General features: G+C 66.1%; 54 protein-coding genes and 2 pseudogenes (2 of these 56 cut by a window edge). 35 read left to right on the top strand and 21 right to left on the bottom strand.

The features are described 5' to 3' along the window. On the bottom strand, positions 1-601 hold the 5' portion of the coding sequence (locus CAL28_RS03845) for a DJ-1/PfpI family protein (RefSeq protein WP_094840063.1). It extends 65 nt beyond the left edge of the window; only the first 601 of its 666 coding nucleotides appear in the window; its start codon is at positions 599-601; the stop codon falls past the left edge of the window. A gap of 291 nt (positions 602-892) precedes the next feature. Here CAL28_RS03845 and CAL28_RS03840 point away from each other — a divergent pair, with 291 nt between their 5' ends. From CAL28_RS03840 to CAL28_RS03815, 6 genes are all read left to right on the top strand, one after another. Next, positions 893-2212 carry an MFS transporter gene (locus tag CAL28_RS03840; protein ID WP_094840062.1) on the top strand — a complete coding sequence of 440 codons (1320 nt, stop codon included), beginning with the start codon at positions 893-895 and terminating at the stop codon, positions 2210-2212. 121 nt (positions 2213-2333) lie between these two features. Continuing rightward, positions 2334-2732, top strand: coding sequence for a RidA family protein (locus tag CAL28_RS03835; RefSeq protein WP_094840061.1), 399 nt, complete (start codon positions 2334-2336; stop codon positions 2730-2732). A gap of 2 nt (positions 2733-2734) precedes the next feature. Next, positions 2735-3226, top strand: coding sequence for an MOSC domain-containing protein (locus CAL28_RS03830; RefSeq protein ID WP_094840060.1), 492 nt, complete (start codon positions 2735-2737; stop codon positions 3224-3226). Positions 3227-3240: 14 nt separating this feature from the next. Then, positions 3241-4191 (top strand): PDR/VanB family oxidoreductase, encoded by a 951-nt coding sequence (locus tag CAL28_RS03825; protein WP_094840610.1) that lies wholly within the window; start codon positions 3241-3243, stop codon positions 4189-4191. Positions 4192-4246: 55 nt separating this feature from the next. Further along, positions 4247-4921: a helix-turn-helix domain-containing protein gene (locus CAL28_RS03820; RefSeq protein ID WP_094840059.1), complete on the top strand. Its 675-nt coding sequence runs from the start codon at positions 4247-4249 to the stop codon at positions 4919-4921. Positions 4922-5018: 97 nt separating this feature from the next. Next, on the top strand, positions 5019-7076 hold the full coding sequence (locus CAL28_RS03815; RefSeq protein ID WP_094840058.1) for a protein-L-isoaspartate(D-aspartate) O-methyltransferase: 2058 nt from the start codon (positions 5019-5021) through the stop codon (positions 7074-7076). Between the two features lie 14 nt (positions 7077-7090). On the opposite strand, the gene CAL28_RS03810 is transcribed toward CAL28_RS03815, so the two are convergent. Then, positions 7091-8026, bottom strand: coding sequence for a LysR substrate-binding domain-containing protein (locus CAL28_RS03810; RefSeq protein ID WP_094840057.1), 936 nt, complete (start codon positions 8024-8026; stop codon positions 7091-7093). Positions 8027-8156: 130 nt separating this feature from the next. Here CAL28_RS03810 and CAL28_RS03805 point away from each other — a divergent pair, with 130 nt between their 5' ends. After that, positions 8157-8774: an FMN-dependent NADH-azoreductase gene (locus CAL28_RS03805; RefSeq protein ID WP_094840056.1), complete on the top strand. Its 618-nt coding sequence runs from the start codon at positions 8157-8159 to the stop codon at positions 8772-8774. A 19-nt stretch (positions 8775-8793) separates the two neighbouring features. Here CAL28_RS03805 and CAL28_RS03800 read toward each other — a convergent pair whose 3' ends face one another. Further along, complete coding sequence (locus CAL28_RS03800) at positions 8794-9702, bottom strand: LysR family transcriptional regulator (protein WP_094840055.1); 909 nt, start codon at positions 9700-9702, stop codon at positions 8794-8796. Positions 9703-9806: 104 nt separating this feature from the next. On the opposite strand from CAL28_RS03800, the gene CAL28_RS03795 reads away from it, so the two are divergent. The 10 genes from CAL28_RS03795 to CAL28_RS03750 all read left to right on the top strand — a co-directional run bounded on the left by CAL28_RS03795 (position 9807) and on the right by CAL28_RS03750 (position 18932). After that, a complete protein-coding gene (locus tag CAL28_RS03795; RefSeq protein WP_176463863.1) occupies positions 9807-11054 on the top strand; it encodes an MFS transporter in 1248 nt (415 codons plus the stop codon). A 42-nt stretch (positions 11055-11096) separates the two neighbouring features. Continuing rightward, positions 11097-11429 (top strand): DUF2322 family protein, encoded by a 333-nt coding sequence (locus CAL28_RS03790; RefSeq protein WP_094840609.1) that lies wholly within the window; start codon positions 11097-11099, stop codon positions 11427-11429. A 305-nt stretch (positions 11430-11734) separates the two neighbouring features. Beyond that, positions 11735-13456: an allophanate hydrolase gene (gene atzF / locus CAL28_RS03785; RefSeq protein ID WP_094840053.1), complete on the top strand. Its 1722-nt coding sequence runs from the start codon at positions 11735-11737 to the stop codon at positions 13454-13456. A 55-nt stretch (positions 13457-13511) separates the two neighbouring features. Continuing rightward, entirely contained in the window at positions 13512-14528 is a 1017-nt protein-coding gene (locus CAL28_RS03780; RefSeq protein ID WP_094840052.1) for an ABC transporter substrate-binding protein, read from the top strand. A 4-nt stretch (positions 14529-14532) separates the two neighbouring features. Then, a complete protein-coding gene (locus tag CAL28_RS03775; RefSeq protein WP_094840051.1) occupies positions 14533-15369 on the top strand; it encodes an ABC transporter permease in 837 nt (278 codons plus the stop codon). A 5-nt stretch (positions 15370-15374) separates the two neighbouring features. Next, a complete protein-coding gene (locus CAL28_RS03770) occupies positions 15375-16196 on the top strand; it encodes an ABC transporter ATP-binding protein (RefSeq protein WP_094840050.1) in 822 nt (273 codons plus the stop codon). Then, positions 16193-16399 carry an AtzG-like protein gene (locus CAL28_RS03765; protein ID WP_094840049.1) on the top strand — a complete coding sequence of 69 codons (207 nt, stop codon included), beginning with the start codon at positions 16193-16195 and terminating at the stop codon, positions 16397-16399. The genes CAL28_RS03770 and CAL28_RS03765 overlap by 4 nt, the downstream gene beginning before the upstream one ends. Continuing rightward, positions 16396-17820, top strand: coding sequence for an AtzE family amidohydrolase (locus CAL28_RS03760; RefSeq protein ID WP_440588347.1), 1425 nt, complete (start codon positions 16396-16398; stop codon positions 17818-17820). Before CAL28_RS03765 ends, CAL28_RS03760 begins: the two co-directional genes overlap by 4 nt. Next, complete coding sequence (gene hpxZ / locus CAL28_RS03755; RefSeq protein ID WP_094840048.1) at positions 17820-18194, top strand: oxalurate catabolism protein HpxZ; 375 nt, start codon at positions 17820-17822, stop codon at positions 18192-18194. The genes CAL28_RS03760 and hpxZ overlap by 1 nt, the downstream gene beginning before the upstream one ends. A gap of 6 nt (positions 18195-18200) precedes the next feature. Beyond that, complete coding sequence (locus CAL28_RS03750; protein WP_094840047.1) at positions 18201-18932, top strand: GntR family transcriptional regulator; 732 nt, start codon at positions 18201-18203, stop codon at positions 18930-18932. A 40-nt stretch (positions 18933-18972) separates the two neighbouring features. Here the strand turns inward: CAL28_RS03750 and CAL28_RS03745 are convergent, their stop codons facing one another. Then, a complete protein-coding gene (locus CAL28_RS03745; RefSeq protein ID WP_094840046.1) occupies positions 18973-19935 on the bottom strand; it encodes a Bug family tripartite tricarboxylate transporter substrate binding protein in 963 nt (320 codons plus the stop codon). A 31-nt stretch (positions 19936-19966) separates the two neighbouring features. Next, positions 19967-21499: an argininosuccinate lyase gene (gene argH / locus CAL28_RS03740; protein WP_094840045.1), complete on the bottom strand. Its 1533-nt coding sequence runs from the start codon at positions 21497-21499 to the stop codon at positions 19967-19969. A gap of 130 nt (positions 21500-21629) precedes the next feature. On the opposite strand from argH, the gene CAL28_RS03735 reads away from it, so the two are divergent. The 3 genes from CAL28_RS03735 (at position 21630) to CAL28_RS03725 (ending at position 23265) form a co-directional block, all read left to right on the top strand. Continuing rightward, positions 21630-22568, top strand: a complete 939-nt coding sequence (locus CAL28_RS03735) for a LysR substrate-binding domain-containing protein (RefSeq protein ID WP_094840044.1) — start codon at positions 21630-21632, stop codon at positions 22566-22568. Between the two features lie 134 nt (positions 22569-22702). Next, positions 22703-22963 carry a hypothetical protein gene (locus CAL28_RS03730; RefSeq protein WP_141218136.1) on the top strand — a complete coding sequence of 87 codons (261 nt, stop codon included), beginning with the start codon at positions 22703-22705 and terminating at the stop codon, positions 22961-22963. Between the two features lie 113 nt (positions 22964-23076). Beyond that, a complete protein-coding gene (locus CAL28_RS03725) occupies positions 23077-23265 on the top strand; it encodes a hypothetical protein (protein WP_094840042.1) in 189 nt (62 codons plus the stop codon). Positions 23266-23289: 24 nt separating this feature from the next. On the opposite strand, the gene CAL28_RS03720 is transcribed toward CAL28_RS03725, so the two are convergent. After that, positions 23290-23979 carry a hypothetical protein gene (locus CAL28_RS03720; RefSeq protein WP_141218135.1) on the bottom strand — a complete coding sequence of 230 codons (690 nt, stop codon included), beginning with the start codon at positions 23977-23979 and terminating at the stop codon, positions 23290-23292. A gap of 197 nt (positions 23980-24176) precedes the next feature. Beyond that, positions 24177-24482: a hypothetical protein gene (locus CAL28_RS03715; RefSeq protein WP_094840040.1), complete on the bottom strand. Its 306-nt coding sequence runs from the start codon at positions 24480-24482 to the stop codon at positions 24177-24179. Between the two features lie 222 nt (positions 24483-24704). On the opposite strand from CAL28_RS03715, the gene CAL28_RS03710 reads away from it, so the two are divergent. The 8 genes from CAL28_RS03710 (at position 24705) to pcaDC (ending at position 33041) form a co-directional block, all read left to right on the top strand. Beyond that, positions 24705-25544 (top strand): MurR/RpiR family transcriptional regulator, encoded by an 840-nt coding sequence (locus CAL28_RS03710; RefSeq protein ID WP_094840039.1) that lies wholly within the window; start codon positions 24705-24707, stop codon positions 25542-25544. Between the two features lie 44 nt (positions 25545-25588). Continuing rightward, positions 25589-27214, top strand: coding sequence for an ABC transporter substrate-binding protein (locus CAL28_RS03705; RefSeq protein ID WP_176463862.1), 1626 nt, complete (start codon positions 25589-25591; stop codon positions 27212-27214). Then, positions 27215-28042: an ATP-binding cassette domain-containing protein gene (locus tag CAL28_RS03700; RefSeq protein WP_094840037.1), complete on the top strand. Its 828-nt coding sequence runs from the start codon at positions 27215-27217 to the stop codon at positions 28040-28042. Further along, positions 28039-29040: an ABC transporter ATP-binding protein gene (locus CAL28_RS03695; protein ID WP_094840036.1), complete on the top strand. Its 1002-nt coding sequence runs from the start codon at positions 28039-28041 to the stop codon at positions 29038-29040. Before CAL28_RS03700 ends, CAL28_RS03695 begins: the two co-directional genes overlap by 4 nt. Before the next feature lie 30 nt (positions 29041-29070). After that, positions 29071-29802, top strand: coding sequence for a glycerophosphodiester phosphodiesterase (locus tag CAL28_RS03690; RefSeq protein ID WP_094840035.1), 732 nt, complete (start codon positions 29071-29073; stop codon positions 29800-29802). Continuing rightward, positions 29799-30731, top strand: a complete 933-nt coding sequence (locus tag CAL28_RS03685; protein WP_094840034.1) for an ABC transporter permease — start codon at positions 29799-29801, stop codon at positions 30729-30731. The genes CAL28_RS03690 and CAL28_RS03685 overlap by 4 nt, the downstream gene beginning before the upstream one ends. A 4-nt stretch (positions 30732-30735) precedes the next feature. Further along, entirely contained in the window at positions 30736-31620 is an 885-nt protein-coding gene (locus tag CAL28_RS03680) for an ABC transporter permease (protein ID WP_094840033.1), read from the top strand. Between the two features lie 251 nt (positions 31621-31871). Next, positions 31872-33041 (top strand): bifunctional 3-oxoadipate enol-lactonase/4-carboxymuconolactone decarboxylase PcaDC, encoded by a 1170-nt coding sequence (gene pcaDC / locus CAL28_RS03675; protein WP_141218134.1) that lies wholly within the window; start codon positions 31872-31874, stop codon positions 33039-33041. A gap of 66 nt (positions 33042-33107) precedes the next feature. On the opposite strand, the gene CAL28_RS03670 is transcribed toward pcaDC, so the two are convergent. Beyond that, the gene (locus CAL28_RS03670; RefSeq protein WP_094840031.1) at positions 33108-34055 is read right to left on the bottom strand and encodes a LysR substrate-binding domain-containing protein; all 948 of its coding nucleotides are present in this window, start codon (positions 34053-34055) and stop codon (positions 33108-33110) included. Positions 34056-34187: 132 nt separating this feature from the next. Between CAL28_RS03670 and CAL28_RS03665 the strand changes: the two genes are divergently transcribed. Genes CAL28_RS03665 through CAL28_RS03645 form a run of 5 tightly spaced genes read left to right on the top strand, consistent with a single transcriptional unit; the run spans position 34188 to position 40158 of the window. Next, complete coding sequence (locus CAL28_RS03665; RefSeq protein WP_094840030.1) at positions 34188-35189, top strand: Bug family tripartite tricarboxylate transporter substrate binding protein; 1002 nt, start codon at positions 34188-34190, stop codon at positions 35187-35189. A gap of 3 nt (positions 35190-35192) precedes the next feature. Beyond that, positions 35193-36716 (top strand): UxaA family hydrolase, encoded by a 1524-nt coding sequence (locus CAL28_RS03660; RefSeq protein ID WP_094840029.1) that lies wholly within the window; start codon positions 35193-35195, stop codon positions 36714-36716. Positions 36717-36766: 50 nt separating this feature from the next. Beyond that, on the top strand, positions 36767-37531 hold the full coding sequence (gene hpaI, locus CAL28_RS03655; RefSeq protein WP_094840028.1) for a 4-hydroxy-2-oxoheptanedioate aldolase: 765 nt from the start codon (positions 36767-36769) through the stop codon (positions 37529-37531). A gap of 36 nt (positions 37532-37567) precedes the next feature. Continuing rightward, a complete protein-coding gene (locus tag CAL28_RS03650; protein WP_094840027.1) occupies positions 37568-38662 on the top strand; it encodes a tartrate dehydrogenase in 1095 nt (364 codons plus the stop codon). A 14-nt stretch (positions 38663-38676) separates the two neighbouring features. Next, positions 38677-40158, top strand: coding sequence for an NAD-dependent succinate-semialdehyde dehydrogenase (locus CAL28_RS03645; RefSeq protein WP_094840026.1), 1482 nt, complete (start codon positions 38677-38679; stop codon positions 40156-40158). Between the two features lie 14 nt (positions 40159-40172). Here the strand turns inward: CAL28_RS03645 and CAL28_RS03640 are convergent, their stop codons facing one another. The 12 genes and pseudogenes from CAL28_RS03640 to urtA all read right to left on the bottom strand — a co-directional run bounded on the left by CAL28_RS03640 (position 40173) and on the right by urtA (position 52262). After that, positions 40173-41840 carry a TRAP transporter large permease gene (locus CAL28_RS03640; RefSeq protein ID WP_094840025.1) on the bottom strand — a complete coding sequence of 556 codons (1668 nt, stop codon included), beginning with the start codon at positions 41838-41840 and terminating at the stop codon, positions 40173-40175. Position 41841: 1 nt separating this feature from the next. After that, positions 41842-42261: pseudogene (locus CAL28_RS03635) on the bottom strand (TRAP transporter small permease subunit); the annotation flags it as partial. Between the two features lie 16 nt (positions 42262-42277). After that, positions 42278-42598, bottom strand: a pseudogene (locus CAL28_RS30260) (TRAP transporter small permease subunit); the annotation flags it as partial. A gap of 10 nt (positions 42599-42608) precedes the next feature. After that, positions 42609-43709: a TRAP transporter substrate-binding protein gene (locus tag CAL28_RS03625; protein ID WP_094840023.1), complete on the bottom strand. Its 1101-nt coding sequence runs from the start codon at positions 43707-43709 to the stop codon at positions 42609-42611. Positions 43710-43805: 96 nt separating this feature from the next. Next, complete coding sequence (locus CAL28_RS03620; protein WP_094840022.1) at positions 43806-45491, bottom strand: methyl-accepting chemotaxis protein; 1686 nt, start codon at positions 45489-45491, stop codon at positions 43806-43808. Positions 45492-45735: 244 nt separating this feature from the next. Beyond that, a complete protein-coding gene (locus CAL28_RS03615; RefSeq protein WP_094840021.1) occupies positions 45736-46068 on the bottom strand; it encodes an FmdB family zinc ribbon protein in 333 nt (110 codons plus the stop codon). Positions 46069-46098: 30 nt separating this feature from the next. Beyond that, positions 46099-47328, bottom strand: coding sequence for a formamidase (gene fmdA, locus CAL28_RS03610; RefSeq protein WP_094840020.1), 1230 nt, complete (start codon positions 47326-47328; stop codon positions 46099-46101). Positions 47329-47352: 24 nt separating this feature from the next. Beyond that, on the bottom strand, positions 47353-48045 hold the full coding sequence (gene urtE, locus CAL28_RS03605) for an urea ABC transporter ATP-binding subunit UrtE (RefSeq protein WP_094840019.1): 693 nt from the start codon (positions 48043-48045) through the stop codon (positions 47353-47355). Between the two features lie 22 nt (positions 48046-48067). Continuing rightward, positions 48068-48838 (bottom strand): urea ABC transporter ATP-binding protein UrtD, encoded by a 771-nt coding sequence (gene urtD, locus CAL28_RS03600; protein WP_254925970.1) that lies wholly within the window; start codon positions 48836-48838, stop codon positions 48068-48070. Continuing rightward, complete coding sequence (urtC, locus tag CAL28_RS03595) at positions 48835-49926, bottom strand: urea ABC transporter permease subunit UrtC (RefSeq protein WP_217906540.1); 1092 nt, start codon at positions 49924-49926, stop codon at positions 48835-48837. The genes urtD and urtC overlap by 4 nt, the downstream gene beginning before the upstream one ends. A 62-nt stretch (positions 49927-49988) precedes the next feature. Continuing rightward, a complete protein-coding gene (gene urtB, locus CAL28_RS03590; RefSeq protein WP_094840017.1) occupies positions 49989-50906 on the bottom strand; it encodes an urea ABC transporter permease subunit UrtB in 918 nt (305 codons plus the stop codon). Between the two features lie 93 nt (positions 50907-50999). Continuing rightward, positions 51000-52262, bottom strand: coding sequence for an urea ABC transporter substrate-binding protein (gene urtA / locus CAL28_RS03585; protein ID WP_094840016.1), 1263 nt, complete (start codon positions 52260-52262; stop codon positions 51000-51002). A gap of 202 nt (positions 52263-52464) precedes the next feature. Between urtA and CAL28_RS03580 the strand changes: the two genes are divergently transcribed. Together CAL28_RS03580 and CAL28_RS03575 are read left to right on the top strand one after the other, a co-directional pair. Next, a complete protein-coding gene (locus CAL28_RS03580) occupies positions 52465-55860 on the top strand; it encodes an ATP-binding protein (RefSeq protein ID WP_094840015.1) in 3396 nt (1131 codons plus the stop codon). Further along, entirely contained in the window at positions 55841-56833 is a 993-nt protein-coding gene (locus tag CAL28_RS03575) for a response regulator transcription factor (protein ID WP_094840014.1), read from the top strand. The genes CAL28_RS03580 and CAL28_RS03575 overlap by 20 nt, the downstream gene beginning before the upstream one ends. Positions 56834-56843: 10 nt before the next feature. On the opposite strand, the gene CAL28_RS03570 is transcribed toward CAL28_RS03575, so the two are convergent. Then, positions 56844-56861, bottom strand: partial view of a nitroreductase family protein gene (locus CAL28_RS03570; protein ID WP_094840013.1) — the end only. Its footprint extends 633 nt past the window's final position; only the last 18 of its 651 coding nucleotides appear in the window; the start codon falls outside the window, past its right edge — the gene reads right to left on this strand; the stop codon is at positions 56844-56846.

The raw sequence follows: 56861 nt of genomic DNA, 5'->3' as shown, positions 1-56861 counted from the left end.
ACCGCGACCGGTTGGCGGCGTGGGCGGCGGTGTATTCCATGATGCGGGCGACTTCCGCGGCGGCGGGTTCCCCGTAGCGTCGGGCCAGAAGATAAAGAACCAGGTCTATGCAGAGGGTGACGCCGCCGCCGGTGATCAGGTCGCCGTCGTCCACCAGGAGCGCATGCTCGGCGACGACGGTCGGGTAAACCGCGGACAGCTCATGCAGCGGGGCCTGTTCCGGCGGCACGACCTGGACCTTGGTCGTCGCGCGGCGCCCGTCCAGCACGCCGGCCGCGGCCAGGATCATGGCGCCCGTGCAGGCCGAGGCCAGCGTGCAGGCTCCGTGCATGCGACGGATAAAGGACAGGATTTCGGGATCGGCAGCGGCCGTTCGCCAGCCCGGGCCGCCGGGGACAAGCAACACATCCAGTTGCCCGACATCGGCGACCGGTCGATCCGGACAGACGTTCAAGCCGTTCGCCAGGGTGACCGGCCCCTCCCGTACCGACAGCGTCTGATAGGAGACCTCCGGGATGATGCGCCTGGCCATGGAAATCACGCCGATCGCCGCCAGGTCGATGGGTTCGACGCCGGAATAAAGCAGGAAACTGACTTCCATGATGGACGCTCTCCGGAGGTCAATGGCAGATTAGTTTTCTATCGGGAAACAGTATATAGAGGCCAAACGCCGGCCGCCAGGGATGCCGTCCATAGCGCCGGAGGCACCGTTGTAGCCCCTGGAGCGCGCACCATATCCGTGCGAAACCGCATTATTTCGATGCAGCGCAAACGCTCCGCTGCCTCGCCAGCGGGGAACGGCAGTGTGCGCACGCGTAGAAAAACTGGCACACGTATTGCTTAATGGGAAACTCGTAGGAAACTTTTGGGAAACCAACCTGGGAGCACCATCGTGAGCCAAACCGCAGCGGTCCCACCCTTATCCAAGAACGCATCCCGTTCATCCGAGCTTACCCGTGTCGTCTTCGCAAGCTCCATAGGCACGATCATCGAGTGGTACGACTTCCTGATCTATGGCACGGCGGCGGCGCTCGTGTTCAACAAGCTTTTCTTCCCCGCCGCCGATCCCTTCGTGGGCACCCTGGCCGCGCTGGGCAGCGCCGCGGTGGGCTTCTTCGCCCGCCCCTTCGGCGGCGCCCTGTTCGGTTACATGGGCGATCGACTGGGCCGCAAGTCCATGCTGCTGCTTACCCTGGCGATCATGGGCCTGGCCACCTTCGCCATCGGCCTGCTGCCGACCTACGACAGCATAGGCATCTGGGCGCCCATCCTGCTGGTGACGCTGCGCGTCGTCCAGGGCATAGGCCTGGGCGGCGAATGGGGCGGCGCGGCACTGATGGTGGTGGAACATGCGCCGGCGCATCGGCGCGGCCTGTGCGGCAGCCTGGTGCAGACCGGCTTCCCGATCGGCTTGATCCTGTCCACCGCCGCCTACAGCGCTATTTCCGCCCTGCCCGAACAGGCGCTGCTGTCCTGGGGATGGCGCATACCCTTCCTGGCCAGCATCGTGCTGGTGGCCATCGGCGCCTTCATCCGGCACCGCGTCAGCGAATCGCCGGTATTCCTGGAAATGAAAGCGCGCAATGAAATCTCGCGCAATCCGCTGGCCGAAGCGATAGGCCGCAACCGCAGGGAGTTCGTGGTCGCCATCGGGCTCAAGCTGTGCGAGGTTTCCTGGGTTTACCTGCTGACTGTTTTCCTGGTGGTCTACGCGACCACCCGCCTGGGCTTGTCCCGCACGTCCATGCTGAATGCCATCCTGCTTGCTTCCATCATCGAAGTGGCGGCCATTCCCTTCTTCGGACATCTATCCGATCGCATCGGCCGGCGCCCCATGTTTTTCATAGGCACCGCATTCACCATCGTGTTCGCCTTCCCGCTTTTCTGGATGATGGACACAAAGGATCCGACACTGGTCTTCTGCGCGGTGGCCCTGGGGTTGATACTGGGCCAGGGCCTGATGTTCGGCGTCGAAGCCACCTATTTTCCCGAATTGTTCGGCGCGCGCTCGCGCTACACCGGCGCCTCGTTCGGCTTTCAGGTGTCCGCGGCCATCGGCGGCGGGCTCACGCCGGTATTCGCGACGCTGCTGGTCGAGAAATTCGGCGGCACCACCGGGGTTTCCGTGCTGCTGATCGGCGTGGCCCTGATCACGCTGGTCGCCGCGCTGTTTGCGCGGGAAACGAAAGACACGCCCATCGGCCACGGCTAGCATGCGCGACCGCTGCCAGCCCGCAACGTGCAACCTTTTTCCCGCTAAACTAGAGTTTCCCCACAGGAAACTTTCGCCGGTATAATTCGCCGGCCCTCCAGACCTCAAGGAATAAGCCGCCATGACCCAGCCGCTTCCCCTGCAGACCGCCGAGGCGCCCGCCGCGGTGGGCCCCTACGCCCAGGGCGTACGCCTGAACGACCTGGTGTTCTGCTCGGGCCAGTTACCCATCGATCCCGCGACCGGCGCCATCCCCGACGGGGTGCAGGCCCAGACGCGGCAATCGCTTGCCAACGTCCGGGCCGTCCTGCACGCCGGCGGCGCTTCGCTGGCCAGCGTCGTCAAGACGACCGTGTTCCTGAAGGACATGAACCAGTTCGCCGCGATGAACGAGGTCTACGCATCGTTCTTCCCCGGCGCCGTACCCGCGCGCTCCACGATCGAAGTCGCCCGCCTGCCGCGCGACGTACTGGTAGAGATCGAGGCCATCGCCGCGGTGTCGAACCAAGAGAGGACCTGACAATGACGACATGGACGGGCGGCCGCCTGTTGCACATTCATATCGCCCCCGCGGCTTCCTACGAAATGGAGGAGCTGCAGCGCGCCGAGCTCATCGCGGGCAAAGGCATCGTCGGCGACCGGTATTTCCTGGGAACCGGCACCTACTCGCCCAAGCCGGACATCCGCGAGGTGACGCTGTTCGCCGCGGAGGTGCTGGATGCGCTGGCTCGCAACGATCCGCCCCTGCAGGCGGGCCCCATCATCCTCAGGCCGGAAGAACACCGCCGCAACCTGACGGTCAGCGGGGTGCCGCTGGACCACTTGGTCGGCAAGCGCTTCCGCGTGGGCAACACCATCCTGCGCGGCGGCCGCATGAACTTTCCGTGCAAATATCTGGAAGAGCTGTTGGGCATGCCGCTATACCTGCCGCTTTACAACCGTTCCGGACTGAACTGCGCCATCGAACAAGGCGGCTGGATCGCCCCCGGCGATGCGATCGAACCGCTGGATTGACCATGGAGCCGTCCATGTCCGCCCGCATCATTATGAAGCTGCAGGTGTCCGAGGTGTCGCAAGACGCCGCGGGCATCAAGATCATCCGCTTCGTCCATCCGCACCGTCCCGCCCTGCCGCGGGCGCCGGCCGGCGCGCACGTGGACGTGCATATCCCGGGCGGCAAGATCCGCCAGTATTCGCTTTGCGGCGATCCACGGCAGACCGCGCACTACACGATCGCGGTCAAGCGCAGCGACGCCGGGCGCGGCGGATCGCGCTGGCTGCACGAGCACGCCAGGCCGGGGCTGGTACTGCCCGTCAGCGCGCCGCGCAGTAATTTCCCGCTGGCGGCGGAGGCCAGCCGCCATATTTTCGTGGCTGGCGGCATCGGCATTACGCCTTTCATCTCGCTGGCCTGGCAGGCACGTGCCCAAGGCCAGGATTTCCTGCTGCATTACTGCGCACGGCAGCGCACGGCGGCACCGCTGCTCGACACGCTGCAAAGCCTGTGCGGCGACGGCGGCCTGGCCACCTGGTTCAGCGGCGACCCCGGCGGGAGCCGCTTCGATGCCGCCACCCTGGGCGACCCCGCCGATGGCACCCACGTCTATTGCTGCGGACCCGCCAGCCTGATCGCGGCGGTGCGCGCGGCCACCGCGCATTGGCCTGAATCCCAGGTGCATTTCGAAGTGTTCGAAGCCGCCCTGGACGAAAACTTCAAGCCCGAGCCTTTCGACATCCGCATTGCCTCGACGGGCGCGACGCTGCGGGTGCCGGCGAACGAGTCAGCCCTGGATGTGCTTCGGCGGCAGGGCCACGGCTTGCCTTCTTCCTGTGAAATGGGCGTGTGCGGGGCCTGCGTCTGCGCCTACACCGACGGCACGGTGCTGCATCGCGACGCATTCCTGAGCGCATCCCAGCGGCAGGAAAAAATGGCCCTGTGCGTGTCGCGCGCGCGCGTCGGCGTCACACTCGATCTTTGACGGGAAACATAGGCGGTAAACTCCGGTACCAGGCAGTAAACGTGACTTCAGGCCAATGAAACCGGTTCGTCGACCATCGTCCCGCCGCAAAGCTATCCCGAATAGCGACCTTCCGCTCGAGCAGGACACCGCTGACGCCGAAACCCCGGCGCACATCGCGCTGGGCGAGCGCATCCGTAGCCTGCGCCAGCAAGCCAAGCTGACATTGGCGGAAGTGGCCGAACGAGCGGGCTTCGGCAAGGCCTATCTGTCGCGCATCGAAAACGGCCAGAAGGTGCCGCCGCTGGCCACCCTGACCCGCATCGCGGAAGTACTGGGCGTGGAGGCCGCCGGCCTGCTGACCGACAATGCGCCGGTGCACGACTGGCGCGGGGTCAGCCTGGTGCGCAGGAACGAAAGGCGCCCCACGGTGCTGGGCGGCACGGCCTTCGGCTACGACTACCTGTCGGTGTCCAACGCCACGCACGGCAGGGCGCTGCAGCCATTCCTGTTCACGTTTCCCGACCAGATCGACAAGTACGTTTTCTTCGAGCACGACGGCGAAGAACTCATCCATATTCTGTCCGGCCGCGTCGAATGGCAGATCGGCATGGACAAGTTCATGCTGGAAGCCGGCGACACGCTGCATTTCGATTCGCGCATGCCGCATCGGGGACGCAGCCTGGGCGGTCCCGCCACCGCACTGGTGGTGATGTACGCGCCGCCCCACGGTACGGGCGAACTCGCCTAGCCGCCACCGATGAGCAGGCCCCGCGGCGCGCCTGCTTGGCACGCCCGTTGCAGCCCTATACGCCTGAGGAACCCGAACGGTCAGGCAAGGAGGCATCATGAGCGACAGCACGGCATCGCAACGTGAAATGGTCGAACGCCAGCTCCGGTCACGCGGCATCGAGGACGAGCGCGTGCTCGCCGCGATGATGCGCGTCCCGCGCCAGGCCTTCGTACCGCGGGCGCTGGCCGAATTCGCGTATACCGACGCGCCTCTGCCCCTGTCATCCGGCCAGACGATCTCCCAACCGTATATCGTCGCCCTGATGGCGCAGGCTGCCCGCCTGCATCGGTCGGACCGCGTACTCGAAATCGGTACCGGCTCCGGCTACGCGGCGGCCATACTGGCGGAACTGGCCGACCGCGTCGATACGATCGAACGCCTGCCGGAACTCGCGGACAAGGCGCGCGCCACCCTGGCGTCACTGGATTACGGGCGCGTGCGGGTCCATACGGGCGACGGCACGCTTGGACTGCCCGAGGCCGCGCCCTTCGACGCCATCGTGGCCGCCGCCGCGGGGCCGGAAGTACCGTCCGCCTGGCGCGAGCAGCTGGCGATCGGTGGGCGCATCGTCATGCCGCTCGGGGCGCGCCGCGGCAGCCAGCGGCTGGTCCGGATCACCCGCGTGGGCCGCGACGAATACGACGAAGAAGACCTGGGCGGCGTCGCCTTCGTTCCCCTCGTCGGCGCGCAGGGATGGACCGACGACGCGGATGCCGGAGACGGAAGCCCGGGCACGCCGGCACCGCCACGGACCTCCGCGGCGGCACCGTCACGCAGGAAGCGCGCGGCCGCCGCCGGCACGGACATGCCTTCGGACCCGGCCTCCGAAGCCATCTGGGAAGCCGCCGAAGCCTTGCCCGATATCGACGACGCCCTGTTCGCGCCTTTGTTCGACCGGTTCGCGGACAAGCGTGTGGTCCTGCTCGGCGAAGCCAGCCATGGCACCAGCGATTTCTACCGCGCGCGCGCCGCGATCACGCGCCGGCTGGTCGAGGCGCACGGTTTCGACATCGTGGCGGTGGAGGCCGATTGGCCGGACGCCGCCGCCATCGACCGCTACGTCAGGCATCGCGGGCCGGGCAAGGGCGAGGCCTCGGCCTTTCGCCGTTTTCCCACCTGGATGTGGCGCAACACCGATGTCGAGGCGTTCATCGATTGGCTGCATGCCTACAACGGGGTGCTGCAGCCGGCCGAACGCGCCGGCTTCTACGGCCTGGACCTGTACAGCATGTCGGCGTCGATCGCGGCGGTGCTGGCCTATCTGGACCACCGGGACCCGGAGGCGGCCAGCGTCGCGCGCGAACGCTACGGCTGCCTGATGCCATGGCAGAAAGACCCCCGCGTTTATGCGCGCGCCGCCGCCAGCAAGGGATTCCGCCAATGCGAGGAGGCAGTGCTGCGCCAGTTGCGCGATCTGCTGGACAAGCGGCTCGACTACGCCCAGGAGGACGGCGATAACTTCCTGGACGCGACGCAGAATGCCCGGCTGGTGGCGTCGGCCGAACGCTACTATCGAATGCTGTACCAGGGCCCCGCGCAAAGCTGGAACCTGCGCGATACCCATATGTTCGAAACCCTAGCGCAATTGCTCGAAGCGCGCGGTCCGCAGTCGCGCGCGGTGGTATGGGCCCACAACTCGCATATCGGCGATGCATCGGCGACCGAAATGGGGCGCGTGCGCGACGAAATCAATATCGGCCAGCTTTGCCGGCAGCGCTATGGCAACGAAGTCGCGCTGGTCGGCTTCGGCACCTATGCCGGCACGGTCGCCGCGGCCGACGACTGGGACGGCCCCATGCGCCTGATGCGGGTGCGCCCGGCGCGCCCGGACAGCTACGAATACATCATGCACCGCACGGGGCAGACACGCTTTCTGCTGGACTTGCGGCCCGGCGTGCACGACGACCTTCGGCTCCTGCTAAAAGAGTCGCGGCTGGAACGCTATATCGGCGTGATCTACCGTCCGGACACGGAGCTGCACAGTCATTACGCGGACGCCGCGCTGTCCGACCAATACGATGCCTATGTCTGGTTCGATGAAACCACGGCGGTCACGCCGCTGCCCGTGGAGCCTCGCGCCGGCATGCCCGAGACTTACCCTTTCGCCGTTTGACGCCTCCGGCGGCCTTAACGCGCGGCCCTGCCGGGTAGCGGGGCCTGCTGTCGATAGGCCCCCTTCAACCGTTCGGTCAGGAAATCCAGCAGCACGCGCACGGCGGGCGTCATGCCGTGGCGGGACGGGTAGATGCAGTGCAGGATGCCGATGGGCGAGTGCCAGTGCGGCAGCACCTGCGCCAGCCTGCCCTGGCGGCGCTCCTCATGCGTGGCCATGACCGGCAGCAGTGCGATGCCGCGGCCGCGCAGCGCGGCTTCCACCAGGACAGTGAAGTCGTTGCACACCAGCGCCGGTTTGATGGCCACCTCCACTTTCGCGCCCTGGTCGTCCAGCAGCGTCCAGGCGGCCGCCGTGCCGGGCTCGCCGAAATGCACAGCAGGATGCTCCGACAAATCCGCGGGTGCGGCCGGGTGGCCCCAGCGTTGCAGATAGGCGGGACTGGCCACCAGGCAGCCTGAACTCTCGCCCAGGTGCCGCACCACGAATTCCGCCTCGGTATTCAGTTGTTCCCGCACCCGGATGGCCAGGTCCACGCCTTCGGCGATCAGATCCACCCGCCGGTTCGTCACCACCAATTCCACCGTGATATCGGGCCAGGCATCCAGGAATTCGGGCAAGGCCGGCGCCAGCATCCATTGGGCCACCGCCACCGGGCAGCTGACGCGCACCGGCCCGGATGGCGCTGCCTTCAAATGCTGCATGGCCTCGTGCGCCGCGCGCGCCGATGCCGATATCTCGCGGCAGTACTGCAGGAAGCGTTCGCCGGCCATGCTGGGCCGCACGCGCCGCGTCGTGCGCTGCAGCAGCCGCACGCCCAGAGCGGATTCCAGCTCCGAGATGCGCCGCGACAGGCGGGACTTGGGGATATTCAGGGCGCGCGCGGCGGCGCTGAAGCCGCCGTATTCGATCACCTGGGAGAAGTAGTAGAGGTCGTTCAGGTCCTGCATGGCGGCACCCGATTGTTCTATGGATGGAACGAAGCGTTCATCTTAACCCCCTTTTTAGGGTGAATGAGGCTGCGTAAAGTGCAGTGCATCGCAACGCAAACCCGACATCGACATATCCCGGAGATCCGCCATGAACATGCTCGTTATCCAATCCTCCATCCTGGGCAGCAACTCGAAGTCGCGCCTGGTGGCCGAACAACTGGTCAATCGCCTCGCGCAGGCCGAACCGGGCATGACCATCCGCACTCGCGATCTTGGCGCCGCCCCCTTGCCCTATGTGGATGCGGGACACATCGGCGCCCTGTTCACCCCCGCCGGGGAGCGCAGCCCCGAGCAGGCCCGCCTGGTGGCGCTGGCCGACGAACTGATCGCCGAAATCGTCCAGGCCGATCGCGTGGTGATCGCCGCGCCCGTGTACAACTTCAGCATCCCGGCGCAACTGAAAACCTATATCGACTACATCGCCCGTGCCGGCGTCACCTTCCAATACGGCCCCGACGGCAAGCCGCGCGGCCTGCTGACGGGCAAGAAGGTTTACGTCGTCACCGCGCGCGGCGGCAAGACGGTGGGCACCGCCCTGGACCAGGCGACGTCGTACCTGTCGGCCATCCTGGGTTTCCTGGGGATGGACGACGTAGCTTTCATCCACGCCGAAGGGCTGAACATGGGCGCCGATGCGGCGGCCGCCGGCCTGGAAAACGCCCGCGGCCAGATCGACCTGCACGTTGGCGAACTGGCGCCGGCCTGACGCGTGTAATGCAGCCCGCCTATGCCACGATGCTGGCGGGCAGATCCAGCGCGTCGACCAAGGCCGCGCGGAATACCGCCAGGGGCCGCGCCAACTGACCCACGGGCGGCCGGTACAGCAGCCACGCCCGCACCTGAGGCGCGAAGGCCGGCGTGTCGATGATCCGCACATCGTCACGCCCGGGATTGGCGGCGAAGGCGGCGGGCGTCACGATGCCGATTCCCATGCCGCGCGCGACCAGGGACAGGCGCAGCTCCGCGCTCTGCACTTCCGCCGCGATATCCAGATGCAGTCCCTGCGCCTCGAAGCGGTTGCGGATATAGGCGCGGAAGCCGCAGCCATTCTCGTTCATCACCCAGGGGTAGTTGGCCAGCATCGCCAGATCGGCCGGGTTGGGTACGTCCAGCGACGCCGCCGCGACCAGCAGCACGCGCTGCACGCCCAGCTCATCGCCAGCAAGCCCTTCGGGCACGGGTGCGCCATCGGGCAGGCAAACGACCGCGGCATCCAGCGCGCCATGCGCGACCTGTTCCACCAGACTGGGAGACCAGGCCGACACCATGCGCAGGGACAGTTTGGGATAGTCGCCGCGCAGCCGGTCCAGCGGCCCCACCAGCGCGGTTTCCGATAGATAAGGCACAACGCCGATCCGCAGTTCGCGCCGCAGTTCGCCGCCGGGCGAAACGCCCGCCATCAGATCGCCCAGCGAACGCAGCACCTGCCGGCCATGCTCATAGGCCTGCCGGCCGGCTGCTGTCGGCTTCAGCGGCTTGGACTGGCGGTCCAGCAAGGTGGCGCCCAGGCGCTCCTCCAGGTTCTGGATGCGGCGCGTGATGCCCGGCTGCGTGACGTGCAGGCGCGCGGAGGCGCCGACGATCGAGCCCGTCTCCACCACCGCGAGAAAGGCTTCAAGGTCCCGGATATTCATGCGAACTCCGCATAATCTCTATTTCCATAATTCAATTGTATTAGGATAACTTGGGCGCATAAAGTCTCAAAAGATATTGCTCCTTCTTTATTTCTTGAGGCTCTATGTCCCTATCCCCACCTACCCTGGCCGGCGCCGCGCTGCCGAATGACCCGCCCCATGCGATGACTCCCCGCCTGGCGCTGCTATTCGCGGCCTCGGTCGCCGTCATCGTCCTTAACCTGTTCGCGCCCCAGACCCTGGTCGGGCTGATCGGCCCGTCCCTGGGGTTGCAGCCCGCGCAGAACGGCCTGGTCGCCATGGTGACGCTGCTCGGCTATGCGAGCGGCCTGTTCCTGCTGGTACCCCTGGCCGACCTGCTGGAAAACCGCCGCCTGGTCGTTATGCAATTGATCGTCGCCATCGCCGCCGCGGCCGCCGCGATGTTCTGCACCGGCGCCGAGGCCCTGCTCGCGGCCTTGTTCGTGCTGGGCGCGGCGTGCTCGGCGATCCAGGTACTGGTTCCGATCGCGGCGCACATGGCGTCGCCGGCGCGGCGGGGGCAGGTCATCGGCGACGTGATGGGCGGGCTGATGGTGGGCATACTGCTGTCGCGTCCGCTGGCCAGCCTGATCGCCGACGCTTGGGGCTGGCGCGCCTTCTACGGCATCAGCGCGCTGGCCATGGCGCTATTGGCCGCGGTGCTGGCCTCGCGCCTGCCCGCCCGGCAGCCCGCCGCCACCGCCTCCTATCCGGCGCTCATCGCCTCGCTCTGGCGCCTGTTGCGCGAAGAAAAAGTACTGCGCCGCCGCGCCCTGTCGGCCAGCCTGGTCATGGGCGCGTTCAGTCTGTTCTGGACGGCCGTCGCCCTGCGCCTGGCGCAGCCGCCCTTCGGACTGGGCCAGCGCGGCATCGCCTTGTTCGCGCTGGCCGGCGCGGGCGGCGCCATCGTCACTCCGCTGTTCGGACGACTCGGCGATCGCGGCTGGACACGCGGCGCGACATTGGCGGCGCACGCGGTGCTGCTGGGCGCGCTGGGCCTGGCCGCCTGGGCCGGCATGGCCGCACCCGCGCCACATGCCGCATGGTGGCCGCTGCTGGCGATGGGAGCCGCCGCCGTACTGCTGGATGTAGGGGTAACGGGCGACCAGACCCTGGGGCGGCGCGCGATCAATTTTCTGAGGCCCGATGCGCGCGGGCGCATCAACGGCATCTTCGTCGGCGTGTTTTTCCTGGGCGGCGCGGCGGGTTCGGCCCTGGCGGGCGCGGCCTGGGCCCTGGGCGGATGGAACGCGGTATGCGCCGCGGGCGCGCTGTTCGCCCTGAGCGCGCTCATGACGGCGCTGACGGGAAGCGACGCGCCCCTCGGATAACATGGCGGCTCGCAAGCAATCCAGGAAAAAACCATGACCTCCGTGATCCAGCCGTCCAACGTTTTCAAGGACAATCTGCGTCTATTGCCCCCTATCGACGGGATCGGCTCCATCGACCTGGTCGACGCCCAGGGCAAGGTGGTGGCCAGCATCGAAAACCAGCCGGGCAAGCAGGGTTCGCTGGCCGTCTACCAATACCTTTTCCGCGCGTTCGGCACCTTGGACGCCAAGGCCGCGGAACACGGGCTGGCCGTATTCGCCGAACACACGGCCGATGCGCGCAACCGGCCTGGCGCCCATCCGAATGTCGATCGCCTGCTGGCGATCGCCGCCGGCGGCGAAGCGCTGCGCATCGACGTCAAGACCGCCGGCTAAGCTTCACGCGCGCCGCGTCCGGCCGCCGCCCATCGGCCGGCAGCAGGAAGAATCCCCCACCCGCGCCTCGCGATCGATGACGGCGCGGCGACGCGCCCCACCGATCGCCTTTCCGGGCTTTCGCGCCCAATCCCTTCATGACCGGAACGCACCGTCCCCGTGCAATGCACAGGGACGGTGCCCCGTCACGCCCCTTCCTCGTGCGCGCCCGCCTGCCGAAGGCCCGCGTTCCCAGGCGCGGCGAATTGGCATGTGCTTTGCTTATCTTGTACACAAGTTTGGATATCTATTGAGCCATCGCCGCCATGCCGACCCCCTCGCCTGACTATCCCACCACGCCGGACCTGCCGGCGGCGACGCCCGATCCGGCGTGGATACTCCGGTTCACGCCTATCGCCGGCGCTTCGGCCGATGGGCCGTTGTCCGGCCTGCGCTTCGCCGTGAAGGACAACATCGATGTCGCGGGCCAGCCCACCACGGCCGCCTGCCCGGACTTCGCCTATGTGCCCCACGAGAACGCCGCGGCCGTCGAACGCCTGCTGGCCGCCGGCGCGGTCTTGACCGGCAAGACCAATATGGACCAGTTCGCCTGCGGCTTGAACGGCACGCGTTCGCCGTATGGGGCGGTACCCAACGCCTTCAACGCGGCCTACGTCAGCGGGGGATCCAGTTCCGGATCCGCCTATGTGGTCGCGGCGGGCGAGGCGGATTTCGCCCTGGGCACCGACACCGCCGGTTCAGGCCGCGTGCCGGCGGGGCTGAACAATATCGTCGGACTGAAGCCCAGCCGGGGGTTGATCTCCGCATACGGAGTACTGCCCGCCGCGCAAAGCGTGGACTGCGTGTCCATCCTCGCGCGCACCGTGGCCACCGCCGTGAAGGTGCTGGAAGCAGCCCACGGCCACGACCCACGGGACCCCTACTCCCGCAAGCTGCCGATGGCCACGACCCCGCTGCCGGCGAACTTCCGCGTCGGTGTCCCGGCCCAGCCGGAATTCTTCGGCGACGCCTTGTCCCAGGCAGCATGGCAACAGGCCCTGGCGCAAATGCAGGCGCTGGGCGGCACGCTGGTGCCGATCGACTATGCGCCGCTGGCCGACGCCGCGGCGATGCTTTACGACAGCGCGCTGGTGGCCGAACGCTACGCCGCCGTCCGGGAGTTCTTCGATGCCCGGCCGGATGCGGTCATCCAGCCGGTACGCGACATTCTCGCCGCGGGCCAGCGCTACGACGCGGCCGATCTCTACCGCGCACAGCACCGGCTGCGCGGGTTGGCGCAGCGCGCGGACGCCATGTGGACGGATATCGACCTGCTGTGCGTGCCCACGGCGCCGACCCATTGCACCATTGCCGCGATGCGGGCCGAACCCGTCGCGCGCAACCGCGAGCTGGGCCACTACACGAACTTCGTCAATCTGCTCGACTATGCCGCGCTGGCGGTGCCGGCGAGCCTGCGCGCCGACGGCCTGCCCTTCGGCATCACGCTGATCGGCCCGGCGGGCAGCGATTGGCAACTGGCCGAACTGGGCCAGCGCTTTCACCATGGCACGGGGCTGCCGCAAGGGGCGACCGGGACGCCGCTGCCGGCGCCCGAACCCATCGCGGCCCTGCTGCCCGGCCCCGCCACCCACCTGCCCCTGGCAGTGGTGGGCGCGCATCTTTCCGGCATGCCGCTGAACGGGCAATTGACCGAGCGGGGCGCCCGCCTGGCGGAAACGACCAGGACGGCGCCGCGGTATCGGCTGTACGCCCTGAACGGCACCGTGCCGGCGAAGCCGGGACTGCGGCGTGTGGCGCACGGCGGCGTCGGCATCGACATCGAAGTCTGGCAAGTGCCCTTGGCCGCGCTGGGCAGCTTTCTGGCGCTCGTACCGCCGCCGCTGGCGCTGGGCAGCCTGGAATTGGCCGACGGACGCTGGGTACATGGCTTCGTATGCGAGGACCACGCCTTCAGCGACGCCCAGGATGTCAGCACCTATGGCGGCTGGCGCGCCTACGTCGCGGCGCGGTCGGCGCCGCCCGGCTAGGCCCGCTTATCGATCGACATTGCACCACCACAAACCGACCCAGGGGAACTCCATCATGCGCAACACCCTATCCATACCCGCTCCCGCAACAGTCGACGGCGCCCGCCGTCGACTGCTGAAGTCAGGCGCCGCTGCCGCCGGCATGCTGGCCATGCCGGCGATCGTACGCGCCCAATCGACGCCCAAAATCCGCATCGGATTCTGGCCGGTCGCCGCCGGCCTGCCCTTCTTCGCCGGCGTGGATAAAGGCTATTTCAAGGAAGCCGGGCTGGACGTCGAAGTACTGAAGTTCGCCGGCGCGCAGCAGGTGATGGAAGCCATGCTGTCGGGCCGGTGCGATGGCAGCGCCAACGGCACCGGGTCGGCCAACCTGGCCATCGGCGAGATCGCGCAGCCGGGCCTGTTCAAGATCTTCTGCACCAATCCCAGCAATGCCCGCAATGTGCTGGAAGAATTCCTCGTCGCGAAGGACAGCCCCATCAAGACCGCGGCCGACTTCAAGGGCAAGAAGATCGCCTCCGGCCCTGGCATCCAGAACGTGACGCTGGCCAAGACCATGCTGGAACGCGCGGGCGCCACCGGCGCGACTGTCATCGAACTGCCCATCGGCCAGCATGTCGCGGCCGTGGCGACCGGACAGGTGGACGGCTGCTATACGCTCGAACCCACGGGTACGGTGGGCCGGCTGAATGGCACGACGCGCGTGCTGGAAGCCGGTGTCGTCGCCCATTACGTGTTGGGCGATCCCATGGCGCCCTGGCATGGCGGCGCGGCCAGCCTGACCACCGAATTCATCCAGAAGCACCCGGACGCCGCCAAAAAGTTCATCGCCGCCTACCGGCGCGGCGTGGAGCTGGTGCGCACGCAGCCCGGCGAGGCGCGGCAATACATGAAGGGCTACACCGCCATCGAAGGGCCGCTGACGAACGAAGTGCCGCTGGCCGCCTACATGATGTACGACGAATTCAAGCAAAGCGACGTCGCCTATTTCCAGAAGTTCTATGACCTGTTCACCGAGAAGAACATCTTCTCGAAAAAGGTCGATGTGGCGCCCCTGATCTACAAGGCCTGAGCCCATGGACAAGCCCAGCTCTTCCCCCGGCGCCGCCGGCGCGCCAGCCTGGTCGGCACCCGCGTCCACGGACGCGGTGCCGCGCACGCCCCTGCGCGAGCGGATGCTGCCCTTTGTCGGGCCGATCCTGCTGTTCGTCATTTGGGACGCGGTCGTGCGCGCCGGCCTGATCAAGCCCATCCTGCTGCCCAGTCCCGCCGATACGCTGGTCGCGCTGGCCACCGGGCTGGCCGGCGGCAACCTGCTGACGGACTTCCTGGTCACGGTCAGCCGGACGCTGCAGGCCTTCGTGATCGCCGCGGTGGTCGGCATGCCGCTGGGCGTCCTGCTGGGAAGCAATGAGCGCGCCTATCGGACGGTGGAATTCCTGGTGGACTTCTTCCGCTCCACGCCCTCGTCCGCGTTGATCCCCTTGTTCCTGCTGATCTTCGGCGTCTCGGATATCAACAAGGTGGCGATCGCCGCCTTCGGCGCGTTCCTGATCGTGGTGTTCAACAGCGCCTACGGCGTCATCAACGCGCGCAAGCAGCGCGTGATGGCGGCGCGGGTGATGGGCGCATCGCGCTGGCGCGTCTTCAAGGACGTGCTGGTCTGGGAAAGCCTGCAGCCCAGTTTCGTCGGGCTGCGCTCGGCGGTGTCCATGGCGCTGGTCATCGTCATCGTGGCCGAAATGTTCATCGGATCGGAAAACGGCCTGGGCCACGCCATCATCGATGCCCAGCAGGTGCTGAACGTCAAAACCATGTATGCCGCCATCCTGGCCGCCGGCGCCCTGGGCTATGTACTGAACATCCTGTTCCTCATGCTGGAGCGGCGCGTGGTCCACTGGAGCGGAAGGTAGAACCCATGAGCACCGTCCTGAACATCCCCGCCCATGCCGATGTGCCGCCGCCGCGCTTCCACCCGGGCCCGGCCGGCACCCACATCACGATCCGCGGCCTGACCAAGTATTTCGCCGGCTGGCCGCTGTACGAAAATTTCGACCTCGACATCCCCAAGGGGAAAATCGTATCGGTCTTCGGACCCAACGGCTGCGGCAAGAGCACCTTGATCAACATGATCGCCGGCCTGATTCCCGTGGACCGGGGCGAGATCCTGTTCGATGGCAAATCGCTGCGCGATACGCGCATCGGCTATGTCTTCCAGAACTACCGCGAAGCCTTGTTCCCCTGGATGCGCACGATCGACAATATCGCCTATCCCCTGCTGCTCGAAGGCAAGGGCAAGGCAGAGGTCGATCGGCGCATGGAAGAACTGGTCGACTCCTTCGACGTCAAGTTCGACCTGAAGCGGTACCCGTACGAGTTGTCCGGCGGCCAGCAGCAGACCGCATCCATCATGCGGGCGCTGGCGCCACGTCCCGAGGTGCTGTTCCTGGACGAACCCTTTTCCGCACTGGACTTCGAGATGACGCTGTTCATCCGCGAAAAACTGCAGGAGGTCTTCATGCAAACCGGTACCACCATGCTGCTGGTGTCGCACGATCTGGAAGAAGCGGTCTACCTGGCCGACCAGATCCTGCTCCTGACCAAGCGCCCGACCCGCGTGGCGGAAATCCTGGACTACACCGACGCACGCCCCCGGACGGTGGAAACACTGTCGCAAGCCAGCTTCGTCGCGGCCAAGAAGCAAAGCCTGGAGATTTTTCAGCGCGAGGTGCGCCGATGAAAGAAGAGATCGCCCTCGCCTACGTACGGGCCAGCGCGGCGCTGCTGGACCTGGCCCTGGACGAGCCGCAGGCGCGGCGCGTGGCCGTCCACCTGGCGCGGACCGCCGACATCGCCCGCGCGCTCGACGATATCCCGCTGGAGCCCGAGGACGAACCCGCTGCCCTCTACTGCCCGGCGCCCTTTCCGGACACGCTGCCATGATGGCCATCCCCTCTTCCCCATTCTCCGACAGTAGCGCGCGCCTGGACGCCATCGCGCGCGGCGAAGACAGCGCGCGCGACTGGCTGCAGGCCTGCCTGTCGCGCATCGAGGCGACCGATGGCGCCATCAATGCGTTCACGGCGCGCACGGTGGCCCGGGCACGCGCCGAAGCCGATGCGATAGACGCCATGCGCGCGGCGGGCCGCCCGCTGCCTCCCCTGGCCGGCTTGCCGTATGCCGTGAAGAATCTGTTCGATATCCAGGGCGAAGTCACGCTGGCGGGATCGAAGATAAACCGCGACCGCGCACCCGCGGCGGCGGACGCGGTGCTCGTGCAGCGGATGCGCGCGGCCGGCGCGGTATTGGTGGGCGCATTGAATATGGACGAGTACGCCTACGGCTTCACGACCGAGAACAGCCACTACGGCCCCACGCGCAACCCGCACGACCCGACACGCATCGCCGGCGGATCCTCCGGCGGATCCGGCGCGGCCGTGGCGGCCGGCCAGGTGCCCGTTTCGCTGGGCTCGGACACCAATGGCTCGATACGCGTGCCGGCGTCCCTGTGCGGCGTCTGGGGCCTGAAGCCGACCTTCGGTCGCTTGTCCAGGCGCGGCGCCTTCCCCTTCGTGCACAGCATCGATCATCTCGGTCCTTTCGCCGATTCCGCCGCGCTGCTGGCGCGCGTCTACGATGCGCTTCAATATCCGGATGCGGAGGATCCCGGCTGCCACGCGCGCGCCGTGCAGCCCGTGCTTCCCCGCCTTGCGCCAGGCACGCAAGGCCTGCGCATCGGCATCCTGGGCGGCTATTTCGACGCCAACGCCACCGAACCCGCGCGGGCCGCCGTGAGCGCCGTCGCCGACGCCCTGGGCGCCAGCCGGACGGTCGAATGGCCAGACGCCACGCTGGGCCGCGCGGCCGCGTTCATCGTCACCTCTTCCGAAGGCGGCAGCTTGCATCTGCCCACCCTGCGACGCCGCGCCGCCGACTTCGAGCCGCTGTCGGTGGACCGCTTCATCGCCGGCGCACTGCAACCGGCGGACTGGCTGGCCCGCGCGCACCGCTTTCGCCGGCGGTACCAGGAACGCGTGCATGCCTTGTTCCAGGATTGGGACCTGCTGCTGGCGCCGGCCACACCCGTCCCGGCCCCGGTCATCGGCACCGAGTGGCTGGACATCAACGGTACGGCTCATCCGTGCCGGCCCGCCATGGGCCTGCTCACGCAGCCGATTTCCTTCGCCGGATGCCCGGTGGCGGTCGCCCCGGTGTGGCCGGAAGTGGCGCAAGGAATGCCGATCGGTGTACAACTCATCGCTGCGCCGTGGCGCGAGGACATCGCGCTGCGCGCGGCCGTGGCGCTGGAACGGGCAGGTATCGCTCGCGCCCGTTGCCCCAATTCCCAGGATCTATTGCCGTGATGGAAATCAATCTGCCGGACGTGCTTGCCGAAGTCCAGGTCCAGTTCGCGCGCTATGAAAAAGCGCTGACCGCCAACGATGTCGCCGTGCTGGACGAATTGTTCTGGGACAGCCCGCATACCCTGCGCTATGGCGCGACGGAAAACCTCTACGGCTATGCGCAGATCCGCGACTTCCGCGCGGCGCGCCCGGCGCAGGGGCTGGAACGCGAGATCCTGCGTACGGCCATCACCACCTACGGCCGCGATTTCGCCACCGCCAATATCGAATTCCGCCGCGACGGATCGGCCCGCGTCGGCCGCCAGAGCCAGACGTGGATGCGCACGCCCGCGGGATGGCGCGTGGTCGCGGCCCATGTCAGCCTGATGGCCTGAACGGTAATGCCCAAGGCCACCGCGGTTTCCGATCTCTCCGCCCAAGCACCGCCGGCCCGCACGTCGCGCGCGGACGACGTCTATCGATTGCTCAAGCGCGACATCGCCGAGTTCCGCCTGGTCCCCGGCGATCGCTTCACCGAAGGCGAAGTCAGCGACCGCCTGGGCGTCTCGCGTACGCCGGTACGCCAGGCGCTCTTCCGCCTGCAACAGGAGGGCTATGTAGAGGTGCTCTTCCGCAGCGGATGGCGGGTGCTGCCTTTCGACTTCGATCAGTTCGAGCAGCTATACGACCTGCGCCAGGTGCTGGAATCCGAGGCGGTACGCCGGCTGTGCACGGGTGCCCCCCAGATCGACCGGCATTTGCTGGACGGGCTGGCGGATATCTGGCTGGTTCCCGCCGAGGCGCGCAGCGACGACATGGCCCAGGTCGGCATCTGGGACGAGGCCTTTCACTGCACCCTGGTCACGGCCGCGGGCAATGCGGAAATCACTCGCGTGCATCGCGAGGTCACCGAACGCATACGCATCATTCGCCGCCTCGATTTCACCAAGCGGCCGCGCGTCGACGCGACCTACGAGGAACACGGCCGCATCCTGCGCGCCGTGCTGGCGCAGCGCGCGGACGAGGCATGCCGCCTGCTGGCCGCGCATATCGCCGCCAGCCAGGCAGAGGTGCGCAAGATAACGCTGCACGAGATCTACCTGGCGCGGCAGGCACACGCGGCGGACCACTAGGTCCTGTCACGACGGCAGGCGCCTCGCATCGGTACGGCGGTCAATTCACCTGAATGTCGGCGCCGCGGATGATCTCGGTCCAGCGCGCGGTTTCTTCGTTCGAGAGCCTGGCCAGGTCCGCGCTCGTGCCGGGAAAGGGCAAGGCACCCTGATCGGCCAGGTGCGCGATCATGGCCTTTTCCCCCGCGATCCCGATGATGGTGTCCTGCAGCTTGCGGATCACCTGGGGGCTGGTGCCCGCGGGCGCCATGACGCCATACCAGGATTCGACCTCGGCGCGCTTCACGCCCGCCTCTGCGAAGGTCGGGACATCGGGGATCGCCGGGCTGCGCTTGTCGCTGGCGATGCCCAGCACGCGGACCTGCCCGGCCTTGATATAGGGCAGGACGTTGGGCAGATTGGCGAACAGAACTTGCACCTGTCCGGACAACAGGTCCGCCGTCGCCGGCCCCGCGCCCCGGTAGGGCACATGCGAGAACCGGGCCCCCGACCGGAACATGAACAGTTCTCCGGTCAGATGGTTCACCGAGCCGATGCCGGCCGATGCCATGTTGAGTTTGTCCGGGTTTTCCTTGGCATACGCCACCAGCTCCGCGATATTCCGGGCAGGCGTGCCGGTCGAAACGGCCAGCACATTCGGCACGGTAGAGAACAAGGCGACCGGCGCGAAATCCTTCGCGGGATCGTAGGGCAGCGTCTTCGAGAGCAAGGGCTGGATCGATTGCTGTCCCATGGTGGCCAGCAACAGCGTATAGCCGTCAGGCGCGGCCTTCGCCACGAAGCTTGCCCCGATGCTGCCCCCGGCCCCGGGCTTGTTTTCGACGATGACAGGCTGGCCCAGTACCTCCGTCATGCGCGTGGCGAGCAGGCGTCCCATCAGGTTCACGGTGCCCCCGGGCGCGAACGGCACGACCAGCGTAATGGGCTTGCCCGGATAGGTCTGGGCCTGTGCGCCCAGGCAGATCCCCAGCGCGGCGGCGAGTACGGCGACGACTTTCAGCATGATTGGATTCCCCTTGCATCGATAGTTTGAGTCAGGCGCCCTGCAAGTCCGGCGCTGTGGCTTCGGAAGAAACAAGCGCGCGCATGCGCCGCTGCAGCAATGCCCGCGCGTCGCCGATGCGCCGGACCGTCGCGTCGATGACTTGCCGCTTCGCGTCCAGCACGCTTTTCTGCTCGTCGATGCGCCCCAGCACCAGCTCAGGCGCGGGGCCGCCTTGCGATCGACGCGCGGCGACATTGCGCACGGGATCCAGGCAGTCGCCGATATCCGCGTCCCGCAAGACGATCTGCCGGCCCGTCTGCGCGGCGGCGGCCGCCTGGATCATCGCCGGGGTGATGTCCCTGGCGGGTATCCCTCGATCCAGCGCATCGCGGACGACCGCGCCTATAATGTGATGCGCGTCCCGGAACGAGGCGCCCGCCTTGCGCACCAGCAGGTCGGCCAGGTCCGTGACGGTCGAAAAATCGTCCGCGGCGCGAACCGCCATGCGGGCCTGGTCCGGCTCGACTTTCTCCACCAGCAGCTTCATCAGCGCCAGTGCTTTCAGGGATTCCTCGCAGGCCTCCCAGCAGGTCCGGGTGCTTTCCCGGCTGCTGTCCCCCGAATGCGTGAAATGGGTGGACTTCACCGTCGCGAAGGCGGCCGTCGTCATGCCGATCACGTGCCCCGTTTTCCCGCGCAGATATTCCAGCACGGCGGGGTTTTTCTTCTGCGGCATGATGCTGGAGGTGCTGGCGACGCTGTCGGGAAACACCAGATAGCCGAATTCGGGCGTCGACCAGATGTAGAAATCCTGCACCATCCGGCTGCAGGTAATCATCATGATGGACAGGGCCGCGCTCAGCTCCAGCGCGAAGTCCCGCGACGCGACACCGTCCAGCGCATTGGCCAGCGGCCGGGTAAAGCCCAGCATCGCGCTGGTGGCGTCGCGATCGATGGGGAACGACGTCCCCGCCAGCGCGCAGGCGCCCAGGGGCGAGCCGTCCGCGGTTTCCAGCACGTGGAGCAGCCTGTCGATATCCCGCGACCACGCCTCGACCAGCGCGGACAGGTAATACCCATAGGTGATCGGCTGGGCCGCCTGCATGTGCGTATAACCCGGCATCACGCAATGCGCGAACTTCCCGGCCTGCGCCAATGCGGCCTGCGCGACATCGATCAGGGCCTGGCCGATACGCACGGCAAAATCCCGCGCCCGGATGCGATCGATGGTGGCGCCCATGTCGTTGCGGCTGCGGGCGGTGTGCAGGCGCCCGCCCGTGTCCGCGCCCACCATGCCGATCAGATGCGCCTCGTAGTTGAAGTAAGCCTCTTCGCGCGCGGCATCCAGGGCCACCGCATCGGGCCCGTCCGCCTGTATCTTGAGCAGCGCCCCGGCAAGCCGGACCGATGTATCCGCATCGAGGATGCCCTGCTCGTGAAGCATCAGCAGATGCGCGAAATTGATGTGATTCAACATCTCGAAATTGGCGAAGAACTCCCGGTTCAGTCGTGGCAGGAAGACGTAGTCGATCACTTCCTGCGCCAGGGGTTGCTTCAGGCGGCTGCTAACTTTGGATTCCATCGCGGGCTCGGGTGCAAGCAAGAAAACCGCAGTCTCCGTCCGCCGCCATCCATACGTCAAATCAGTTTCTTATAGCTATGAATACATAAATGATATGCTTCGCGGCGATCACGCCTTAGGATTCCGCCCCATGAATTTCAAACAAGTAGAGGCTTTTCGCGCGGTGATGATGACGCGCTCGATGACCACGGCGGCCGGCCTGCTGCATACCTCGCAGCCGAATGTCAGCCGCTGGATAGCGCTGCTGGAAAAGGCCTTGGGCTTCGTGCTCTTCCAGCGGGTCGGCACCAGGCTGATCCCGACGCCCGAAGCGGATGCCTTCTATGCCGACGTGGAGCGGGCCTTCATCGGCCTGGAATCCTTGAACGACAGCGCCAGTTCGATCCGTCGCAGGGGCACGGGCCTGCTCAGGATCGGCGCCGTGGGTTCCATCACGCAATGCGTGATGCCGGACGCCATCCGCATGTTCCGCGAGCAAGTCTCGGACATCCCCGTCGTGGTCAATACCGGCGGCTCCGATGTGGTGGCGAAGTGGGTGGCGACCGGGTTCTGCGATATCGGTTTCAGCTCCATCCACACCGATGTCCCCAGTCTGCGTTACGAACGCATCAATACCGCCTGCGGTGTCGGGGTCGTCGCCACATCGCACAGGCTGGCCACCAGGAAGGTATTGAAACCCGCCGACTTCGACGACGAACCCTTCATTTCGTTGCCGGCCGGAAGCTTCAACAGGGCGGCGATCGACCGGCACTTCCCGCACGACTCAAGGATTCTCTCCATCGAGACCCCTTACGCCACCACCATCTGCACCATGGTAAGCAAGGGCCTGGGCGTGTCCATCGTCAACCCGATCGTCTCGCGGGCGCTGCGCCTGGCCGATGTGCGTGAAATCCCGTTTTCCGAGCAGGTCGACTTCTACAGCTACGCGGTCACTTCCGGGCACTTCCCGGTCAACGCCCTGGCCAGGCGGATGGCGGATTGCGTGCAGCGGGTATTCGCCGCCCTGGATACGCAGGACACCGTCAAACCCGGCCGCCGCGTCCGGAAGACCATCGGCAGGAAAGCATGAGCACGCCATCCGCGCCGGCGGCCGCGGTGGGCGCGCGCTGCCGCCAGTCCGCTACCGCGATGTTCCTGGCACAGCGATTGCGGCCTCGATCATGCGGGTGACAGACCGGTCACCCGGATCGACAGGAGTTCGCGATGCTTCCTCAACCAGACCCGAACCGACAGGCCCCTCGCCCGTCCCACAAGGCCGATACGGCCGACCCGCGACCGGACATGGACCATCCGCCGCAAGCCGCGCCGCAGGACACCCCCCTCTTCGATCGCGGGACTGCCGCGGCTGAGCAGGATGCGCGCGACGGCGCGCCCGACCGCTCGCAGAATCCCACACCGCCGGACACCGGCCGCCACAACAAGCGCGGCACGCTGCGCCGGTCCCCCGACGGCGAAACGGTGTAGGGCCTTACCGCGCCCCCGCCATCCCAGGAATCCTCGAATGCATTGCATGCATGGGCCGGTCCGCGGCGCTGGCGCCGGCGGCCGACGCCCAGGCCTACTCAAGGAGACGCATCATGGCCCCACAGCAAGGCAGCAATCCCATGGCTCCGCATACGGTCGACCGCATCAAGGGCGACCGCCACGACGTACCGCGCGATGTGCCGCCGCGCGACGAATACAACCCCAGTGACGGCAGGCTGGGCTCGCGCGATACGGAAGATGAAAGCGAAGAGGATAGCGCCGACGACAAGAGCGAGCTGTGACGCCCTGCGACCCGGCGCATTTCCCTAGGCGGCGCAGAGCGCTTCCGCCAGCGACCAGAACAGGTTGCGCTCGCTGAAGTCCAGGCGCCGGATTCCCACGCACCTGGCGCCGCTGCTCTTCATGTACGTGAACTCGATATAGAACTCCGGCCCCTCTTGCGCGGCCGCGGCCGCGGTGTACGTCCCCTTCCACGCCTGCACCGTGTTGTCGGTGGCCATGGTCAGGTCCGCCACGCCCTTGACGATGCTGGCCAGCGTCACGTCGCCGCCAGCCACCTGGCCCAGATTGTGCCGGGGCATCACCCCGGCGACCGCGCGGTCGACCACGCCGTCAGCCATGATGCCCACGCCCGTCTTGAACGTATCGATAAGCGCCTTGGCCATGCCATGGCCGGCGGCGAGTTCCTTGAATCGCTCGCCGGGACGATAACGCGCAGCCTTGACATGGATCGCCGGAAGATCCGGAATCGAATTCACGATTCCATACCGCGATTCCCTGCGGAAGAAGTCGTCGATCTCCGGCAAGGTACCGATCAGGACCAGCGGCCTGGCGCCCATCGCCGTGTCCTCGAAGTGGTAGTAACTGCTCCCCGAAGACCTCGACGCTGGCGCGCACGCGCCCCGGTCCTCTACGAAGTTGCTGCCCATGCCAAGCCGGCCGTTCATCAACGCATGTTTGAACGCATGCACCTGCCCCGCATACCTGCGCATCATTTTTATTTGCCGCATCTGCTTCCTCATCGCGATCGGTGCGCACTGCGCGCCGCAATAAGGATCATGGCAGGGGGAAGTCCCGTCAGGAACCCGACATTTCTGAGCGCGACATCGCGGGACGCGTGGAAGTTCCGCCGCGAAGGACCGGCCCGCAAGCCAATGTCCCACGCGAAGCCGTTTTCCCTCCCGCCCGGCGATCAGGCACCGCCCTCGCGGTGTCTGCGCAACGAGATCAGCTCGCGCGCCTCCTCGTCGGAGTCCACGCCCAGCCGAACCAGCATGTCGACCTCGTCCACGCCTTGCGACTTCGCATAGTCGGCGATCTCCTGCTCGATCTCCGCTTCGTACAGGGCGATCCGCTTTTCCTCCGCCGCGCCGGCCTTGGCCGTGGCGCGCGCGTCGGCATTGCGGGCGAGTTCCGGCTCGGCGGCCAGAAGCCGCTCCCGGCCCCTGGCGATCGCCACGTCCAGGCGTTTCTCGGCCGCTTTCGCGTTATCTACCATGTTCAGCTCCTTTGGCACGAGGCCGTCAGTCCCTAGGACGAGGCGGATACGCAAGTTGCGTACGCGCCCCGGCTGTTGCCAGGATAGCGCGCCTGGCTAGCGCACGGGACCGCAAGTAAATTGCTGCTCTGCAACTAATATTGCATCTGTAAAACTACTGCAATATATTTTGCATAACATCCCTCGCCAACGCTCGATCGAGCACTTACCCGGATATCCAGGATGCGGTTCGAAGAACTCGTCGCGGAAAAACAAGACACATTGACAGGTTCCGACCGCAAGCTGGTCGATGTCCTGCTATCCGACACGACCGTGGGCAGCTTCATGCCCGCGCACAAGATCGCCGAGCGTGCGGGCGTCCATCCGTCGACGGCGGGCCGCTTGGCGCGCAAGCTGGGATTCGACTCCTACCGTGCCATGCGCGAAGCGATGGTGTTCGATCTGGACGCATCGGCCCGAGTGCGCAACCGCATCGATAACGCCACGGGCGGCACGCTGCTGGAATCGCTCGTCGCCGGCGAAATCGGCGCACTCAGCCGACTGGCTGAGCAGGTCGGCCAGAAAGACATCGCGACCGCCACCGATTGGCTGCGGCGCGCGCGGCACATCATTGTCGTCGGTGAAAGCCATGCCGGCAGCCTGGCCGAACTCTTTGCCCGGCGCCTGAAGCGTTCCGGCTACCACGCCGTGGGCCTGTCGCATGCCGATTGGCAAGCAGCGGATGAACTGATCAGCCTGACGGACAAGGATCTGGTATTCGGCTTGATCTTCCGTCACGACAGCCCCGGGGTGGCGCAGGCGTTGAAGCTCGCGCGCGAAACCGGCGCGGGCAGTGTGCTGCTCACCGACCTGACTCTCGCCCCCATGGCGCAGCTGACGATTACCGCGCGCCGTGGCGAACCGGGGGAGTTCCACTCCCTGACGGTACCCATGGCGATATGCAACACGCTGATCCTGGAGCTTTCCCGCGTCGATCACGGCCGTTCGCTCGACGCACTGGGGAAGCTGGAAAACCTGCGGCTCAGTTTCGAAAGATCCGTCACGCCGCCTCGTCGGCGCTGATCCGCCTATCCACTCATCGTTCACGACGCGCGCGGGAGACAAACATGTTCGAACCAAACCGGTATGCCGCCAAGGGCGTGCTGTGGTGCATGGCGGCGCTGGGCATCGCGCTGACCCCCAGCACCACGGTGCATGCCCAGTCCACCGCCGACACAAGGCCCGTCCTGACGGTCGCGGTCAACGAACTGGCCCGCACGCTGGATCCGGCGGCGGGCAACGGCAACGTCGACGTCCGTGTCTATTACTCCATCTACGACACCCTTATCCGGCGCGACTTCAATCACCCGGACGCCGACGGCGGCGCCAGGCTGGAGCCAGGGCTGGCGACCAGTTGGGCCTGGACCACGCCGACCACCTTCGAGGTAAAGCTGCGTCCCGGCGTCGTCTGCCAGGACGGCAATCCCTTCAACGCCGACGACGTGTTGGCGACGTTCTCGCCGGAGCGGCTATGGGGACCGGACGCCTATTATGCGGAAGGCCCGGCCTACTTCGGCAATTTGACCAAGGTCGAAAAGCTGGACGACATGACGGTGCGCTTCACCACCGCGCAGCACGATGCCGCGATCGAACAACGCCTGTCCAGCTATATGTCTTTCGTCATATGCGACGAAGCCTGGAACAAATACAGGAAGGATGGCGTGCCCGCCAAGACATGGATGGACGAAGCAGCGAAGGCGCTGCGCTTCAACCCTGTCGGCACCGGTCCCTACAAGTTCGCCAGTTACCAGAAGAACGACCACATCACGCTGCAGGCCTTCGACCGCTACTACGGTGGCCGGCCCGCCGCCCGGACAATCACCTTCAAATCGGTGCCGGAAGTGGCCGCGCGCATCGCCGGCGTGGTGGCTGGCGACTACGACATCGCCGCCGAAATCCCTCCGGACCAATGGGATGCACTGGCAGGCTACAAGGACCTGACCCTGAAGACCATACCGCTGGAAAACAGCCACGTGGTGGTCTTCAATACCAGCGACCCGCTGCTTTCCGACAGGAACCTGCGTCAGGCCCTTAGCCTGGCGATCGACCGCAAGGCCTTGATCGACGCCTTGTGGAAGGGCCGGACCTTCGCGCCGAACGGCTACCAGTTGCCCAGCTTCGGCAATCTGTACGACAAGGACCGTGCCGGCTACCGGTACGACCCCGAACAGGCGAAGAAGCTGCTGAAGCAAAGCCGCTACAAAGGCGAGGAAATCTCGTACCGCCTGATTCCCAACTACTACCTCTACAACGTCGAAGCCGCGCAGATCATGCAGGAGATGTGGCGCGCCGTCGGCATCAACGTGCGCATCGACTTCGTCGATAGCTTCAAGGACGTCCGCAAGCCCGGCGTGCAGATGTACGCGTGGTCCAACACCTATCGCATCCCGGACCCCACCGGCTCGCTGCTGATTCTCTGGGGTCCGAACTCCGAGATACAGAAATCGCAGAAGTTCTACACCCCGGATCCCGCGTTCAACACGCTCGCGCAGTCCCTGTACACCGCCACCGATCCGGCCCAGCGGCGCGCCACTTACCGTCAGATGCTGGACATCTTCGAGAACGACATGCCCATGACCATGCTGTACAACCCCGTCACGGGCTATGCCATGAAGAAAAACGTCCGGTGGCAGCCATACTCGCAGTACTACATGGACTTCCGGCCTGACAACCTTTCCTTCGGATCCCGGTAAGTGCCGCCCCTACTTTCCGTCCAGGACCTGAGCGCCGGCTTTCACACGGCAGGGGGTTTCGCTGGCGTGCTGCACGAAGTCAGCTTCGACGTCGGCCCCGGCCGCACGCTATGCATCGTCGGCGAAAGCGGCAGCGGCAAAAGCATCACCTGCCAGGCCATACTGGGCCTGCTGCCGCGTAATGGCCGCATGACCGGCGGCCGCATCCTCTTCGACGGCCAGGACCTTGCCGTCCTGCCCGAACGCGAACTGCGCCGCGTGCGCGGAGCCGGCATCGGCATGGTATTCCAGGACCCGCTGGGCTCGCTCAACCCCGTGCACACTGTGGGAAGCCTGCTGGACGAAACCCTGGCCCTGCACACGCCGCTTACCCGGGCACGGCGTGCCGCCCGAGCGGCCGAGCTGCTGGAAATGGTGGGCATTCCGGAGCCGGGGCAGCGGCTCGCATCCTATGTGCACCAGTTCTCCGGCGGCATGGCGCAACGCGTGATGATCGCCATGGCGCTGGCTTGCGGTCCCCGGCTGCTGATCGCCGACGAACCCACCACGGCATTGGACGTGACCATCCAGGCCCAGATACTGGATCTGCTCGACCGCCTGCAGGCCGAACTCGGAATGGCGCTGCTTTTCATCACGCACGACCTGGGCGTTGTCGCCGAGATGGCGGATGACGTGGTCGTGATGCGCAACGGATGCGTCGTGGAAAGCGCGCCGGCGGCGCTGCTGTTCCGGCAACCGCGGGAAGACTATACGCGCGAACTGCTGGCCGCCATGCCGCGCCTGGATACGCGCGCGCCGATCTACCGCTGGCGCGAGGAGTGGGCATGACGGCGTCCACCTCACCCGCCCCGCTGTTGGAAGTCCGCGAGCTGCGCCGCTATTTCGGCGGCGGACGCACGCTATGGCGGCACGCCCCGCGCATTCACGCCGTCGAAGACGTCTCCTTTCACGTGCGCACCGGCGAAACCCTGGGACTCGTCGGCGAAAGCGGCTGCGGGAAGTCCACCACGGGCCGCATGATCGTTGGCCTGGAGCGCCCCACCCGGGGTGCCATTCGCTTTCGTGGGCAGGATCTGTCCGCCCTGACCGAGGCGCAATGGCGCGGCCGGCGGCGCGATGTGCAGATCATCTTCCAGAACCCGCTGTCCGCGCTGGACCCGCGCCTGCCGATAGGCCGGCAGATACGGGAACCGCTGGACCTGCACGCCATCGGCCCCGTCGCGGAACGCGATGCCGCGGTGGACGCATTGATGCACGCGGTGTCCTTGCCCGCATCCCTGCGCGACCGCTTTCCCCACCAGGTCAGCGGCGGACAGGCACAGCGCGTCGTCATCGCGCGGGCGCTGGCGCTCAAGCCCAGCCTGATCGTCTGCGACGAACCGGTATCGGCGCTGGACGTTTCCGTACAAGCCACCGTCGTCACCCTATTGGAAAAACTCCAGCACGACCACGGCATCGCCTATCTGTTCATTTCCCATGACCTGCGCGTCGTGCGGCGACTATCGCATCGCGTCGCCGTGATGTACCTGGGCCAGATCGTCGAAGAAGGCCTGACCGACGATTTATACGAACAGCCTCTGCATCCCTACACCCGGGCGCTGCTTTCGGCCATTCCCGATCTGTCGGCCACCGGCTCACGCGAAGGCACGCGGCGCATCGTCCTGAAAGGCGATCCGCCCAGCCCGGCGCGGCCGCCCGGCGGATGCCGCTTCCATACCCGCTGTCCGCATGCGCGGGATCGCTGCTCGACGGAAATGCCCGCGCTGCGGACCATCGAAGGCGGCCATGCGGTGCGCTGCCATTTCGCCGGACAACTGGACATCTAGGGCCCGCCAGGAACAGGAAGGAGACCCCGCATGCATACGCCCTTGATCATTGCCCATCGCGGCTATTCGGCGCGCTATCCGGAGAACACGGAATCCGCGTATCGGGGCGCCATCGCCATCGGCGCCGATATCGTCGAAAGCGACGCCCGGCTCTCGCGCGACGGCGTCGTCCTGGCCTGCCACGATGCCACGCTCGACCGCATCGCCGGCGATGCGCGCGCCGTCGCCGACATGACGTCGGCTGAACTCCAGGCTGTCGCCCTGGACGGCGGAGAGCGCCTATCGTTCCTGCCGCGAACATTGCTGGACATCGCCCCGTTGCGGCCAGTGCTGATCGACGTGAAAACGCCCGACCTGACGCTGATGGAAGCGATCATTCGTGACATACGGGGTTGCGATGCCATCGGCAAGGTCTGGATAGGCGCGCGCGATCCCGCGCAGTTGGCTCTGGCCCATGCCCGGCTACCCGGCGTCCGCCTGTTGGCACTTCTGCCCGACTACACGCTTGCCGATGAATTCGCGCGGGCGGGCGCTCAGGTGTTTCGCGTATGGGAAGGCCAGATGGACGACCCGGCCGCCGCGCGGGTACTGCGCGAGCGGCCCGCCTGGATCACGATGGGCGGCAAGGATACGCCGTGCGCAGTGGGCGACACCACGCCGGATCGCCTGGCCAGGGTCCTGGCGCGGGAGCCGCGAGGCGTCCTACTGAACGATCCCGCCCTGATGACCGGCCCACGGGCGCCGCGGCGGGAGGCGGCATGAACACACGCCTGCTGATGCGCAAGCTGTCGCGCGGCCTGTTGACCGTATGGATCATCGTTACCTTTACCTTCGTCGCCCTGAACCTGTCGGGCGACCCCATCGAAGCGCTGGTGGGAGACCAGGCGTCGCCGGAGGTCGTGCAGCAGTATCGTGCCAGGTTCGGCCTGGACCGCCCGCTCTGGGAACAATACATCTCGTACCTGGCCAACCTCGCGCAGGGCGATTTCGGCCTGTCGCTATCGGAGCAGCGGCCCGCCACGCGGCTCATCGCGGCAGCGCTTCCCTACACGCTGCGCCTTGGGCTGACGGCTTACGGATTCGGCCTGGTGCTGGGCCTGGCGCTGGGCATCGTCGCGGCGCTTAACCGCAACCGGCCCGTCGATCGCTTCGTCATGAGCTTTGCCGTCCTGGGCTTCAGCCTGCCCAATTTCTTCCTGGGCATCCTGCTGATCCTGCTGTTTTCGTTGCGCCTGCGGCTGTTGCCCAGCGCGGGCGCCGACACCGCATGGCATCTGGTCCTGCCCGCAATAACGCTGGGCACGCATTTCGCCGGCGTCTTCGCGCGCTTCACGCGTTCGGCGATGCTGGAAGTACTGAACCGGCAATACATGGTGGCGGCGCGCGCAAAGGGGGTACCCCGTTTGCGGCGTGTCATCTGGCACGCGCTACCCAATGCCGCCATTCCCATCGTTACCATCGCGGGCCTGAAGCTGGGCGACCTGGTGGCCGGCTCCATCATCGTGGAAACCGTATTCGGATGGCCCGGCGTCGGACGCCTGCTGGTCGGATCGGTCACCTCGCGAGACTTCGCCGTGGTCCAGGCCATATTGATATTGACCGCGGTGACGATGGTCCTGACCAACCTCGCCGTGGACTTCATCTACACGTTGCTCGACCCGCGCATGCGCACGGCGCGCAAGGAAGGCTAGCCCCATGTTGTCCGCATTGTCCTGGCGCAAGGAAAAGCCGGCGGCCCGCGGCGCCGCCCGGCGTTATCCCATGCTGGTATTGCTGTCCCTGCTGTTCATCGCGCTGCTGTTCGGCGTGTCGTGCCTGGCCGACGTGCTGGCGCCCTACGACTATCGCACACAAGCCCTGCGGTTGCGGCTGGCGCCGCCAGTCTTCCTGGGCGGCAATAGCGCCCACTGGCTGGGCACGGACGAACTGGGCCGCGACATACTCAGCCGCCTGCTCTATGCGATCCGCTTCAGCCTGCTCGTGGCCCTTGGGGGCACCGCCATCGGCGCGGCGGTGGGCACCACGCTGGGTTTCCTGGCGGCGCATTTCCGCGGCTGGGTCGAAGAAGCGATCATGATGCTGACCGATGTGCAGGCTTCGCTGCCCTTCATCCTGATCGCGCTGGCCCTGATCGCCGTCTTCGGCGGCAGTTTCATGCTCTTCGTTTTCATCATGGGCTTCTATGGCTGGGAGGTCTTCGCTCGCCTGACGCGGGGCGTGGTGATCTCGGCCAACAACCAGGGGTATGCCATGGCGGTCAAGGCGCTGGGCGCCCCACCCTGGCATATCTATGCCAGGCACATCCTGCCCAACATATTGAGCGTGCTGATCGTGCAATTCACCCTCAATTTCCCGCAGGTGATCCTGCTGGAAACTTCGCTCAGCTTCCTCGGCCTGGGAATACGCCCGCCTTTGACCAGCCTGGGGCAAATGCTGGGATCCGGGCGCGCCTTCCTGACAACGGCATGGTGGATCGCGATCTTCCCGGGCGCCATCATTTTCCTGACGACGATGTCCATTTCCATCCTGGGCGACTGGATACGCGACCGGCTGGATCCGGCGCTGCGCGACGCCAGATAACCACCTAAGGTGCAAAAGCAATAACGAGCTGAATGAAGGTGCCAACCCAAAGCTGAACGTGACATGACAATCCGTTGAACGATTCCGGGCGCCTGGGCCACCCCTCCCGCGGCGCCATCCCGGGGGGGCGATTGGCCCGCCATCCCGGGCGGCACACGCCGCTTCCGCCGCCCGCGGTCCCCGGCGAACTTGGCACGGCGGCCGGCTTGTCCGATGATCCCGTCTTCGACGTCAAAAATAAAGGAACCTCCATGCCTTTCGCATTCAATGGCGCCGCGCGCATCTACTGGCGCAGCGACGGCTCCCGCTCGCTGCCCGTTCTCGTGCTGGGCAACTCGCTGGGCACGGATTTCTCGCTATGGGATCCGGTCCTGCCGCGGCTGATGCGGCATTTCCGCGTGGTTCGCTTCGACATGCGGGGACACGGCGCCTCCGACGCCCCGGATGGCGACTACACAATGGACGAGCTGGCCGGCGACCTGGCCGCCGTCGTCGACGCGGCCGGGCTGGACAAATTCCATTACTGCGGCGTATCCCTGGGCGGCATGGTCGGCATGGCATACGCGCAGCGATCGGACCATAAGCTGGGCAAGCTGGTGCTCTCGAACACCGCCGTACAGTTTCCCCCGGACGTCTGGAGCACCCGCATCGATAACGTGCGGCGCGGCGGCATGGCGGCGATCGCCGACGGCGTGCTGGCCCGCTTCTTCACGCCGCCCTTCCTGGCGCTGGACGATCCGCGCGTCGAACGCGTGAAGGAAACCCTGCTCTCCCTGGAGCCGCATGGCTACGCCGGCTGCTGCGCCGCCATCCGCGACATGCGGATCGCCGACGGGCTGTCCTCGATCCAGGTCCCCACCCTCGTCCTGACCGGCGCGCACGACCAGTCCACGCCTCCCGAGCGGGGGATGGAAATTGCCGGCGCCATCGCGGGCGCCACAGTGACCGCGCTGCCCGGCGCCCACATCCCGATGGTCGAGCTACCGCTGCAATGGAGCGACGCCCTGCTCGACTTCCTGGCGCCGGAAGGCCAGCTCGCGGAAAGCGAGCGTTACGCGCTGGGGCTGGAGCGACGGCGCGAGATCCTCGGCCGCGCCTACGTCGACGCGCGGCTTGCCGCCCGCACGGAGTTCAACACCGGGTTTCAGGAAATGATCACCCAGCTCGCATGGGGCAAGGTCTGGACATCCACCCGCGTCGACGACGCGACGCGCCGTATCGTCGTCATGGCCATCACCGCGGCGCTTGGCCGCTGGGAAGAGTTCGAGCTTCATATCGACGCGGCTTTGCGCGCCGGCTTGGAAGCCCGCCTCATCGAAGAGGCCCTGTTCATGGTCAGCGTCTATGCCGGCGTGCCGGCCGCCAATACCGGCTTTGCCATCGCGGGAAAGTCGCTGAAGAAGTTCATGGAGATCGGGTGACGTATCCCAGGGCCGGCGCTGACGCGGATCTTGTGCCGCCTGGATAATCCGGCATAGCGGATGGATCTATCGCGCCGCGGGCCGGCGCCGGGACGCCGCCTGACGTAGGCAATGAATCAATTGCGTGGCCACCGGCGTCGGCGTGACTTCGCGCAACGCGATGATGCCGACGCTGGGCAGCTCCAGATCCACCCGCAGGCGCAGTACCGAAAGCAGCCCGGATTGCTCGAACTCCCGCGCCGCGCTTTGCGCCATGAAGCCGACCGCGCCGCGCCGCCGTACGAAAACCGACACACCCAGGTAGGAAGACGTTTCGACGACGTCCTCCGGCGGCTGCACGCCGTGGCGATGAAACTGCTGTTCCAGCTTGACCCGCAGCGACGCCCATGGCGGCGGCATCACGCAGGGCGTGGCCGCGACCTGCGCCCAATCCGGTTTGCGCCGCCGCGCCAGCGGATGACCGGGTGCCACCACGGCCACCATGGGCTCGGCGTACAACGCTTCGGTCGTCAGGTCCGGTGAAGCGTAGCCTGGCTCCAGCCTCCCCACGAACAGGTCGACTTCGCCCAGGCGCAGCTTGGGAAGCAGGTTGGTCAGGTCCCCTGTCTCTATCAGCACCGTCGCGCGGGTGGATTGCTGCTTCAACAGCACCACCGCGTCGGCCAGCAACGGCGACAGCGCCACGCCCATCGCGCCGACTCGCACACGCCCCACCGCCCCGCTTTCCAGGGCGCCGATTTCGTCGCGCGTGCGTTCGTATTGCGCGAGCACGGATCGCGCGAAACGCACCATCGCCTTGCCGGCCTGCGTCGGTTCGGTGCCGCGCGTGGATCGCAGGAACAGCACCTGCCCCAGCATCGCCTCGATCTCCGTCAGCATGCGCGACACGGCGGGTTGGCTGACGGACAGGAACTCCGACGTCCGGCCCAGGTGCCGGAACTGATCCAGCGCCACCAGCAGCTGCAGGTGGCGCAGCTTGATATTGCTGCGCAAGACACGGTCGAGTTGGGCCATGCGCGGAGTTTACTTAACCAAAATGGTATGTAGCAATGACGATATTTGAATGGAGTGTTATGTAGTGGCTGGCCCACAATGCGAGGCAAGTCCGGGCGACAGACCCGGGCGGCAACCGAAAGCGAGGAGACCATGAAAAAACAGCCTGCGATCCAACCACTGCGCCGGGCATTGCTGCTGGGCGGCGCCGCCGCCGTGGGCACGGCCCTGCTGCCCCGGGGTGCCCGGGCGGCCGGCTTTCCCAACCGGCCCATTACCTTTATCTGTCCGTGGGCGGTGGGCGGAACGGCGGACCAATCCATGCGTGTGCTGTGCCAGGTAACCGGCAAGGTGCTGGACCAGACCATCGTGGTGGAAAACCGCGCGGGCGCATCCGGGATGATCGGCGCGAAGGCGCTCGCCAGCGCGAAGCCGGACGGCTACACCATCGGGCAGATTCCGATTTCCGTGACGCGCTTCTCGCAGCTGGGCATGCTGGCGGCGGATCCGCGCAGCGATTTCACCTACATTGCCCGGACGTCGGGACAGACCTTCGGCATCGTGGTCAAGGCGGACTCGCGCTTCAAGACCCTGGCGGATATGGTGCAGTACGCGAAAAGCCATCCCGGTGTCGTGACCTATGGCCATGCCGGCGTGGGCGGTGCGACGCACGTCGGCATGGAACAGTTCGCCATGGCCGCCGGCATCCGCCTCAATGCCATTGCCTACAAGGGCGGGGCGCCCGCCCTGCAGGACCTTTTGGGCGGACAGATCGACATGCTGGCCGACTCCAGCTCCTGGGCGCCGCAGGTCGAATCCGGCCATCTGCGCCTGCTTGCGACGTGGGGCGCGCAGCGTCCGCCGCGCTTCAGCAACAGCCCCACGCTGAAAGACCTGGGCTACGACCTCGTCGTCGACGCGCCCAATGGCGTCGGCGCCCCCAAGGGCCTGGACCCCGCCGTCGAACAGGTGTTGCGCGATGCCTTCCGCAAGGCGGTCGCCAGCAGCGAGTTCAAGCAGGTCGCGGACAGGCTGGACGCGCCGGTCATGTACCTGGACGGGCCGGACTACCAGCGCTACGTCGTCCAGGTCTATGACCAGGAAACACAATTGATCGAACGCCTGCACCTGAAGGCGATGCTGCAACAAGGCTGAACCGTGACGTTTTCCCCGCTTATCCGCCTGCACCCCGCCGACAATGTATTGATTGCGCGCGACAGCCTCACGCTGGGGCAGGCCGTTCCCGGCCACGATCTGCGCATACGGGCGCAGGTCCCGGCCGGCCACAAGATCGCGGCACGGCGGATCGCGCGGGGCGAAGCGGTGCGCAAGTACGACGTGATCATCGGCGTGGCCGGCCGCGACATCGAGGCGGGCGACCACGTACATACGCACAACGTCGAACTGGCGGATTTCCAGCGCGATCCGGCTTTCGGCCAGGATGTCGTGCCGGTCGCCTATGTGCCGCGCGCCCGCCAGGCCCGCTTCCTGGGCTACGTTCGCCCGGACGGACGCGTGGGCACCCGCAATTTCATCGGCATCCTGTCCTCGGTGAACTGTTCGGCGACGGTCATCAAGTCCATCGCCGCCCATTTCAATACGGAACGCCTGGCCGCCTATCCCAATGTCGACGGCGTGGCGGCATTCGCCCATACCAGCGGCTGCGGCATGTCCTCGCCCAGCGAACATTTCGACGTGCTGCGGCGCACGCTGGCCGGGTATGCCCGGCATCCCAACCTGGCCGGGGTGTTGATCGTGGGGTTGGGCTGCGAGCGTAACCAGGTGGACGCGCTGGTCGATACGCAGGGCCTGGCCAAAGACCCCCGCGTGCGCACGCTGGTCATGCAGGACGCCGGCGGCACGCGCGCCACGATCGCCGCCGGGATCGCCGCCATCCAGGCCATGCTGCCCGCCGCGAACGAATGCCGCCGGACGGAAGTACCCGCGAGCCACCTGAAGATAGGCCTGGAATGCGGAGGATCGGACGGGTTTTCCGGCATTACCGCCAATCCCGCGCTGGGTGCCGCCATGGACATCCTGGTGCGCCATGGCGGCACCGCGATTCTGTCGGAAACGCCGGAGATCCATGGCGTCGAATACCTCTTGACCCGGCGCGCGGCCAGCCGCGAAGTGGGTGAGAAGCTGCTGGCCCGGCTTGCATGGTGGGAACGCTACACCGCCGGGCAGAACGCGCAGTTCAACGGCAAGGTGGGCCACGGCAACCAGCAGGGCGGCCTGGCGAACATTTTCGAGAAATCGCTGGGATCGGCGATGAAGGGCGGCAGCACGCCGCTGCAGGCCGTATACGAGTATGCCGAGCCGATAGACCAGCCGGGCCTGGTCTTCATGGACTCCCCCGGCTACGACCCGGTCGCCGTCACCGGCCAGATCGCCAGCGGCGCGAACCTGATCTGCTTCACCACCGGACGGGGATCGATGTTCGGCTCCAAGCCCGCGCCCACGCTCAAGCTGGCCAGCAACTCGCCCATGTACCGCCGGCTGGAGGAAGACATGGACATCAATTGCGGACGCGTGCTGGACGGCGAGCTCGGCATCGAAGAAATGGGACAACGCATCTTCGAACACATCCTGCTGGCGGCGTCCGGCACGCGCACCAAAAGCGAATTGCTGGGGCTGGGAGACCACGAATTCGTACCCTGGCATCTCGGCATCGTCAGCTGAACCCGCGCGCACACTCCGATTTTTTTCATTGTCCATTCCGAGTCGCATCCATGCCTGCCCTGAATCCCTTCAAATCCGCGCTGGCGTCGGGGACGCCGCGCATCGGCCTGTGGCTTTCCATGGCCGATCCCTATCTGGCGGAAGTCGCGGCCACCGCCGGCTTTCACTGGCTGCTCGTCGATGGCGAGCACGCACCGAACGACCTGCGCAGCACGCTGCACGCCCTGCAGGCGGTCGCCGCCTATGCGTCGCACCCCGTCGTGCGGATACCCGATAGCGATCCGGCGCGCATCAAGCGCATGCTCGACATCGGCGCGCGCACGCTGCTGGTGCCGATGGTCGATACCGCGGAACAGGCGCGCGCCCTGGTCGCGGCCACGCGCTATCCGCCGCGCGGCATCCGCGGGGTGGGCAGCGCCGTGGGCCGGGCCTCGCAATGGAGCCAGCGCGCCGATTACCTGGCGGTCGCCGACGACGAGATCTGCCTGCTCGTACAGGCGGAAACCACCACCGCCCTGCAGAACCTGCCGGCGCTGTGCGCCACCGAGGGCGTCGATGGCGTATTCATCGGACCGGCCGACCTGGCCGCTTCGATGGGACACCGCGGCAACCCCGGCCATCCGGACGTCCAGGCGGCCATCGAAGCGGCGATGCGGACCATCGTGGCCGCGGGCAAGGCCGCCGGTACATTGACCTCCGACCCCGCGCTGGCGCGACGCTATCTGGACCTGGGATGTACCTTCGTCGCCACCGGCGTGGACATCCTGATCTTCGCCAACGCGGCGCGCAAACTCGCGCGCGACTTCGCCTGCTGACGCCGCCGCGCAGCGGGCATCCCCAAGGATTCCGATATGACAACGAAGACCTGGCGCATCGCCGTCATCCCCGGCGATGGAATCGGCATGGAAGTCATGCCCGAAGGGCTGCGCGTGCTGGAGGCCGCATGCCGGCGCTTCGGCATTGCCCTGGAGTATCGCCACATTGCCTGGGCGTCCTGCGAGTACTACGCGGCGCACGGCCAGATGATGCCCGACGATTGGAAGGAGCAGCTGCGCGACTGCGACGCCATCCTCTTCGGTGCGGTCGGCTGGCCCGCCACGGTGCCGGACCACATTTCCCTCTGGGGTTCATTGCTGAAGTTCCGCCGCGAGTTCGACCAGTACATCAACCTGCGGCCCGCGCGCTTGTTCGAGGGCGTGCCCTGCCCGCTGGCCCATCGCAAGCCAGGCGACATCGATATGATGATCGTCAGGGAGAATACCGAAGGGGAATACTCCGCCGTCGGCGGCACGATGTACGAAGGCACGGACCGCGAAGTGGTCATGCAGCAGGCGGTCTTCTCGCGGCATGGCACCGATCGCGTGCTGCGCTTCGCCTTCGAACTGGCCGCCCGCCGGGGCAAGACCCTGACGGCCGCCACCAAGAGCAACGGCATCTCCATCAGCATGCCGTGGTGGGACAAGCGCGTGGAAGATATGGCGCGGCAATATCCATCCGTGAGCTGGGACAAACAGCATATCGATATTCTCTGCGCGCGCTTCGTCCTGAATCCGGACCGCTTCGATGTCGTGGTGGCCTCCAATCTGTTCGGCGATATTCTTTCCGACCTGGGACCGGCCTGCACCGGCACCATCGGCATCGCGCCGTCGGGCAACCTGAACCCGGATCGCCGCTTTCCGTCCCTGTTCGAACCGGTGCATGGCTCGGCGCCGGATATCGCCGGACGTGGCATCGCCAACCCCGTCGCCATGATCTGGTCGGCCGCGATGATGCTGGATTTCCTCGGCGACGGCCAAGGCGCGATGCGGCAGGCGCACGACCTGATCCTGGACGCCATCGCGACGGTGCTCAGGCACGGCCCGCATACCGGTGATCTCGGCGGCAAGGCGGGCACCGTCGAAGTGGGCAAGGCCGTGGCCGCGCTGGTCGAATCGGGCGCACGATAATGGAGACTTCCCGTATGGACAGCAAGGCGCCCCACCCGCAAGCCGGCCCCCTCATTCGCCCGCACAACTTCATCGACGGGCGCTGGACGCCCGGCCATGACGGCCAGGGCTTCGCGGTCACCGACCCCGCCACCGGGCTGCTTATCGCCGAGGTGCCCGACAGCGGGCCGCAAGATGCCCGTGCCGCCGTGGACGCGGCCGCGAAGGCACTGCCATTGTGGCGCGCGCGGCTGCCGCGGGAACGGGCCGCGCTGCTGCGGCGCTGGCATGCGCTGATCCTCGAGCGGGAGGAAGACCTGGCCGCGCTGATCTCCCTTGAACAGGGCAAGCCCATGGCCGAAGCCCGCGGCGAAGTCGCGTACGGCGCGTCTTATGTGGCCTGGTTTGCCGACGAGGCCAACCGCATCTACGGCGACATCATCCCGGACCAGCAGCGCGGCAAGCGCATGACGGCGATCAAGGAACCCATCGGGGTCGTGGCCGCGATCACACCCTGGAACTTTCCCCTGGCCATGATCGCGCGCAAGATCGCGCCGGCGCTGGCAGCGGGCTGCACCGTCGTGGCCAAGCCCGCGGAAGACACGCCATTGACCGCGCTGGCGCTCGCGCTGCTCGGGCAAGAGGCCGGATTTCCGAATGGCGTGCTGAACATGGTCACCGCATCGCGCGCGCGAGCTGCCGAGACCGTCGATGCCTGGCTGCAGGACGGCCGGGTGCGCAAAATAAGCTTCACCGGATCGACACCGGTAGGCAAGCACCTGGCGCGGGAATCCGCGGCAACGCTGAAGAAGCTTTCGCTGGAGCTCGGCGGCAACGCGCCCTTCCTGGTATTCGAGGACGCGCAGCTGGAAGCCGCCGTCGACGGTGTCATGGCGGCCAAGTTCCGCAATGGCGGCCAGACCTGCGTCTGCCCGAATCGCGTCTATGTGCAATCGACGGTCTACGATCGCTTCGCGCGCCTGCTGCGCGACAAGGTGGCCGCCTTGCGCGTGGGGCCGGGCTCCGATCCCGCGACCCACGTCGGGCCCATGATCAATGCGCGCGCCGTGGACAAGATCGCCCGCCATGTCGACGATGCGCGCCGTCACGGCGCCACCGTGCTGGCCGGCGGAAAGCGCCTGGAGGCGCTGGGGCCGAACTATTACGCGCCCACGGTATTGGGCGACGCCAATGCCTCGATGGCCTTGTGCGCGGAGGAAACCTTCGGCCCCGTCGTGCCGCTATTCCGCTTCGACGACGAAGCGCAGGCCGTTGCCGCGGCCAACGATACGCCCTTCGGACTGGCCGCGTATTTCTACAGCCAGGACCTGCGGCGCATCGAACGCGTATCGCGCGCCCTGGAATCCGGCATCGTCGGCATCAACGAAGGCGCGCTGGCATCGGAGGCCGCGCCTTTCGGCGGCATCAAGGAATCCGGCTACGGCCGCGAGGGCTCCCGGTACGGACTGGACGACTACCTGTCGATCAAATACCTGTGCCAGGGCGGGCTGGCGTAGCCCGCCCTTCACGGTCATTTGAACGACGCCCCCGGGTCGTCCGCGCCGCCGCCATACACGCTGGTCCCGTAGCCTCCTTGCACATCTATCTTCACGGAGGACGGATCGACCTGCGACTGGTCGCCCTTGTAGTGCATCACCATCGCGGGCACCAGCATCACCGTCGCCACCATGACCAGCTGGATAACGATGAACGGCACCGAGCCCCAGTAGATCTGCCCGGTGGTCACCGGCGCGATGGTGCGCCCGGTGACCTTGTCCCGGTAGGGATCCTTGGGCGCGACCGAGCGCAGGTAGAACAGCGCGAAGCCGAACGGCGGATGCATGAACGAGGTCTGCATGTTCACCGCCAGGATCACCCCGAACCAGATCAGGTCGATGCCCATCTTCTCGGCCACCGGCCCGAGCAGCGGCACGATGATGAAGGCCAGCTCGAAGAAGTCCAGGAAGAACGCCAGCACGAAGGTCAGCACGCTGACCACGATCAGGAACCCCCACTGCCCGCCCGGCAGCCCGGTCAGCAGGTGCTCGACCCATAGGTCGCCGTTCACGCCCCGGAAGGTCAGGCCGAACACCGTCGAACCCACCAGGATGAACACCACGAAGCACGACAGCTTGGTGGTGGTGTCCATCGCCTGCTTGAGCAGGTCCAGCGTCAGGCGCCGGCGCGCCAGCGCCATGGCGATGGCGCCGACCGCGCCCATCGCCCCGCCCTCGGTGGGCGTGGCCACGCCGATGAAGATCGTGCCCAGCACCAGGAAGATCAGGAACAGCGGCGGGATCATCACGAAGGTCACCCGCTCGGCCAGCGCCGACAGCAGCCCCAGGCGCAGCACCTTGTTCACGATGGCGATCACGAAGGCCGTCAGCCCCCACAGCAGCAGGCTGAGCACGATGCGCTCGTCGGCCGGCGCCGTGTCGTTCTCCATCCATTGGCCCAGCGCCCAGGCCACCGTCACGGAAATCGCCATCAGTACCAGCAGCGAACGGCCCCCGCGCGTGCCGTTGGATTCGCGAAACCGCCGCGCCTCCTCGGGCAGCGCCGGCGCCGAGGCCGGCTTGATCACGCACATGATGGCCACGTACACGACATACAGCCCGGCCAGCACGAAACCCGGCACCATCGCCGCGCGATACATGTCGCCGATCGAGCGGCCCAGCTGGTCGGCCAGGATGATCAGCACCAGCGACGGCGGAATGATCTGCGACAGCGTGCCCGAGGCGGCGATCACCCCGCTGGCCAGGCGCCGGTCGTAGCCGTAGCGCAGCATGATGGGCAGCGAAATCAGCCCCATGGAGATCACCGACGCCGACACCACGCCCGTCGTGGCCGCCAGCATCGCGCCGACGAACACCACCGCGAAGGCCAGGCCGCCGCGTACCGTGCCGAACAGCTGCCCGATGGTCTCCAGCAGGTCCTCGGCCATGCCGGATCGCTCCAGCACCAGCCCCATCAGCGTAAAGAACGGCACCGCCAGCAGCGTGTCGTTGGAGATAATGCCGAACACCCGCTGCGGCAGCGCCTGGAACAGCGCCGGCGTCAGCAGGCCCGCCTCGATGCCGACCAACCCGAACAGGATGCCGTTGGCCGCCAACGCGAAGGCCACCGGAAAGCCCAGCAGCAGGAATACCACCAGGGTGGCGAACATGATGGGCGCCAGGTTGGCGATGAAAAAGTCCATCTCAGCGCCCCCCGTCGCGCGCGGCCGCGGCCAGCGCCGCCGCCTCGCGGGCCTGCGCCTCGCGGGCGATTTCCTCGGCCAGTTCTTCCTCGGCCGAGCGCGCGCCCTCGCGGCGCAGCGGGTCCTCGCCGCGGCCCAGCAGGAAAGCCACGCACTTGATCAAATGCGCGACCCCCGCCAGCACCAGCAGCGCAAAGCCCACCGGAATCAGCAGCTTGACCGGCCAGCGCACCAGCCCGCCCGAGTTCGAGGACTGCTCGCCGGTCAGCCACGACTCGGTGAACACCGGCCAGGACAGCACCAGGATCAGCACGCAGGCCGGCAGCAGGAAAAACAGCACGCCGAACACCTCGATCCAGATCTGCTTGCGCCGCGACAGGCGCGAGGACAGGATGTCCACCCGCACGTGCTCGTTCTTCAGACAGCACCAGGATCAGCACGCAGGCCGGCAGCAGGAAAAACAGCACGCCGAACACCTCGATCCAGATCTGCTTGCGCCGCGACAGGCGCGAGGACAGGATGTCCACCCGCACGTGCTCGTTCTTCAGTAGCGTATAGCCCGCGGACAACAGGAACATCGCCCCGAACATATACCACTGCAGCTCCAGCCACGCGTTCGAACTGGTATGCAGGACCTTGCGCACCACCGCGTTGCCGGCGCTGACCAGCACCACCAGCAAGGTCACCCACGTCACCGCGCGGCCCACGCGCAGGTTTATCGCGTCGATCAGACGCGATAAGGCAAGTAATGATTTCATTGCTGCTCGCTTACTTGCCGCCGTTGCGCCCTATCGTGCCCATATAGCCGTCGAAGCTGCCGTCCGCCACGCGGAACCAGGGGATTTCGTTATCGCGGAAGGCCACCATGCTGTCGTAGATCTTCTTGAACATGGGGCTCTTGGCGCTCATTTCCTGATAGACCTTCAAGGACTCGGCATAGCAGGCGTCCATCACGGGCTTGGGGAAGGCCCGCAGCTGGGCGCCGTTGGCGATCAGCCGGCGCAGCGCGGCCGGGTTTTCCGCGTCGTACTTGGCGATCATGTCATTCGTCGCGGCGGCCGACGCCTGCTCCAGCACGGCCTGGTAGTGCTTGGGCAGCTTGTTGTAGGCGTCCTGGTTCACATACAGCGACACCTGCAGGGTGCCTTCCCACCAGCCGGGGAAGTAATAGTATTTGGCGACCTTGTTGAAGCCCAGCTTCTCGTCGTCGTAGGGGCCGATCCACTCGGCGCCATCGATGGTGCCTTTTTCCAGCGCCGGGTAGATATCGCCGCCGGCGATCTGTTGCGGCACCACGCCCAGGCGCGACAGGACGGCGCCCGCGAAAGCGCTCATGCGGAACTTCAGGCCCTTCAGATCGTCGACCGACTTGATCTCGTTGCGGAACCAGCCACCCATCTGCGTACCGGTATAGCCGCAGGGAAAGTTGACGACGTTATAGGTCTTGAACAGTTCGCGCAGCAGCTTCAGGCCATCGCCGTGCCGCATCCAGGCATTCATCTGGCGCGTGTTCAGGCCGAAGGGCACCGCGGCGTCGAAGCTCAGCGCGGGGTCCTTGCCGAAGTAGTAGTACGAGGCGCTGTGGCCGCATTCCACCGTGCCGTTCTGCACGCCGTCGAGCACCTGCAGCGCGGGCACGATTTCGCCCGCGGGAAAGGCGCGGATGCTGAATTTGCCGCCCGTGGCCTCGCCCACGTATTTCGCCAGGTTCTCGCCGCCGCTGTAGATCGCGTCGGCGCTGCGCGGGAAGCTGGAGGCCAGGCGCCAATTGATCGTCGGGGATTCCTGGGCAAAAACGGGGGAAGCGAGGGTGGCGCCACCGGCGGCGGCACCCAGGGTGGCCTTTTTCAGGAAGGAACGGCGTTGCATTGCGGATGTCTCCCGGATGTAGGAATAAACAGGCTCGCGGCGCCACCCGGATAGGGCGGGCGCGAATAGGAATTGTGGAGGCAAGCTGTCAAATAGCTAAACAGCTGCCGTTTGGGTCGCCATCTTAAGGGGGAGAGCGCCCGGGTGCGCTTGCGGATAACCCTTAATGATTGTTACCGCATCACCATTTTGCTGCGCCGCAGCAGACAAACGGCCACCGTCATCCAGCCGGAAAACCTGCATGGTTTCGTGCGTCGTCCGTGCCAGGCCCTCCAGCGAGACGGCAGCCCCGGCCACCTGCTCGACCAGCTCGGCGTTCTGCTGCGTGATGCCATCCAATTGGGCAACGGCCGCATTGACCTGCGAGATCCCGGCGAGCTGCTCTTTCGACGCCTCGGTGATTTCGCCGATCAGCGCATTCACCTCCTGCACGCTGCCCAGCACGTCGGCCATGGTCTTGCGGGCGATCGCCGTCCTTTCGCTGCCCTCCGCCACTTTCACGCCGGATTCGTCGATCAGGTGGCGGATCTCTTTCGCCGCATGGGCGCTGCGTTGCGCGAGCGAACGTACCTCTCCCGCCACCACGGCAAAACCACGTCCCTGCTCCCCGGCACGCGCGGCCTCGACGGCGGCATTCAATGCGAGGATATTCGTCTGGAAGGCGATGCTATCGATGACTTGCGTGATCTCGCTGATACGCCGCGACGATTCCAGCATCCCCTGCATGGTCGCGCCGACTTCCTCGACGGCGCGCGCGCCCCGCTCCGCGACCTCGCTGGTCCGCGCCGACAGCTGGCTTACCCGCTGCGCGGACTCGGCCGCCAGGCCCACCGTACCGGTGATCTGCTCCATCGATGCGGCCGTCTGCTGGACGTTGCCGGCCTGCGTTTCGGTACGCTCGGAAAGATGCGCGTTGCCCTGGGCGATCTCCGCGGTCCCGGTCACGATGTCCTGGCTTTGGTCGCGCGCGTCGCGCACCACGGAACCCACATTGATGCGCAGCTGTCCGAGCGCCGCCTGCAACTCGCCCAGTTCATCGCCGCGCGTCCTTTCCAGCGGCTGTGTCAGGTCTCCCGCCGCCAGGCGATAGGCGGCAGCCAGCACGTCGTCCAGCGGCGCCGCCACGCTGCGGCGCAGGAACCCCCACGCGGCCGCGATCAGCAACAGGCGCAACAACCATGCGCCAGCCTCCCACGCCGCCGCGTCCGCCGGCACCAGGCGGTCGATCGCCAGGAAACACAGCATCAACAGCGTCAGCAGCGTCGTCAGCTTGCCCACCACGCCCAGCCGCGCCATTTCCGCCACCCGGCCCGCCAGCGTGCGCTTCACCCGCCGGCCGTTGGCCAGGGTGTGGATCCGCCGTCCGGCTTGCGCCTCGTCGCGCATGACGGCATAAAGCGCTTCCGCCTCCTCGATCTGTTCTCGCGTGGCTTCGGTGCGCACCGACATATAACCGACCGCCTCGCCATCCTTCAGCATCGGCGTCGCGTTGGCCATCACCCAGTAATAGTCGCCGTTCTTGCGGCGATTCTTGACCGGCGCGGACCACGGGCGGCCGGAGGAAATCGTCGCCCACATATCCCGGAAGGCCTCTTCCGGCATGTCGGGGTGGCGGATCACGTTATGGGCTTTGCCGAGCAGCTCCTCCTTCGTAAAGCCGCTGACTTCAATAAAGGTGGGATTGCAGTAAAGGATTCTTCCCTTGGCGTCCGTCGTGGAAACCAGGGTGCGTCCACGAGGGAACGGGTATTCCTTGTCCGAGACGGGAAGGTTCACGCGCATATCTTTTCAGCTGTTCCAGTGAGTGTTGCTTATCGATCGCCTGCTTCGGAACGCTGACAAGGCCATATTGCCTATTGGTATCCCCGCCGCCTCCCGCAGTCGGCTCATTCTGGCCCGTTCCGGGCCATCGTTCCTTGCGTTTAATCAAATTGTAAGCAATTCACGAAGGGATAGGACAAAATGCAACACCGGCCGGGGGATGCCCCGCCGGCCGGTGTCGAAGAGAGCGAGGATGACCAGCGCGTCAGTGGCTGATCATCCACGGCCGGCTGGCGACGAAGGTCTTGCCGCCGTCGGCGGTCTTGCGCGTCTTGCCGGCGGATCTGCCGCCGCCGCAGCAGCCGCAGTTCATGCCATGGCCGGCGCGGGTCGCGCGCGGCTCATGGGCATTGCGCTCGTTGGCGGCGCGAGCGCGATTGACCGCCGAAGACAGCGCCCCCAGGGCGGGCGCGCCCGCCACGATGCGGGCCGAGGCCGCGCCACAATCCGGGCAGGACGCGGGGTCGCGCCACTGCGCCAGCGGCCGCATGGCGGCGAAGTCGCCACATTGCGCGCAGGAATAGTCGTACAAGGGCATGGCGTTCTCCAGGACAGGCCTCGTGGAAAATCAAAGGTCCGGCGACAAGGGCATATCGACGCCGCCGGCGACCGCCTTCACCGGGCCGCTGGCCGAGGGCTGGATGTCGAACTCGAAGATTTCGGTTGGCAGCCAGAGCGTGGCGCAGGCATTGGGGATGTCCACGACCCCGCTGATATGGCCCTGCACCGGCGCGGTTCCCAGGATGGAATACGCCTGCGCGCCCGAGTAGCCGAACTTCTTCAGGTACTCGATGGCATTCAGGCATGCCTGCCGATAGGCGATATGCACGTCCAGGTAATGCTGGCGTCCCCCCTCGTCCACCGAAATACCCTCGAAAATCAGATAGTCCTTGTAGTTCGGCGTGATCGGGCTGGGCTTGAAGATCGGATTGCGGATGCCGTATTTGTCCATCCCGCCCTTGATCAGCGAAACGCGCATATGGATCCAGCCCGCCATTTCGATGGCGCCGCAGAAGGTGATTTCGCCATCGCCTTGCGAAAAATGCAGATCGCCCACCGACAGGCCGCCGCCCTTGACGTAGACCGGGAAGAAGACGCGGGAGCCGCGCGACAGGTCCTTGATATCGCAATTGCCGCCGTGCTCGCGCGGCGGCACCGTGCGCGCGCCTTCGGCCGCCGCCTTGTCGCGCGCCGCGCCCTGTAGCTTCCCCATGTGAGCGGTCTTCGGCGCCGGCGGATTCGCCAGCGGCGGGACGCGCGCGGGATCGGAGTCGATCAGCGCCTGCTCGCGCTTGTTCCAGGTGTCCAGCATCGCCTGGTCGGGAAGGCAGCCGATCAGGCCGGGATGGATCAGGCCGGCGAATCGCACCCCCGGAATATGACGCGACTTGGTGAACATGCCCTCGAAATCCCAGATGGATTTCTGCGCTTGCGGGAAGTGCTCCGTCAGGAAGCCGCCGCCGTTCTTCTTGCTGAAGAAGCCGTTGAAGCCCCACAGGCTGTCCTGCTTGGCCCCGATATCGAGGAAGTCGACGACCAGCAGGTCGCCCGGTTCCGCGCCCTCTACGCCGACGGGACCGGACAGGAAATGCACCGTGGACAGGTCCACATCCCGCACGTCGTCGGCGCTGTCGTCATTCTTGATCGCGCCGCCGGTCCAGTCGTAGGTTTCCAGCACGAAGTCATCGCCGGGCTTGACCCATGCCGCCATGGGAATGTCGGGATGCCAGCGGTTATGGATGCTTTCGTTTTCGTATGGCGACTGGGCGAGATCGACCTTGATCAGGGTATCGGGCATGGCATGCTCCTTTGGGTGATGGGACTAGACGGACAGATAGCGGCTGATGGTCTGTTCGTCGACCTGGCCGCGCAGGTCCTCGTGCACGAAGCGGCCCTTGTCGATGACGATCAGCCGGTCGGCGATCTGCATGGTGAAACTGAGCACCTGTTCGGAAACGACGATGGCCAGGTCCTTCAGCTTGCGGATCTCCAGCAGCGTTCGCGCGATGTCCTTGATGATCGACGGCTGGATGCCCTCGGTGGGCTCGTCCAGCATCAGCACCTTCGGGCCGGTCACCAGCGCCCGCGCGATCGCCAACTGCTGCTGCTGGCCGCCGGAAAGATCCCCGCCCCGGCGCCGGCGCATCTCGTGCAGCACCGGGAACAAGGCGAACACCTCGTCGGGAATGGGATCGCGCAGCGCCCGGCCCGGCAAACCGGTGCGGATATTCTCTTCCACCGTCAGGGTGGGAAAAATCATGCGGCCCTGCGGCACATAGGCCACGCCGCTGCGCACGCGCTGGAATGTCTGCAAGGCGCTGATGTCCGTGCCGTCGATGCTGACCTTGCCCTGCATCGAGGGCAGCACGCCCATCATGGTCTTGAACAGCGTGGTCTTGCCCATGCCGTTGCGCCCCATGACGGCGACGATCTCGCCCTTGGCCACGCTCAGGTCCACGCCGTGGATAACGCGGCTTTGTCCATACCCGGATACCAGGCCCGAAACATTCAACATGCGGATTCTCCTGCGCGCGCGCTCAATGACCCAGATAGACTTCAATGACACGAGGATCGGACTGGACCTTGTCCATCGGCCCCTCGGCCAGCACCTTGCCCTGGTGCAGCACCGTCACCTTGTGCGCGATGTTCTTGACGAATTCCATGTCGTGCTCGATGACGATCATCGAGCGGTCCTTGCTGATGCGATTGAGCAGCTCGGCCGTCTTTTCGCGTTCCGATACGCTCATGCCCGCCACCGGTTCGTCGAGCATCATCAATTCCGGCTCCTGCATCAGCAGCATGCCTATCTCCAGCCACTGCTTCTGCCCATGCGACAGCAGTTCGGCCGATTGCTCCAGCATGTCGGCCAGGAAAATATCGCAGGCCACCTGCTCGACGCGCTCGATCACGTCGGCGGTGCGGCGAAACGCCAGCGCGCCGAAGACGCTGCGCCCGCGCGGAAACGAAACTTCGAGGTTCTCCCGCACCGTCAGGGTTTCGTAGATGGAAGGGGTCTGGAATTTGCGGCCCACGCCGGCGCGCACGATCTCGTGCTCCGCCATGCGGGTCAGCTCCGTATCCTTGAAGCGGATAGAGCCCGCGGTCGCCTTGGTGCGGCCGCAGATCAGGTCCAGCACCGTGGTCTTTCCCGCCCCGTTCGGCCCGATGACCACGCGCAGCTCGCCCTTGTCCACGTACAGGTTCAGATCGTTCACCGCGACGAAGCCATTGAAGGACACCGTCAGGCCCTCGACGTACAGGGCGAATTCCTGCGCGGCCGGCCGCGCGTTCATCAGGGGCGGATTCATGCGACCTCCGTGCGGGACGCGGCCTTGGGCGGAACGGCCTGGGCGCGAGGCCCCCGGCGCAGCCGCGGCTGCACGTATTGGGTATACAACCCGGCCAGCCCGTTGGGAAAGGCCATGACGACGGCGATGAAAAGCCCGCCCATCAGGAACAGCCACAGCTGCGGAAAGCTTTCGGAAAAATAGCTCTTGCCGAAGTTCACCAGCAGCGTTCCGTAGACCGCGCCCAGCAGCGAAAGGCGCCCGCCCACCGCCGCGAAAATCACCATCTCGATGGAGGGGACGATACCCACGAAGGACGGCGACATGAACCCCACCTGAAGGGTGAACATGGCGCCGCCGATGGCGGAGAAGACCGCCGCCACGCAGAACACGAATATCTTGAAGCCCGCCACGTCGTAGCCGGAGAAGCGCACCCGTTCCTCTTTGTCCCGCATGGCCACCAGCAGCTTCCCCAGTTTGGACGAAAGCAGGAACCTGCCGAACAGCAGGCAGGCGAACAACAGCGCGCCATTGACGAAATACAGGATGACGCGCGCGGAATCGGTGCGGATATCCCAGCCCAGCAGGGTTTTCAGGTCCGTGATGCCGTTGACGCCGCCGGTCAGCCCCTGCTGGCCGATGATCAGTACCGAAAGAATCAGGGCAATGGCTTGCGTGACGATGGCGAAGTAGGTATCGCCCACGCGGCGCTTGAACATCGCCACGCCGATCAGCAGCGCCAGCAGCGCCGGCACCACGGGCACGGCCAGCAGCGTGAACAGGAAGCTCTTGAACGGCACCCAGAACCACGGCAGCGACGTGATCTGGTTCCAGTCCATGAAATCCGGGATGCCGGGCGTGGACTGGATTTTCGTGGCTTCGACGGTGGAGGCTTCCAGCTTCAGGAACATCGCCATGCAATAGCCGCCTATGCCGAAGAACACGCCCTGCCCCAGGCTGAGTATCCCGCCGTATCCCCAGCACAGCACGAGCCCCAGCGCCACGAAGGCGTAGGTCAGGTACTTGCCGACCAGGTTCAGGCGGAAGCTGTCCAGCAGCAGCGGGAAGACCAGGAAAACCAGCGCGGCCAGGACAGCCAGGCCGATCATGCCCTGGCGTCCGCCCAATACATTCTTGTAGATGAGTTTCACGTTCGAGCTCCTGGACCTGCTTATTTGCGGACTTTGATCGTGAACAATCCCTGCGGGCGCAGCATCAGGATGATCACCACGGCGGACAACGTCAGCACCTTGGCCATGGAGCCCGTCAGGAAAAACTCCGACACGGACTGCGTCTGGGCGATCACGAAGGCCGACGCGATCGTGCCGTAAAGACTGGCGGCGCCGCCGAAGACCACGGTAAGGAAGGTATCGACGATGTACAGCGATCCGCTGGTCGGGCCCGTGGAGCCGATGGTGGTGAAGGCCGCGCCGGCGATGCCCGCGATCCCGCATCCCAGGGCGAAGGTCACCCGGTCCACTTTCCTCGTGTCGATGCCCACCGCCCCGCTCATGACGCGGTTCTGCATCGTCGCCCGCACGTGCAGGCCCCAACTGGAGCGGAACAGCGCCAGCAGCAATCCGACCGTCAGGATCACCGTGATCGACATGACGATCAGCCCGTTGATGGGGATGTCCACGCCCGGCAGCGGCTGCACCGAACCCATCAGCCAATCGGGCAGCGTCGGGCTGACTTCGCGCGGACCGAAGATCGACCGCAGCGCCTGCTGCAACACCAGCGACAGGCCCCAGGTGGCGAGCAGGGTATCCAGCGGGCGGCGATACAGGTGGCGGATCATCAGCCATTCGGTCAGCCAGCCCAGCGCGAAGGTCACCGCGAAGGCCGCGGCGATGGCCAGGAAGAAGTAATAGGGCATGACCGCGGGCGCATACTGCTGCGTCAGTTCCGAGAACAGGCAGGTCGTATAGGCGCCGATCGCGAGGAATTCCCCATGCGCCATGTTGATGACACCCATCTGTCCGAAAATGATGGCCAGGCCCAGCGCCATCAGCAGCAGGACGCTGAACACCGACAGGCCATTGAAGCCCTGCATCAGAAGAATGGCGCCAAGATCGGAGAAGGATTCCATGGGCGAGCCTTTGCGTAAGAAAAGCGGGACCGAAATCGGGGCCGCGCCGCCCCCGGGCCGGAGCCCGGCGGGCGGCGCCTGCCGCGGACCGGATTACTGGTAGCCCTCGGGGAAGGGATCCGGCTTGATCAGGTCGGGCGTCTGGTAGACCACATCGAACTGCCCGTCCTTGCGGATCTGCCCTACGCGCGTACGGCTCCACAGGTGATGGTTCGGGTCCACCTTGACGTAGCCTTCGGGCGCCTGCTTGAACTCCAGGTTGGGCGAAGCCGCCACCACTTTGTCCACGTCGAAGCTCTGGGCTTTTTCCACGGCCATCTTCCATAGCCAGGGGCCCAGGTAGGCGGCCTGGGTGACGTCGCCGATCACCGCGTTCGGGCCGTACTTCGCCTTGAACGCGGCAACGAACTTCTTGTTGTTCTCGTTGTCCAGGCTTTGGAAATACTTCATGCAGGACCAGAAACCTTCGGCGTTTTCACCGCCTATCCCCAGCAACTCATCTTCCGTCACCGAGATGGTCAGCAGCTTCTGTTTCTGGGCCGTCACGCCGGCCGCCTTCAGCTGCTTGTAGAACGACACGTTGCTGCCGCCAACGACGTCCGCGAATACCACGTCGGGCTTCTTCAGCTTGATCTTGTTGATCAGCGAACCGAATTGGGTATGGCCCAGCGGGTAGTATTCCTCGCCCACGACTTCGCCCTTGAGCACGTGTTCGATGTGCTTGCGGGCGATCTTGTTGGAGGTGCGCGGCCAGATGTAGTCGGAACCGACCAGGTAGAAGGTCTTGGCGTTCTTTTCCTTGGCCAGCCAGTTCAGGCTGGCCAGGATCTGCTGCGTGGCCTCCTGGCCGGTATAGAAGACGTTCTTGGACTGCTCCAGGCCCTCATAGAAGGTCGGGTAGTACAGCAAGCCGTTTTCCTTCTCGAATACCGGCAGCACGGCCTTGCGCGAGGCCGACGTCCAGCAGCCGAAGACCGTGGCCACCTTGTCGCTGACCAGCAGCTTGCGGGCCTTCTCGGCGAAGGTGGGCCAGTCCGACGCGCCGTCTTCCTGGATGATCTTGATCTGGCGCCCCAGGATGCCGCCCATGGCGTTGATCTGCTCGATGGCCAGCCGCTCGGCCTGGATGGAGCCGGTTTCGCTGATGGCCATGGTGCCGGTGGCCGAATGCAGCTGTCCCACCGTCACTTCCGTATCGGTTACGGCCAACCCCGTGGTATTGACGGCGGCCGTCGCCGGGCCCGCGGCGCGGCCCAGCCCGGGGATGCCGATCAGCGGCAGCGACGCCAGCGCCAGCGCCACGCGGCGCCGGGCGGGCGAGGCGGGGTCTTGTTCAAAGGGGGGTTTGCGAGACATCGAACGCTCCTTGCGGATGAGACGCTTCAGGGAAAAACCCGATGCCGCGACCGCTATCGCGCGGTGCCGCAGCCGGGGGTTCGATGCGATACTAGGTACCCATACCGCACTGCAACATACGTTGATTGACGTAGTGGCTGTTACGTCGCCAGGCGGTACAAACGCGGCATACGTCGAATGACGCATACCGGAGATTTCAAGCGTGGATGCTGGCGCACCTCAACGCATCGTCAAGATACGGCGCGACTACAACACCTGGGTTGCCAACGAGACCCTGGAGGACTACGCCCTGCGGTTCACGCCCGTGTCGTTCCGCAAGTGGTCGGAGTTTCGCGTCGCCAATACCGCCCTCGGGGCGGTGTCCTTCCTGGCACTGGAAGCCATCGGCGGCGCCCTGGCGCTGAACTACGGCTTCGACAATGCGTTCTGGGCCATCGTCGCCGTGTCCATCCTGGTGTTCTTCACCGGCCTGCCGATCGCCTACTACGCCGCGCGGCATGGCCTGGACATGGACCTGCTGACCCGCGGCGCGGGCTTCGGATATATCGGTTCGACCATCACGTCGCTGATCTACGCGTCCTTCACCTTCATCTTCTTCGCGCTGGAAGCGGCCATCATGGCGCTGGCGATCGAAGTCTGCACCGGGCTGCCGCTGTGGCTGGGCTACATGGCTTGCGCGATCGTCATCATCCCATTGGTTACCTACGGCATCACGCTGGTGAACCGGCTGCAGTCATGGACGCAGCCGGTGTGGCTGACGCTTCTGGTGCTGCCCTACGCCTTCATCCTGTTCCAGGACCCGGCCGCGCTGCGTGGCCTGATGGATTTCCCCGGCCGCCACGGCGGTGGCGGGCACTTCGATCTGCTGCTGTTCGGCGCCGGCGCGGCCGTGGCCGCATCGCTGATCACGCAGATCGGCGAACAAGTGGATTTCCTGCGCTTTCTACCGGAAAAGACGGCCGGCAACCGCGGACGTTGGTGGATCGCCCTGCTGTGCGCGGGGCCGGGATGGATCGTTCCCGGGGCGGCCAAGATGCTGGGCGGCGCCTTCCTGGCCTGGCTCGCGCTGCAGCACGGCGTCCCCGCCGCCAAGGCGGCCGATCCCACCAAGATGTACCTGCACGCGTTCGGCTATGTTTTTTCCCATCCGGGCTGGGCGGTCGCCGCCATGACGGCGTTCGTCGTCATTTCGCAGGTAAAGATCAATGTGACGAACGCCTACGCGGGCTCGCTGGCGTGGTCGAACTTCTTCGCGCGCATCACGCACAGTCATCCGGGCCGCGTGGTCTGGCTGGTGTTCAACGTGCTGATCGCCATCGGCCTGATGGAAATGGGCGTGTTCGACGCGCTGGAGCACGTGCTGGCCATGTTCGCCCATGTCGCGATCGCCTGGATCGGATCGCTGGTGGCCGACCTGGTGATCAACAAGCCCCTGGGGCTAAGCCCGCGGGGCATCGAGTTCCGGCGCGCCTACCTGTACGACATCAATCCCGTGGGCGTGGGCGGCATGCTGATCGCGCTGGCAACCGCCTTCATCGCCTACAGCGGTGTTATCGGGGCCACGGTCCAGGCGCTATCGCCTTTCATCACCCTGGCCGCCACGTTCGTCGCCGTCCCGGCGATCGCCTGGGCCACACGCGGTCGCTACTATCTGGCCCGCCAGCCGCACGCCCTGCATGCCCATGGCGCCGGCCTGAGCTGCGTCATCTGCGCGAAGGCATTCGAGCCTCAGGACATGGCGCACTGCCCCGCCTACAACGGCGCCATCTGTTCGCTGTGCTGCACGCTGGACGCGCGTTGCCAGGATCGCTGCAAGACCGGCTCGCGCCTGCAGGATCAGCTGGGCGCCGCGCTGCGGCGCATCCTGCCGGGCGCGGCGACACCGCTGTTCCACAACCGCCTCGCCCACTACCTTGTCATCCTCGGGATGATAGGCGGCCTGTTCGGGGCCATCCTGGCGCTGATCTACTACCAGGAAGCGGTGACCTTCGGCCAGGCCGGCGCGAACATCGCCGTGCTGCGCGCCACCTTCCTGAAGCTGTTCGCCGCCCTGCTGCTGGTCGGCGGGGTGGCCGCGTGGTGGCTGGTGCTGACCAACGAAAGCCGCCAGGTCGCCCAGGAAGAATCGGACCGCCAGACCCACCTGCTGTTGCGGGAAATCGAAGCCCACCGCCAGACCGACGCGCAACTGCAAAAGGCCAAAGAGTCGGCGGAGGCGGCCAACCTGGCCAAGAGCCGGTTCATGGGCGGAATGAGCCACGAACTGCGCGCGCCCTTGAACAGCATCCTGGGCTATGCGCAGATACTGCAGCGCGACACCGCCATCCCGCCGAACCGGCGCGAGGCGATCGACGTCATCCATCGCAGCGGCAAGCATCTGATCGGGCTGATCGACGGGCTGCTGGACATCGCCCGTATCGAGGCCGGCAAGCTGCGCCTGGAGAACGGCGAGCTGCGCCTGCCAGAATTCCTGGAACAGATCGTCAAGATGTTCCAGCCCCAGACCGCGCTGAAGGGCCTGCGCTTCGACTACGAAGTCGCCGCCAATCTTCCCAGGATCGTCCACATCGACGAAAAGCGGCTGCGCCAGATACTGATCAACCTGCTGAGCAACGCGGTGAAATTCACCCGCGTGGGCCACGTGGCGCTGCGCGTGCGCTATGCCGCGGACATGGTGCAGATGGAAGTGGAGGACAGCGGCGCCGGCATCCCGGCCGACGACCTCGATCGCATCTTCATGCCTTTCGAACGCAGTTGGGCCGCGGCGGACCACGCCGATACGGGGACCGGACTCGGCCTGACGATCTGCCGCATGCTCACCGGTATCATGGGCGGCGAACTGACCGTCCGCAGCGAGGTGGACCGCGGCAGCGCGTTCACCCTTAAGCTTTTCCTGCCCGAGGTACGCTCGCCGCGTGGCGACACGCAGCCGGCGGCGTCCATCGTCGGGTATGCGGGCGAGCGGCGCGCCGTTCTGGTGGTGGACGACCAGCCGTCGCAGCGCCGTATCCTGCGCGACATGCTGCAACCGCTGGGCTTCGACGTGCTCGAAGCCGGCAGCGGGCAGGAATGCCTGGCCTGCGTGCATACCCTGCGGCCCGCGTTGATCCTGATGGATATCACCATGCCGGGCCTGCCCGGCTGGGAGGTGTGCCGTCTGCTGCGCGACCAGGGCGTGGGTGTCCCGCTCATCATCGTATCGGCCAACGCCTATGGCGTGGACCCCAAAGAGGCGGTCCAATGCGGACTGACCGACTGGCTTGTCAAACCTGTCGTGCTGGACGAATTGGTGGCGAAGATCGGCCTGCATCTTCGCCTGGACTGGATCCTGCGACCGGCCGCCGTGCCCCCGCACACCGGCGCGACCGCCCTGCACGACGTCCCCCTGGACCGCGAGGACGCGGAGTCGCTGCTGGAGTTGGGGGCCATGGGATACATCAAAGGCATTTCCGCCCGGCTGGACGACATCCGCGCGCGCGCCCCACATGCGGCGCCGCTGGCCGACCGGCTCGGCGCGCTGGTCCAGGACTTCCGACTGGCCGAATACAACGCCTTGCTCAAGGAACACATACAGCACCATGCCGCGGCCCTCCGATAAGAACCTGGTTCTACTGGTGGACGACACACCGGACAACCTGAAAATGCTATCCGACGCCCTGGACGACGCCGGATACATGGTGGTGGTCGCCACCGACGGCCTGTCGGCGCTGGAAAGGCTGGACTATGTGGTCCCCGATATCGTGCTGCTCGATGCGGTGATGCCCGGCCTGGACGGCTTCGAAACCTGCCGGCGCATGAAGGCACACCCCGCCGCCAGCCACGTACCGGTGGTATTCATGACTGGCCTGACCGAGCCGGAGGACGTGGTGCGCGGCTTCCGTGCCGGCGGGATCGACTACGTCGTCAAGCCGCTGGATACCGATGTGGTGCTGGCGCGCCTGCAGGCCCACCTGCGCAATGCCCGCATGATGTCGGTCGCGATCAATGCCATGGATGCGGTGGCGAATGCTGTCGTGGTGCTGGACGAGGCCGGCGCGGTGACGTGGAAAACAGCCAAGGCACGTCTCTGGCTGGCGGAATATTTCGGCCGCGATGAGCCCGGCCGGGATCTGCCGGCGCCGTTGGCGGCCTGGGTCGCGCAACAACTATCCCGCAGCGACACGCGCGGCGGCAGCGATGCCGGTGCCGACGTGGCCGGCGGGGATCCCGCGGACTTCGTGCGGCAAACAGGCGATCGCCAATTGCGCGTGCGCCTGACGGCGTCGCGCAAGGCGGGCGAATACGTCTTGCTCATGGATGAACGGTGCGCGCCGGCCGATCCGGCATCCAGCCTGGCGGCCACCTACCAGCTGACGGCGCGCGAGCGCGAGGTTCTGATCTGGCTGGCCAAGGGGAAGACCAACCGCGACATCAGCGACATACTCGGAATGAGCCCGCGCACCGTCAACAAGCACCTGGAACACGTTTATGTGAAGCTGGGCGTGGAAACCAGGGCCGCCGCCACGGCGCTGGCCTTGACCCATATGCACGCGACGCTCTTCACCGACACGGCGGGCCAGGCCAAACGTTAAGCCCCTTGCCCTAGGACCGGCCCGGATA

It is taken from the genome of Bordetella genomosp. 11 (genome assembly GCF_002261215.1).
In the GTDB taxonomy this organism is placed as follows: Bacteria; Pseudomonadota; Gammaproteobacteria; order Burkholderiales; family Burkholderiaceae_B; genus Bordetella_C.
The sequence above is the reverse complement of the archived record's forward strand: the minus strand, read 5'-3'. Positions and strand labels throughout refer to the sequence as shown.

Excerpts from the sequence above, each read along its gene's own strand:
- CAL28_RS03835 (WP_094840061.1), top strand. The coding sequence starts at position 2,334 with ATGACCCAGCCGCTTCCCCTGCAGACCGCCGAGGCGCCCGCCGCGGTG.
- CAL28_RS03830 (WP_094840060.1), top strand. The coding sequence starts at position 2,735 with ATGACGACATGGACGGGCGGCCGCCTGTTGCACATTCATATCGCCCCC.
- CAL28_RS03825 (WP_094840610.1), top strand. The coding sequence starts at position 3,241 with ATGTCCGCCCGCATCATTATGAAGCTGCAGGTGTCCGAGGTGTCGCAA.
- CAL28_RS03820 (WP_094840059.1), top strand. The coding sequence starts at position 4,247 with ATGAAACCGGTTCGTCGACCATCGTCCCGCCGCAAAGCTATCCCGAAT.
- CAL28_RS03815 (WP_094840058.1), top strand. The coding sequence starts at position 5,019 with ATGAGCGACAGCACGGCATCGCAACGTGAAATGGTCGAACGCCAGCTC.
- CAL28_RS03810 (WP_094840057.1), bottom strand. The coding sequence starts at position 8,026 with ATGCAGGACCTGAACGACCTCTACTACTTCTCCCAGGTGATCGAATAC.
- CAL28_RS03805 (WP_094840056.1), top strand. The coding sequence starts at position 8,157 with ATGAACATGCTCGTTATCCAATCCTCCATCCTGGGCAGCAACTCGAAG.
- CAL28_RS03800 (WP_094840055.1), bottom strand. The coding sequence starts at position 9,702 with ATGAATATCCGGGACCTTGAAGCCTTTCTCGCGGTGGTGGAGACGGGC.
- CAL28_RS03795 (WP_176463863.1), top strand. The coding sequence starts at position 9,807 with ATGTCCCTATCCCCACCTACCCTGGCCGGCGCCGCGCTGCCGAATGAC.
- atzF (WP_094840053.1), top strand. The coding sequence starts at position 11,735 with ATGCCGACCCCCTCGCCTGACTATCCCACCACGCCGGACCTGCCGGCG.
- CAL28_RS03780 (WP_094840052.1), top strand. The coding sequence starts at position 13,512 with ATGCGCAACACCCTATCCATACCCGCTCCCGCAACAGTCGACGGCGCC.
- CAL28_RS03775 (WP_094840051.1), top strand. The coding sequence starts at position 14,533 with ATGGACAAGCCCAGCTCTTCCCCCGGCGCCGCCGGCGCGCCAGCCTGG.
- CAL28_RS03770 (WP_094840050.1), top strand. The coding sequence starts at position 15,375 with ATGAGCACCGTCCTGAACATCCCCGCCCATGCCGATGTGCCGCCGCCG.
- CAL28_RS03765 (WP_094840049.1), top strand. The coding sequence starts at position 16,193 with ATGAAAGAAGAGATCGCCCTCGCCTACGTACGGGCCAGCGCGGCGCTG.
- CAL28_RS03760 (WP_440588347.1), top strand. The coding sequence starts at position 16,396 with ATGATGGCCATCCCCTCTTCCCCATTCTCCGACAGTAGCGCGCGCCTG.
- hpxZ (WP_094840048.1), top strand. The coding sequence starts at position 17,820 with ATGGAAATCAATCTGCCGGACGTGCTTGCCGAAGTCCAGGTCCAGTTC.
- CAL28_RS03750 (WP_094840047.1), top strand. The coding sequence starts at position 18,201 with ATGCCCAAGGCCACCGCGGTTTCCGATCTCTCCGCCCAAGCACCGCCG.
- CAL28_RS03745 (WP_094840046.1), bottom strand. The coding sequence starts at position 19,935 with ATGCTGAAAGTCGTCGCCGTACTCGCCGCCGCGCTGGGGATCTGCCTG.
- argH (WP_094840045.1), bottom strand. The coding sequence starts at position 21,499 with ATGGAATCCAAAGTTAGCAGCCGCCTGAAGCAACCCCTGGCGCAGGAA.
- CAL28_RS03735 (WP_094840044.1), top strand. The coding sequence starts at position 21,630 with ATGAATTTCAAACAAGTAGAGGCTTTTCGCGCGGTGATGATGACGCGC.
- CAL28_RS03730 (WP_141218136.1), top strand. The coding sequence starts at position 22,703 with ATGCTTCCTCAACCAGACCCGAACCGACAGGCCCCTCGCCCGTCCCAC.
- CAL28_RS03725 (WP_094840042.1), top strand. The coding sequence starts at position 23,077 with ATGGCCCCACAGCAAGGCAGCAATCCCATGGCTCCGCATACGGTCGAC.
- CAL28_RS03720 (WP_141218135.1), bottom strand. The coding sequence starts at position 23,979 with ATGATGCGCAGGTATGCGGGGCAGGTGCATGCGTTCAAACATGCGTTG.
- CAL28_RS03715 (WP_094840040.1), bottom strand. The coding sequence starts at position 24,482 with ATGGTAGATAACGCGAAAGCGGCCGAGAAACGCCTGGACGTGGCGATC.
- CAL28_RS03710 (WP_094840039.1), top strand. The coding sequence starts at position 24,705 with ATGCGGTTCGAAGAACTCGTCGCGGAAAAACAAGACACATTGACAGGT.
- CAL28_RS03705 (WP_176463862.1), top strand. The coding sequence starts at position 25,589 with ATGTTCGAACCAAACCGGTATGCCGCCAAGGGCGTGCTGTGGTGCATG.
- CAL28_RS03695 (WP_094840036.1), top strand. The coding sequence starts at position 28,039 with ATGACGGCGTCCACCTCACCCGCCCCGCTGTTGGAAGTCCGCGAGCTG.
- CAL28_RS03690 (WP_094840035.1), top strand. The coding sequence starts at position 29,071 with ATGCATACGCCCTTGATCATTGCCCATCGCGGCTATTCGGCGCGCTAT.
- CAL28_RS03685 (WP_094840034.1), top strand. The coding sequence starts at position 29,799 with ATGAACACACGCCTGCTGATGCGCAAGCTGTCGCGCGGCCTGTTGACC.
- CAL28_RS03680 (WP_094840033.1), top strand. The coding sequence starts at position 30,736 with ATGTTGTCCGCATTGTCCTGGCGCAAGGAAAAGCCGGCGGCCCGCGGC.
- pcaDC (WP_141218134.1), top strand. The coding sequence starts at position 31,872 with ATGCCTTTCGCATTCAATGGCGCCGCGCGCATCTACTGGCGCAGCGAC.
- CAL28_RS03670 (WP_094840031.1), bottom strand. The coding sequence starts at position 34,055 with ATGGCCCAACTCGACCGTGTCTTGCGCAGCAATATCAAGCTGCGCCAC.
- CAL28_RS03665 (WP_094840030.1), top strand. The coding sequence starts at position 34,188 with ATGAAAAAACAGCCTGCGATCCAACCACTGCGCCGGGCATTGCTGCTG.
- hpaI (WP_094840028.1), top strand. The coding sequence starts at position 36,767 with ATGCCTGCCCTGAATCCCTTCAAATCCGCGCTGGCGTCGGGGACGCCG.
- CAL28_RS03650 (WP_094840027.1), top strand. The coding sequence starts at position 37,568 with ATGACAACGAAGACCTGGCGCATCGCCGTCATCCCCGGCGATGGAATC.
- CAL28_RS03645 (WP_094840026.1), top strand. The coding sequence starts at position 38,677 with ATGGACAGCAAGGCGCCCCACCCGCAAGCCGGCCCCCTCATTCGCCCG.
- CAL28_RS03640 (WP_094840025.1), bottom strand. The coding sequence starts at position 41,840 with ATGGACTTTTTCATCGCCAACCTGGCGCCCATCATGTTCGCCACCCTG.
- CAL28_RS03625 (WP_094840023.1), bottom strand. The coding sequence starts at position 43,709 with ATGCAACGCCGTTCCTTCCTGAAAAAGGCCACCCTGGGTGCCGCCGCC.
- CAL28_RS03620 (WP_094840022.1), bottom strand. The coding sequence starts at position 45,491 with ATGCGCGTGAACCTTCCCGTCTCGGACAAGGAATACCCGTTCCCTCGT.
- CAL28_RS03615 (WP_094840021.1), bottom strand. The coding sequence starts at position 46,068 with ATGCCCTTGTACGACTATTCCTGCGCGCAATGTGGCGACTTCGCCGCC.
- fmdA (WP_094840020.1), bottom strand. The coding sequence starts at position 47,328 with ATGCCCGATACCCTGATCAAGGTCGATCTCGCCCAGTCGCCATACGAA.
- urtE (WP_094840019.1), bottom strand. The coding sequence starts at position 48,045 with ATGTTGAATGTTTCGGGCCTGGTATCCGGGTATGGACAAAGCCGCGTT.
- urtD (WP_254925970.1), bottom strand. The coding sequence starts at position 48,838 with ATGAATCCGCCCCTGATGAACGCGCGGCCGGCCGCGCAGGAATTCGCC.
- urtC (WP_217906540.1), bottom strand. The coding sequence starts at position 49,926 with ATGATCGGCCTGGCTGTCCTGGCCGCGCTGGTTTTCCTGGTCTTCCCG.
- urtB (WP_094840017.1), bottom strand. The coding sequence starts at position 50,906 with ATGGAATCCTTCTCCGATCTTGGCGCCATTCTTCTGATGCAGGGCTTC.
- urtA (WP_094840016.1), bottom strand. The coding sequence starts at position 52,262 with ATGTCTCGCAAACCCCCCTTTGAACAAGACCCCGCCTCGCCCGCCCGG.
- CAL28_RS03575 (WP_094840014.1), top strand. The coding sequence starts at position 55,841 with ATGCCGCGGCCCTCCGATAAGAACCTGGTTCTACTGGTGGACGACACA.